General features: G+C 46.2%; 50 protein-coding genes and 3 pseudogenes (2 of these 53 running past the window's edge). 43 read left to right on the forward strand and 10 right to left on the reverse strand.

Annotated elements, in window-relative coordinates; all coding sequences use genetic code 11:
- From pglX to V1224_02605, 7 genes are all read left to right on the forward strand, one after another.
- Positions 1-1370, forward strand: partial view of a BREX-1 system adenine-specific DNA-methyltransferase PglX gene (pglX, locus tag V1224_02575; GenBank protein ID WWR16361.1) — the final stretch only. It extends 2218 nt beyond the left edge of the window; the window shows 1370 of its 3588 coding nt (coding positions 2219-3588); the start codon falls outside the window, past its left edge; it ends in the stop codon at positions 1368-1370.
- A gap of 11 nt (positions 1371-1381) precedes the next feature.
- Complete coding sequence (gene pglZ, locus V1224_02580) at positions 1382-3976, forward strand: BREX-1 system phosphatase PglZ type A (protein ID WWR16362.1); 2595 nt, start codon at positions 1382-1384, stop codon at positions 3974-3976.
- An 11-nt stretch (positions 3977-3987) separates the two neighbouring features.
- Complete coding sequence (gene brxL, locus V1224_02585) at positions 3988-6123, forward strand: protease Lon-related BREX system protein BrxL (protein WWR16363.1); 2136 nt, start codon at positions 3988-3990, stop codon at positions 6121-6123.
- A gap of 3 nt (positions 6124-6126) precedes the next feature.
- Positions 6127-7353: a hypothetical protein gene (locus tag V1224_02590; GenBank protein WWR16364.1), complete on the forward strand. Its 1227-nt coding sequence runs from the start codon at positions 6127-6129 to the stop codon at positions 7351-7353.
- A gap of 196 nt (positions 7354-7549) precedes the next feature.
- Positions 7550-8440 (forward strand): serine protease, encoded by an 891-nt coding sequence (locus V1224_02595; protein ID WWR16365.1) that lies wholly within the window; start codon positions 7550-7552, stop codon positions 8438-8440.
- An 84-nt stretch (positions 8441-8524) separates the two neighbouring features.
- Complete coding sequence (locus tag V1224_02600) at positions 8525-9619, forward strand: PDDEXK nuclease domain-containing protein (protein WWR16366.1); 1095 nt, start codon at positions 8525-8527, stop codon at positions 9617-9619.
- Between the two features lie 316 nt (positions 9620-9935).
- A complete protein-coding gene (locus V1224_02605; protein ID WWR16367.1) occupies positions 9936-10100 on the forward strand; it encodes a hypothetical protein in 165 nt (54 codons plus the stop codon).
- Positions 10101-10521: 421 nt separating this feature from the next.
- Here V1224_02605 and V1224_02610 read toward each other — a convergent pair whose 3' ends face one another.
- Both V1224_02610 and istA read right to left on the reverse strand, forming a co-directional pair.
- Complete coding sequence (locus V1224_02610) at positions 10522-11289, reverse strand: ATP-binding protein (GenBank protein WWR16368.1); 768 nt, start codon at positions 11287-11289, stop codon at positions 10522-10524.
- Positions 11286-12842, reverse strand: a complete 1557-nt coding sequence (gene istA / locus V1224_02615; protein WWR16369.1) for an IS21 family transposase — start codon at positions 12840-12842, stop codon at positions 11286-11288. Before istA ends, V1224_02610 begins: the two co-directional genes overlap by 4 nt.
- A 191-nt stretch (positions 12843-13033) precedes the next feature.
- Here istA and V1224_02620 point away from each other — a divergent pair.
- Positions 13034-13282: pseudogene (locus tag V1224_02620) on the forward strand (hypothetical protein).
- 186 nt (positions 13283-13468) lie between these two features.
- Here V1224_02620 and V1224_02625 read toward each other — a convergent pair.
- Entirely contained in the window at positions 13469-13825 is a 357-nt protein-coding gene (locus V1224_02625; GenBank protein WWR16370.1) for a helix-turn-helix transcriptional regulator, read from the reverse strand.
- A gap of 205 nt (positions 13826-14030) precedes the next feature.
- On the opposite strand from V1224_02625, the gene V1224_02630 reads away from it, so the two are divergent.
- From V1224_02630 to V1224_02645, 4 genes are all read left to right on the forward strand, one after another.
- Complete coding sequence (locus V1224_02630; protein WWR16371.1) at positions 14031-14576, forward strand: CDP-alcohol phosphatidyltransferase family protein; 546 nt, start codon at positions 14031-14033, stop codon at positions 14574-14576.
- Positions 14577-14654: 78 nt separating this feature from the next.
- Entirely contained in the window at positions 14655-15260 is a 606-nt protein-coding gene (locus V1224_02635) for a TetR/AcrR family transcriptional regulator (GenBank protein ID WWR16372.1), read from the forward strand.
- Entirely contained in the window at positions 15238-15438 is a 201-nt protein-coding gene (locus tag V1224_02640; GenBank protein WWR16373.1) for a hypothetical protein, read from the forward strand. The genes V1224_02635 and V1224_02640 overlap by 23 nt, the downstream gene beginning before the upstream one ends.
- A gap of 3 nt (positions 15439-15441) precedes the next feature.
- Positions 15442-15867: a flavodoxin domain-containing protein gene (locus V1224_02645; GenBank protein WWR16374.1), complete on the forward strand. Its 426-nt coding sequence runs from the start codon at positions 15442-15444 to the stop codon at positions 15865-15867.
- Between the two features lie 312 nt (positions 15868-16179).
- On the opposite strand, the gene V1224_02650 is transcribed toward V1224_02645, so the two are convergent.
- From V1224_02650 to V1224_02665, 4 genes and pseudogenes are all read right to left on the reverse strand, one after another.
- Positions 16180-16335 carry a hypothetical protein gene (locus V1224_02650; protein WWR16375.1) on the reverse strand — a complete coding sequence of 52 codons (156 nt, stop codon included), beginning with the start codon at positions 16333-16335 and terminating at the stop codon, positions 16180-16182.
- A gap of 195 nt (positions 16336-16530) precedes the next feature.
- Positions 16531-17364, reverse strand: a complete 834-nt coding sequence (locus V1224_02655) for an Arm DNA-binding domain-containing protein (protein WWR16376.1) — start codon at positions 17362-17364, stop codon at positions 16531-16533.
- Positions 17365-19015: 1651 nt separating this feature from the next.
- A pseudogene (locus V1224_02660) lies at positions 19016-19874 on the reverse strand (AraC family transcriptional regulator).
- 130 nt (positions 19875-20004) lie between these two features.
- Positions 20005-20335 (reverse strand): annotated as a pseudogene (locus V1224_02665) (DUF5131 family protein).
- A 394-nt stretch (positions 20336-20729) separates the two neighbouring features.
- On the opposite strand from V1224_02665, the gene V1224_02670 reads away from it, so the two are divergent.
- The 19 genes from V1224_02670 (at position 20730) to V1224_02760 (ending at position 38464) form a co-directional block, all read left to right on the forward strand.
- Positions 20730-21524, forward strand: a complete 795-nt coding sequence (locus V1224_02670; GenBank protein WWR16377.1) for an AAC(3) family N-acetyltransferase — start codon at positions 20730-20732, stop codon at positions 21522-21524.
- Positions 21525-21647: 123 nt separating this feature from the next.
- A complete protein-coding gene (locus tag V1224_02675; GenBank protein ID WWR16378.1) occupies positions 21648-23816 on the forward strand; it encodes a DUF262 domain-containing protein in 2169 nt (722 codons plus the stop codon).
- A 90-nt stretch (positions 23817-23906) separates the two neighbouring features.
- Complete coding sequence (locus tag V1224_02680) at positions 23907-24173, forward strand: hypothetical protein (GenBank protein WWR16379.1); 267 nt, start codon at positions 23907-23909, stop codon at positions 24171-24173.
- Between the two features lie 68 nt (positions 24174-24241).
- A complete protein-coding gene (locus tag V1224_02685) occupies positions 24242-24721 on the forward strand; it encodes a sigma-70 family RNA polymerase sigma factor (GenBank protein WWR16380.1) in 480 nt (159 codons plus the stop codon).
- Positions 24718-25470 (forward strand): hypothetical protein, encoded by a 753-nt coding sequence (locus tag V1224_02690; GenBank protein WWR16381.1) that lies wholly within the window; start codon positions 24718-24720, stop codon positions 25468-25470. The genes V1224_02685 and V1224_02690 overlap by 4 nt, the downstream gene beginning before the upstream one ends.
- 2 nt (positions 25471-25472) lie before the next feature.
- Entirely contained in the window at positions 25473-26189 is a 717-nt protein-coding gene (locus V1224_02695) for a YARHG domain-containing protein (protein WWR16382.1), read from the forward strand.
- 232 nt (positions 26190-26421) lie between these two features.
- Entirely contained in the window at positions 26422-28311 is a 1890-nt protein-coding gene (locus V1224_02700) for a PRD domain-containing protein (protein WWR16383.1), read from the forward strand.
- Positions 28312-28324: 13 nt separating this feature from the next.
- A complete protein-coding gene (locus V1224_02705; GenBank protein WWR16384.1) occupies positions 28325-28900 on the forward strand; it encodes an RDD family protein in 576 nt (191 codons plus the stop codon).
- Between the two features lie 21 nt (positions 28901-28921).
- Positions 28922-29230, forward strand: a complete 309-nt coding sequence (locus V1224_02710) for a PTS lactose/cellobiose transporter subunit IIA (protein WWR16385.1) — start codon at positions 28922-28924, stop codon at positions 29228-29230.
- A gap of 19 nt (positions 29231-29249) precedes the next feature.
- A complete protein-coding gene (locus tag V1224_02715; GenBank protein WWR16386.1) occupies positions 29250-29573 on the forward strand; it encodes a PTS sugar transporter subunit IIB in 324 nt (107 codons plus the stop codon).
- A gap of 3 nt (positions 29574-29576) precedes the next feature.
- Complete coding sequence (locus V1224_02720; protein ID WWR16387.1) at positions 29577-30929, forward strand: PTS sugar transporter subunit IIC; 1353 nt, start codon at positions 29577-29579, stop codon at positions 30927-30929.
- A gap of 19 nt (positions 30930-30948) precedes the next feature.
- Entirely contained in the window at positions 30949-31473 is a 525-nt protein-coding gene (locus tag V1224_02725; GenBank protein WWR16388.1) for a GrdB-related putative oxidoreductase, read from the forward strand.
- A 79-nt stretch (positions 31474-31552) separates the two neighbouring features.
- The gene (locus V1224_02730) at positions 31553-32578 is read left to right on the forward strand and encodes a hypothetical protein (protein WWR16389.1); all 1026 of its coding nucleotides are present in this window, start codon (positions 31553-31555) and stop codon (positions 32576-32578) included.
- A complete protein-coding gene (locus V1224_02735; protein ID WWR17410.1) occupies positions 32571-33662 on the forward strand; it encodes a M42 family metallopeptidase in 1092 nt (363 codons plus the stop codon). The genes V1224_02730 and V1224_02735 overlap by 8 nt, the downstream gene beginning before the upstream one ends.
- The gene (locus V1224_02740; protein ID WWR16390.1) at positions 33647-34612 is read left to right on the forward strand and encodes a N(4)-(beta-N-acetylglucosaminyl)-L-asparaginase; all 966 of its coding nucleotides are present in this window, start codon (positions 33647-33649) and stop codon (positions 34610-34612) included. The genes V1224_02735 and V1224_02740 overlap by 16 nt, the downstream gene beginning before the upstream one ends.
- 3 nt (positions 34613-34615) lie before the next feature.
- A complete protein-coding gene (locus V1224_02745; protein ID WWR16391.1) occupies positions 34616-35740 on the forward strand; it encodes a M20/M25/M40 family metallo-hydrolase in 1125 nt (374 codons plus the stop codon).
- Positions 35741-35742: 2 nt separating this feature from the next.
- A complete protein-coding gene (locus V1224_02750) occupies positions 35743-36846 on the forward strand; it encodes a MupG family TIM beta-alpha barrel fold protein (GenBank protein ID WWR16392.1) in 1104 nt (367 codons plus the stop codon).
- Positions 36847-36848: 2 nt separating this feature from the next.
- Positions 36849-37589, forward strand: coding sequence for a copper homeostasis protein CutC (locus tag V1224_02755; GenBank protein ID WWR16393.1), 741 nt, complete (start codon positions 36849-36851; stop codon positions 37587-37589).
- A complete protein-coding gene (locus V1224_02760) occupies positions 37586-38464 on the forward strand; it encodes a YitT family protein (protein ID WWR16394.1) in 879 nt (292 codons plus the stop codon). Before V1224_02755 ends, V1224_02760 begins: the two co-directional genes overlap by 4 nt.
- A gap of 43 nt (positions 38465-38507) precedes the next feature.
- Here the strand turns inward: V1224_02760 and V1224_02765 are convergent, their stop codons facing one another.
- The gene (locus tag V1224_02765; protein ID WWR16395.1) at positions 38508-39368 is read right to left on the reverse strand and encodes a MerR family transcriptional regulator; all 861 of its coding nucleotides are present in this window, start codon (positions 39366-39368) and stop codon (positions 38508-38510) included.
- An 84-nt stretch (positions 39369-39452) separates the two neighbouring features.
- Here V1224_02765 and V1224_02770 point away from each other — a divergent pair, with 84 nt between their 5' ends.
- The 7 genes from V1224_02770 to V1224_02800 all read left to right on the forward strand — a co-directional run bounded on the left by V1224_02770 (position 39453) and on the right by V1224_02800 (position 48660).
- Positions 39453-40784 carry an MATE family efflux transporter gene (locus V1224_02770; GenBank protein ID WWR16396.1) on the forward strand — a complete coding sequence of 444 codons (1332 nt, stop codon included), beginning with the start codon at positions 39453-39455 and terminating at the stop codon, positions 40782-40784.
- Between the two features lie 115 nt (positions 40785-40899).
- Positions 40900-41622, forward strand: coding sequence for a hypothetical protein (locus V1224_02775; GenBank protein ID WWR16397.1), 723 nt, complete (start codon positions 40900-40902; stop codon positions 41620-41622).
- Positions 41623-41661: 39 nt separating this feature from the next.
- The gene (locus V1224_02780) at positions 41662-43416 is read left to right on the forward strand and encodes an ABC-ATPase domain-containing protein (GenBank protein WWR16398.1); all 1755 of its coding nucleotides are present in this window, start codon (positions 41662-41664) and stop codon (positions 43414-43416) included.
- Between the two features lie 181 nt (positions 43417-43597).
- A complete protein-coding gene (locus V1224_02785; GenBank protein WWR16399.1) occupies positions 43598-44086 on the forward strand; it encodes a sigma-70 family RNA polymerase sigma factor in 489 nt (162 codons plus the stop codon).
- A 20-nt stretch (positions 44087-44106) separates the two neighbouring features.
- Positions 44107-45453 carry a hypothetical protein gene (locus V1224_02790; protein ID WWR16400.1) on the forward strand — a complete coding sequence of 449 codons (1347 nt, stop codon included), beginning with the start codon at positions 44107-44109 and terminating at the stop codon, positions 45451-45453.
- 94 nt (positions 45454-45547) lie between these two features.
- On the forward strand, positions 45548-46489 hold the full coding sequence (locus V1224_02795) for a DMT family transporter (GenBank protein ID WWR16401.1): 942 nt from the start codon (positions 45548-45550) through the stop codon (positions 46487-46489).
- Between the two features lie 44 nt (positions 46490-46533).
- A complete protein-coding gene (locus V1224_02800; protein ID WWR16402.1) occupies positions 46534-48660 on the forward strand; it encodes a glycoside hydrolase family 36 protein in 2127 nt (708 codons plus the stop codon).
- On the opposite strand, the gene V1224_02805 is transcribed toward V1224_02800, so the two are convergent.
- Together V1224_02805 and V1224_02810 are read right to left on the reverse strand one after the other, a co-directional pair.
- Positions 48657-50456 carry a histidine kinase gene (locus V1224_02805; GenBank protein WWR16403.1) on the reverse strand — a complete coding sequence of 600 codons (1800 nt, stop codon included), beginning with the start codon at positions 50454-50456 and terminating at the stop codon, positions 48657-48659. The genes V1224_02800 and V1224_02805 overlap by 4 nt on opposite strands.
- The gene (locus tag V1224_02810; GenBank protein ID WWR16404.1) at positions 50453-51976 is read right to left on the reverse strand and encodes a response regulator; all 1524 of its coding nucleotides are present in this window, start codon (positions 51974-51976) and stop codon (positions 50453-50455) included. Before V1224_02810 ends, V1224_02805 begins: the two co-directional genes overlap by 4 nt.
- 169 nt (positions 51977-52145) lie before the next feature.
- Here V1224_02810 and V1224_02815 point away from each other — a divergent pair, with 169 nt between their 5' ends.
- The 5 genes in view from V1224_02815 to V1224_02835 are tightly spaced (at most 33 nt apart) and all read left to right on the forward strand, a layout consistent with a single transcriptional unit that may run on beyond the window.
- On the forward strand, positions 52146-53648 hold the full coding sequence (locus tag V1224_02815) for a sugar ABC transporter ATP-binding protein (GenBank protein WWR16405.1): 1503 nt from the start codon (positions 52146-52148) through the stop codon (positions 53646-53648).
- A 15-nt stretch (positions 53649-53663) separates the two neighbouring features.
- Complete coding sequence (locus tag V1224_02820; protein WWR16406.1) at positions 53664-54617, forward strand: ABC transporter permease; 954 nt, start codon at positions 53664-53666, stop codon at positions 54615-54617.
- A gap of 20 nt (positions 54618-54637) precedes the next feature.
- Positions 54638-55843 (forward strand): substrate-binding domain-containing protein, encoded by a 1206-nt coding sequence (locus V1224_02825; GenBank protein WWR16407.1) that lies wholly within the window; start codon positions 54638-54640, stop codon positions 55841-55843.
- 33 nt (positions 55844-55876) lie between these two features.
- Positions 55877-56827, forward strand: coding sequence for an ABC transporter permease (locus tag V1224_02830; protein ID WWR16408.1), 951 nt, complete (start codon positions 55877-55879; stop codon positions 56825-56827).
- Positions 56824-57671, forward strand: partial view of a beta-galactosidase gene (locus V1224_02835; protein ID WWR16409.1) — the start only. Its footprint extends 1153 nt past the window's final position; 848 of the gene's 2001 nt are visible here — the first part of the coding sequence; it begins with the start codon at positions 56824-56826; its stop codon lies beyond the right edge, outside the window. Before V1224_02830 ends, V1224_02835 begins: the two co-directional genes overlap by 4 nt.

Consider the following 57671-nt stretch of genomic DNA (forward strand, 5'->3'; position numbering starts at 1 on the left):
AGTGTACATGGACGGATTTGACAATAAGTAAAAATAGTTTTCGTATCGCGCCGGATGATACGTTTTATGATATTTCTGGACATTGTTTTTTCCCAAAGGAGAAAGACCAACTATGGCTTTTGGGTTACGTAAATACGTCAATATTTGCAGAACTGCTCAAAGTATTTAATTCTACGATTCATTGCCAAGTAGGTGATGTGGGAAAGATAATAGTACCCAACATTGAAAGTCAGAAAAAAAAAGTTTCTGACTTGGCGGAACAAAATGTTAATTTTTCCAAAGTGGACTGGGATTCTTTTGAAACATCATGGGATTTTGTAGGACATCCATTAACTCAAGGTATAATAGAGGATGGATTGATTATGGACAAATACAAGGATTGGAAAACGGAATGTGACACTCGTTTCAATCAGTTAAAGGCAAACGAGGAGGAACTAAACCGTATTTTTATTGATATATATGGGTTGCAGAATGAGTTTAGTCCAGAGGTAGACGATAAAGACGTAACTATTCGAAAGGCTGACCTACAACGTGATATTAAGAGTTTAATTTCTTATGCAGTCGGTTGTATGTTTGGGCGTTATTCGATTTATAAGCAGGGGTTAATCTATGCAGGAGGGAATTTTAATGAAGTTTATGGTGACTTTCCTATAGAAGTAATTAATATCAATCCTAATATTGCGGCGCATGGAACAGCTTTATATAAGTATGGTGCGCCAATTGATACTTATGAGAAAGTCTATTTAAAAGATATTGAACACATGGAAGATGCAGAAATGTTTTGGGGAGTTACAGAGAGTAATATTATTCCAATTACCGATGACGAATACTTTGCCGATGATATTGTAGGACAATTTATGGATTTTATTCGTATTGTTTATGGAGAGAAGTCCTTGGAAGAAAATTTGAAATTTATCGCAGACGCATTAGGTGGAAAAGGACAGCCAAGAGAAGTGATCCGCAATTACTTTCTCAATGATTTTTACAAAGATCACTGTAAAATTTACCAAAAGCGTCCGATATACTGGCTTTTTGATTCCGGCAAGAAGAACGGATTCAAATGCCTGATTTATATGCACCGCTACGAACCGGATACGATTGCCCGTATCCGCACGGATTATGTGCATGAACAGCAAAGCCGATATCGTACAGCGATTGCGGATTTGGAACATAGAATTGCAAATGCCGGAACAAGTGAGCGTGTGAAACTGAATAAATCGCTCAAAAAGATTCAGGAGCAGGCAGACGAACTACACACATATGAAGAAAAGATACATCATTTGGCAGATCAGATGATTGCGATTGATTTAGATGACGGCGTAAAACATAATTATGAGATTTTCAAGGATGTGTTGGCAAAGATTAAGTGAGGGATAACAGAATGGATTCGGAAAAAGTGATACAGGATTTGAACCAGCGTTTTGCGCAGCCCTTACCGGAATTTTATAAACGTAGAATTATATTCTGGTGCGATGAGGAACGGGAATTTGAAGACAAGTTGGATGAAATTGTCTTGCGTGATGCGAAGTTGATTGCGCTTACGGGGACAAATTATTTTGCTGTGAAGAAATTGTTAGGAGTGGAAGATCCCACAGGTAATTATGTGGTTTATTGTCCTTTATCCTATGAGAAACCGGAAGATGACTGGCTTTTGGATATCAGGCTGTACAGCGAGGAGTATCGGGCTGATTTGATTTCAAATTGGATGGATGAAATGGGACTTCCGCAGACAGCAGCACTTAGGAAGCAAGTGAAAGAGTATCGTAAGTTTTTTAAGGCGGCTGTCCGCAGGGAAAAGATTGCAAAGCAGAAGAATATTCCATCTGTGCCAAGACAGCTTGATATGGCTGTTATGGGAGTACTGGCTGGCATTGTAGATGTGACACCGTATGCCATTATAAAGAAAGTGCTTTGTGCCGGATTAGATACCGGGACAAATAGTATGTACTGCGGCTTTGCGGACTATGGAATAGATAAAGCCTTTTGGAATATGGTACAGAAAGGTACAGGTTATGTGGCGGATATTCCGAATTTGGGACATTTGGCAGCACATATTTTATTAACCAGCGCAACCCGTACCATGCAGCCGGAATACCTGTCAAAATGGAAAGATGTTGTATCGGAAGCGCATCAGGCATATTGCTATGATTTTGTATCAGAGTGGCTGCATAGTACAGATGCAGATCAACTGCGTGAGATTGTAATAAGAATTGAGGAGGAATTAAAACTCTCAGAGCAATTTATGAAACTGGATGTGGCAGACCTTGTCAATACAGAAACTTTTCCCTGTATTCATGAGTTGATTTTAATAAAGCTGATGACAGAAATTGCAGACAGTATTATAGATGTAAATATAATCAGGGAGACAGTGGAAAAACGGCGTACTTGCGTGTGGTATGAGGAAGTGAAAGACTTTTATGAGGGCATCTTGCAAGTTGCGAATATGCAGGATTTTTTCAAGGAACATACTACTGGTTTCCATTCAGCTCAGGCAGTGAAAGTCTGGAAAGAATATACCACAGAATATTACAAGATGGATACTTATTACCGCTTGTTTCATAGAAGTTATGGCAGGAGCCTGAAAACGTATCATGCGAAACTTCACGACCTTTTCAGCCATATAATGGAAAAAGCAGAAGGGCTGTATAAAAACTGGTTTTTAGGACAACTGGGAGAAAACTGGTCAAAAGTATGTGCGGAAGAAATGGAAAGATATGGAAAGATACTGGAAGTTCCACAACAGACGGATTTCTATAAGAGTAAGGTAAAGAATGCGGATAATAGAGTGTTTGTCATTATTTCGGATGCATTGCGGTATGAAGTCGCAGTTGACCTTGCAGAGCAATTGCGCAGAGAGACAAAAAGTCAGGTGGATTTAAGCAGTATGCAGAGCATTTTTCCTACCATTACAAAGTTTGGAATGGCTGCATTGCTTCCACACGAAAAGCTGTCTGTAAAGTTTCAGGGGAATATCGTTGATGTGTTTGCAGATGGAAAGAGTACAGAGAGCCATGACAGGGATAGGATATTAAAGTCTGATAGGGAAGACAGTGTTGCGTTAAAATATACAGATCTGGTAACTGCAAAAAGACAGGAGCGGAGTGCATGGGTTAAGTCGAAGAACGTGGTATACATCTATCATGATACAATTGATGAAGCCAGTCACACTTCAGACACACTTGTTTTCCCCGCCTGTGATGATGCAATGGAAGAGTTAAAAAACATTGTGCGGATTATTACGAGTGACTTTGGCGGGATATACATCATGATTACGGCAGATCATGGATTCCTATATACATATAGTCCTTTGACTGAGGATGACAAGGCAGATAATGCGGGATTTAAAAATCGTATCATAGAGTATGGCAGACGTTATGCAATTATGATGAAAGACTCAAAGCCGGAATATTTACAATATGTAAAATTTCTTGATGGAAATACGGATTATGAGGCATATGCTCCCAAGGAAAATGTCCGAATCAAAATGAATGGCGGCGGATTGAATTATGTTCATGGAGGTATTAGTTTGCAGGAATTGTGTGTTCCTCTGATAGAATATCATTTTTTGAGAAATCAATCCAAGGAATATCAGCGCAATAAGGAGGCATACGATACAAAGCCCGTGGAAATAAGCCTGCTTTCTGCAACACATAAAATTAGCAATATGATTTTCTCACTGAATTTTTATCAGAAGGAAGCAGTGGGAGATAACAGAACGGCGGCTGTTTATCAGATATATTTTACGGATGGTAAAGGAAAACAGATCAGTGACGTTCAGAAAATTATTGCGGATAAGACCAGTGAAAATGGACAGGAACGCACATTCCGGTGCAGTTTTAACCTAAAGTCGCTGAAATATGATAACAAAGAAATTTATTATCTTGTGATTGCTGAAGAAGGTGGAGAGATAAAAGCACAGGAAGAATTTCAAATAGACATTGCTCTGGCAGTGGATGATTTTGATTTCTTCGGATAGGAGGATGCCATATGGAGCGGATTGGGGAAGGAATAGAAGATACCCGTGAAATAATAAAGGGTAAGCTCCGTCAATATTTTGATGGTAAAATTGTGCGAAAAGACCTGACAAAGAAAATCAAGGAGGGTGCTAATGTTCCCGTTTATGTCCTTGAATTTCTATTGGGGCAATACTGCAGCTCGGATGATGAAGAAGTAATTGAGAAAGGCGTAAAAAATGTCAAAAAAATTCTGGCAGATAATTTTGTACGTCCCGACGAGGCGCAGAAGATTTTGTCTACATTGAGGGCAAAAGGGAACTATACAATTATTGATAAAGTCACGGTTTCCCTGAACATACGCAAAGACCAGCATGAAGCTGAATTTTCAAATCTTGGATTGAGTGGCATTCCGATAGAAGATTCGTATCCGGAGAAATATGATCGCCTGTTATGCGGAGGCATTTGGTGCATTATTCAGCTTGAATATGTATCAGAGAGTAAATTGGAAGGAGATATGCTTTCCGGGATTGTGGATATTGATGGAAATCCTGTGCAGTCCAGAAAGAAAAAATCAAAAGAAACAGTTTCACCGATTAAAATCGTTAAACTCACACCGATACAGATGCCTCATGTGGATATTGAGGAGTTGAAAGATGCGCGCAGACAATTTTCAAAGGATGAATGGATGGATATTATGCTGCGGTCAATCGGTATGGAACCTGATACGTTGACTTGTCGGGAAAAGTGGTTACTTCTGATACGCATGATTCCTTTGGTGGAAAATAATTTTAATTTGTGTGAACTTGGACCTAGAAGTACAGGTAAATCGCATTTGTTCAAGGAGATTTCCCCGAACAGTATATTAGTATCCGGCGGTCAGACTACAGTGGCAAATCTGTTTTATAATATGGGGCGTAAAACGGTAGGGCTTGTTGGTTTGTGGGACTGCGTAGCATTTGATGAAGTGGCGGGTATCCATTTTAAGGATAAGGATGGCATACAGATTATGAAAGATTATATGGCATCCGGTTCCTTTGCGCGTGGCAAGGAGGAAAAGGCAGCGTCCGCATCTATGGTCTTTGTAGGAAACATTAATCAAAGTGTAGATGTGCTATTAAAGACTTCCAGCTTATTTGATCCGTTTCCGCCGGAAATGGGAACTGATACAGCATTTTTAGACCGAATGCATTGCTATGTGCCGGGGTGGGAAATTCCTAAGTTCAGACCGGAACACTTTACAGATGAGTATGGTTTTATAACAGATTACTTGGCTGAGTTTATAAGAGAATTACGCAAGGAACAGTATGGAGACGCCCTTGACCAGTATTTCAGGCTTGGAAAGAATTTAAATCAAAGAGATACCATAGCGGTTCGGAAAATGGTGGGCGGTCTGGTGAAGCTGATATATCCGGATGGCGTTTATACAAAGCAGGAGTTAGAAGAAATATTGCAGCTTGCTTTGGAAATGCGGCGCAGGGTAAAAGAACAACTGAAAAAGCTGGGTGGCATGGAGTTTTACGATGTGAATTTCTCCTACATAGATTTAGAGGATTTGTCAGAACATTATGTTTCTGTACCTGAACAGGGTGGTGGAAATCTGATTCCTGAGGGATTGTGTAATCCGGGACAAGTATATACAGTATCCCGTGGCAAATCCGGAATGATAGGAGTATTTCGATTGGAAAGCCAAATGTTACCGGGTTCAGGGAAGTTTGAAAGGACAGGTCTAGGTTCTGATCGGGATGCGAAAGAGGCGTCAAATACTGCTTTTAGCTATCTGAAAGCGAATGGCAATAGAATTAGTGGTTCTATCAGCACGACAGCGAAGGATTATGTTATCAATTATCAGGATTTGCAGGGAATTGGAATGACAGGGAAGCTGGCGCTTCCGACTTTGATTGCATTGTGTTCGATTGCTCTGAATAAGCCGGTACTTAGTTCAACAGCCATTATGGGAGAAATCAGTATCAGCGGAACAATGATAAAAGTGGATGAACTGGCAAATGCGCTTCAGGTTTGCTTGGATAGTGGCGCGAAAAAAGTATTGATTCCCTCTACTTCTTTTGCAGATTTTGCGACAGTTCCGGCAGATTTGATGAGTGCATTTCAGCTGATACCGTATGCGAGTGCGGAGGATGCAGTGTTTAAGGCTTTGGGGGTGGAATGAAGCATGCAACCATTTAATGATTGGGATTTAGCTATTGTACTGGGTGCAAATAAACAGGAAATGGTAAAAAAAATAGATGCATTCAAAAATGAAGAAATAATGGCGAATGATTTAGAAGTTCTTGCTAGCAATTTGTATGAGGAATTTCGTATTGAGCCTGTAGAAATAATGGATGAAGAATTTAGCAAGCGGCACATTAAACAGGCTAAAATAAAAAAGTGGATTGAACCATTTTATAGAGATTCTTATGGGAGAGAGTATGCAGAAGTAGACGGAATTGTTATGATATTCTATTTTCCGTTTACAGGTGAGGAAGATTTATTTAAGTATCGCGCTTCAACGTTTGCATTAGGACCATATCCGAACATTTCGATAAGTCAAGGATTCGTTTCATTAAGATATGAGTATTCTTTGAAAGAAATGCAAGGTGAAAGGGCGAAAGATAGTGCATTGGAGAAATTAGAACATGATATAAAAGATATTCGTGATGGGATAAGTTATGCCAATAAAGATGTTGAGTCTTATAATGCATCCTTGCAAAAACAGGCTCTACATTTTCTTGAGGAGAAAAAGAAAAAAGTTGAATCGTTTTTTTCGGTAGCCAATATGTTTGAAGTTCCGGTTAAGAAATCCGCTTATGCAGAAACACATGTACCATTACAAAGGAAAATCGTTCCTATTGCACATGAGTATAAAAAGGAAGATATTTATAGTATTAGTGATGCTAATTATGCGGATATATTAGCTACAATTAAGCATATGGGTAGCACTTATGAGAGAACACCAAGGTCTTATAAGGATATGAAAGAGGAAGATTTGCGGAATACGCTTCTTGCGGCTTTAAATGGAACGTATTTGGGCGGTGCGGTAGGAGAAGCATTTCGTAATAATGGGAAAACAGATATTTGTATTGAAGAAAAAAACAGGGCAGCTTTTGTAGCAGAATGTAAGATGTGGACAGGGCAGAAAGCCATTGCGGATGCATTGAAACAATTGGATAGTTATTTGACATGGAGAGATTGCAAAACAGCGCTGATTTATTTTGTTCGGAAAAAAGATTTTTTGGCAATACTTCAAACTGCGGAAGAAGCATTAAGAGCCCTACCAGAGATGCGCCAAGTGCAAATATTGGATAAGAATGAATTTAAATGTTGCATGATATCGACACAGAATCCTGGGCAACAGATACAGGTTAGAGTGATGCTTTTTAATATGTATGCGAAAGAGTAATGCTTTGATATATGTGGAGTGTGATTAGATTAAAAGTGTTATAAAGTGTGATATGTTTAAAATATTTTTCAATATTACGCTTTTGAGAAAAGAATATAAAATTATGAGTAGGTCAATTATATTGATGACAAATGTAATTTTGCAATTCTATTGAAAATAGAAATTTTATGAAGAATATTGGCAGGGAGAGATAAATATGTCGATAATACCTAATAATTTTGTTAATGCTGTTGTAGCAATAGGTGTAGAACAACAATGTAATGGATATATAGAAAAATTGTGGATTGGAACAGGTTTTTTAGTAAGTATGCAAGAGCCTAATAATATACAAACATCAACGATTTATTTGATTACCAATAAGCATGTTTTAAATGGCAAGAATACGGTTTACGTTAGATTTAATAGTATATCAGGAACTTTTGTTAAAGACTATGAAATTCAATTAATAGATGGCTTGGGAAGAAAAACATATACAGAACATCCGGATGCCGAAGTTGATATTATTGCAATACAATTGAATCCACAGTGTTTAATTAATGATAGCTCTATTTGGGGTGCAATAAACATTGAGACAGAATCGTTAGATGTATATACAATGAAAATGCAGGGAATAGATGAGGGCTGGTTGGTATATGCACTTGGTTTTCCGATGAATTTAGTGAGTGACTTCAAGACACCTATATGCAGAATGGGATGCATATCCAGATTAACAGATGCATTTGTGCAACCAGAAAAAGCAAAATACTTTTTAGTTGATGCGCAGGCATTTCCTGGTAATTCTGGTGGACCTATAATAAGTAAACCTGAAAATATATTTACGACAATAGGAGTAAATTATATGCCGGCAAAATTGCTAGGGGTGTTAAGTGCATATATTCCCTATAGAGATGTCCTAATTAGTCAGCAAACTCAGGAGACTAAAATGGTACAGACCGAAAATAGCGGACTGACCATAGTTTATCCGGTGGATAGGATAAAGGAAGTTGTTCTTTTAGATTGGAACAGGCATAGAGAGGGTGTTATAAATACTTTTGGTACATATATTGCTGAAAATACTGAAAAAGGACAAATTTCAAATAGTAATTAAGCTTTTCAGGAATGTTTGAAAATGCAATGAAAAATTGTGTAATGTACTGAGCTGAATATAGTAAGAAGAGTTGGAGGAGAATAGATGGATGGCAAAAATGAAATAATTGAAATGAATCAGTCTTTAGATATGTTGATTGAGGAGTCCATTGAATTAATCCAATATGCAAGGCAGATTACCGCAAAACAGGTAAATTTGGTGCAATTAATGACTTATTACTCGTTGGGAAAATGGATTGTTGAGGAACAGCAAGAAGGAGAAGAACGGGCGAAATATGGAAAGCAGGTTTTGAAAAAATTATCAGAAAGTCTTACAAAAGAATTTGGTAGGGGATTTTCTGAAACGAACTTGGAATATGCCAGAAAATTTTATCTCACATATGCAGATCGAATTTCCCAGACACTGTTTGAGGAATTTGCAGTTAAAAAATCCCAAACAGTGATTGAGGAATTGAATGAGGAACAACCTTTTATTGTTTCATGGTCGCATTATCTGCAACTAATGCGAATTGAAAATGTGGATGAACGAAAATTTTATGAGATAGAATCAGCAAAATCCGGTTGGGGGATACGTACATTGCAGAGGCAGTATAATTCAAGCCTATATGAAAGGTTGGCTTTGAGCCGGGACAAGGATGAAGTAATGAGACTGGCAAAAGAGGGCAATGTCATTACAAAACCGCAGGACATTGTGAAACAGCCCACAGTGCTTGAATTTCTTGGGTTAGATGAAAAAGCAAAATACGTGGAATCTGATTTGGAGACTGCAATTATCAATAAATTACAAAAATTTTTGCTGGAATTAGGAAAAGGTTACTTATTTGAAGCAAGGCAGAAGCGGTTTACATTTAAGGAAGATAACTATTATGTTGATCTTGTGTTTTATAACAGACTATTACGGTGCTATGTATTGATAGACTTGAAGATTGATAAATTGACGCATCAGGACTTGGGGCAGATGTTGATGTATGTGCATTATTATGACAGATATGAAAAGCTGCCCGAGGAAAATCCAACAGTAGGAATTCTATTATGCAAGGAAAAGGATGATGCACTTGTAGAAATTACGTTACCAGACGATTCCAATATTTATGCATCAGAGTATCAGTTGTATTTGCCGGATAAGAAGGAACTTCAGAAAAAATTGAAAGAATGGATAGATGAAGGGACGGATTTGTAGAAATTATTATTGTAGACACAATTTTTGAAACATACTCAAAAAGTTGCTACACTGTCGCAACAATTACGATGAAAGGGAAAACGTTCTTATATAGCGGTCTCAAAGAGTAGTAATAGAGTAAAATGACTTTGGGGAGTTTTAGAATAGTAATCGGGGAAACTACCCCAAAAGAAAGATACTTACTGCCTCAAAAAAAGGATTATTATAATAAGGATTTGCAAGGAATTTGCATTTGAAAGTGAAAACTTCGCTCAAAAAAATGAGCGCAGTTTGAGCGAAGTTTTAATCGGAGTGTACAAACGTTCTTGGCTACAAAATGGCTACAAAAATTCTGAAAATACAGAGAAAATCAATATTTTCAAAAGATATGATGACAGAAAACCTCGAAAACACGCCATCGGTCAAACAGGGTTTCCCCAACCTAATCCGTGAGGGTGGTAGAACGGTTGGTTCAGGTCGTGTGGCTACTATTATCGAGTAAATAGGAAATGCAGTAAAACAGGGCGTTCCCGTTGTGGGTTCGCCCTTGATTTATGCCTTGCGGTACTAATTCGGTACTATAATTTGATTCAGTTTTTCAGCGACTTCATTATGAATGAGTTTTAATAGGAACACTGTAATATCAAGGCTTTTCGGAGCCTACACCCACAAAAAAATATTATTTGAGCTATCACATTACGCAGAAAGCCGTCCGGCATGAAAAAACGGGCGGCTTTTTTGCGTGGATAGCCGGGAGGGAGGCGAAATGAATATTATCCTCCTTGGGAGCCACCAGTTTCCCGCTTGAGAGCCACCTGGAAGTTTCCACCTTGAGAGCCACCCCGGACACAAGATATAGTAGTACTGCCTCTGTTGCTTCAAAATACAACAGAGGCAATAACATGTATAGCTTATTCAGACGATCATGATTCTATTTCGTCAACAAGCTTTTTCAGTTTCTTTGAATCATACAGCTTTCTCAGGTTTGTTTCATTTGTAGGGATTTCATAGGCATTATGGATAATCCTGTCCATGATGGAATCTGCCTGCGTTCCGCCGCCGAGCCTGCCATGCCATTCATCGACAGGATACTGTCCGACAAAGACGGTGGAATGATTCCCGCTGCGCTGTTCAAACAGCTCATAGAGGTTCTTGGCGTCTTTTTCGGAAATTTTGTAATTAAGCCACTCATCAAGGATAAGGATCTGATAGTTGCCGATCCTTTTCCTGTATTTTGTAAGCTCCCTGAGGTTGTCGTTCTGATTCTCAAAGTTACGCATCAGGTCAGGCATCCTGATATACAAAACCCTGTAAGTTTGTCTGCACGCTTCCACGCCAAGGGCGCATGCAAGGTAAGTCTTTCCAGCGCCGGTCGGTCCTGTGATGACAAGATTTGTTGCATTGGAAACAAATCCCATTGTGGCCAGATTCAGGATCGTGGACTTTTTTATCTGTCTGGAATCGTAATCCAATGATTCCAAGCTTGCGCTAGGATATTTAAAGTAAGCATTCCTGATCAGTCTGTTTATGAGCCTGTTCTCCCGTTCCTGTATCAGTGTTTCCAGAAGCAGTTCCAAACGCTTTTCGTAGCTTAGATCCACAAGTTTTATATCTTTTTCCTGCATTTCTATGATTCTTGCAAGGTCGCTTAATTCTAATACCGATAAACTCTTTTTTATTTCAATGTTCATTTGTCGTCTCTCCTTTTTTTGTAATAATCTGCGCCTCTGACAATTCCGAATTTCTGATTGTTTTCCTTGAACTCTGTGAGTTCTTTTGCACTGTTTATGCTCCTGGCATGGGAATATATAGTCTTATAATAAGGCATATGGTATTGCCTGAGCGCTTTATCACATGCTTTTTCAAGGACTTCCGGTGTATAGATATCCGCTATGGAAAGTATGGCTCTTGCTGTCTGCATGGGTTGTTCTTTCACTTTTGCCTCGTCAAACATCCTGCGGATTACCTCAAATGTTTTGGGGCCTGTTTCCCTTGCTTTGTCACAGAGATCTTCCACTGACAGATTTTTTTTGAGCGGCAAAGGAAGATGGGCTTGCTCTGTCCGCATACCGTTTGTCATATGTTTGGAAAGTATCGGATGCTTTGCTATCTCTGTTCTGTTATAATAGATAAATACAAGATGGCTGTTAAATTTGATATCCACCTTGTATCCGATATACCTGTATGGAACGGAATACTGACCTTTGTTCCACCATATATGAGAGTTGCTGCCGACTTTATGCCCATAAGACCATTCACAGACTTCATAGGGAATAAGCGGCAGGGCTCTCAAGTATGGTTTTTCTTCCGTTTCAAAGATGCTCCGGCGGCTTCCGGGGCGCTTCTGGAAAGGCTTGTCATTGAATTCTTTTACCGCTTTTCGGATTCCGGCATTTAATGCGGCTAATGATGGGAAGGTATCATTTCTGAGTTTTGCGATAACAGCCGTGGCAATCTTACCCACACTCCCTTCCACACTTGCTTTCTGCTTTGGCTTTTTGACGCCTGTTGGCATGATAGCTACGGAATAATACTCGCCAAGCGAAAGATACGCCTCATTTAGTATGATCTCACCTCTTTTAGGATGTGAGGTCACTCCGGTTTTTAAGTTATCACAGACAACTTTTACCGGTGTCCCGCCAAAAAACCGGAACATGTTTACATGACAGGAAAGCCATGCTTTTTCATCCATACTGGCTGCGGCTTCCACATAGCTTATCTGGCTGTAGGGCATAGTTGCAACAAACAGGTATGCTGTTATACGTTCCCCGGTATCCGGCTCCGTATAGCTCATTGCAGGGCCGGACCAGTCAACTTCAATCTCTAATCCGGGTTTGTGTTCTATGTGGCTCGTATAGTTTTTATCTGCCGTAAATTTCTTATAATTTTTAGCAAATGTTATATAAGAACATGCACGTGCCCCGTCTTTCTCACATCTGGCACAGTATTCTTCCCAAAGGAGCTTCTCTGTGACGCCTGTCTTCTTTAATTCCTTATGGACGTAAGAATAATCAACCGGTGCATATCTGGGCTTATATTTAAACTTATCCGGATAAAACAGTCCATAGAGTCTGTCGTCATCCCATTCAGAAATATCATCCCACGATCTGCCTGACTGTAAAAACAATGCCTGAACTTCGGCGACGGTGTTTCTGGATACACCTAAAACTTTTGATACCTCCCTTGCGCTTAGATTTTTTCCCAGAAGTTCGAGAATGCTTCTGACTTTTGTCTTCTTAAACATAAAAAGACCTCCTTATAGATTATTTGGTGATACTGCATTTGCAGTTCTCCAGAAATAACTATAAGGAGATCCATAATAAAATCAAATATACATGGCAGCACAATATGTTGTGGTGGCTCTGAAGGTGGAAAATATCCATTCCGGATGGCTCTCAAGCGGGAAACTGGTGGCTCCCAAGGAGGATAATATTCAACGAGGCGGAGCTTGCCACCTACCGGGCGGCCCGGGCCGCTATGAATGAATTGTTAGGCGGTGAAAAGCTCCCCAAAATGGACGCGCTGAAAAAACAGCGGCGGGAGCTGGCGGACAGGAAAAGGGCCCTCTATGCCGAGTATCGGCAGGCCCAGCGAGATATGCGGGAGGCCGTGGCGGTCAAGGCCAACATCGACCATCTGCTCGGCCTTACGGACGGGCGCACTGATAAGGAACAGACGCGATAGCGGCGGTGACGCAGCCAACCTCTTTGGGACATTTTGTCCCAAAGAGCCGGGTTTGGGGAGGCTCCCCAACAAGCATTTTTGCGGGCCTGCGGCCCAGCAAAAATTTCGGAGTGTGGCCACACCCGAATTGCTTGCCGTTAGTCGCTCCCCCTTAAAATGGCGCAAAAAACGGAGGCCGCGCTTTTCTTACGCTTCCTCCGTTCCCCGGGCTTTTCTGAGTCCCTCTGCGGTGCTTTCCATGACTATGAGCTCTTTTTCGTCCATTGAATTGAGCATGACATCGATCTGCTTGCGACAGGTGCTTTCGCCGTTCAGCTTATCCGGGAAAAAGAATTGATCCACGGAAATGTCCAGCAGGGTGACAAGCTGGTAAAACGTGTTCAGGCTGGGATGCTGTCCCCGGTTCTCAATATACATGATGGAGCGCGGGGTACGGTTTACAAGCTGGGACAAATAGTCCTGCGTCCAGCCCTTTTCTTCTCTTTTGCGCTTGATCTCCCTACCCAGGGCGTGGAAGTCAAGGCGCTTGTCATATTGGTACATTTTCATATCACCCTATATTATTCTACATTTCAGGTGAGAATATGAAAACGAAATACAATTTTATGTTTAGTAGTATTTTGTTTCGCTTTATGTGCTTGTTGATGTGTAAGAAAAAAATTTGGAAACCAGCATTGACAGCAGGGGCAGAGTGAGTTATACTGAACGTGTTCAGAACATGTTTCACACGGGAGGTGATTATTATTTTTTGAAGCAGTTACCAAATATCCTGTCATGCTGTCGGATAATTCTTTCGCTCTATCTGTTCACAGTTTACCAGACAAAGCCGTGGTTTTTGATCCTCTATACGGCGTGTGGCTTAACAGATATTGCGGATGGCTATATTGCCCGAAAATCTCATAATGTAACGGCATTGGGGGCAAGGTTGGACAGTTTAGCGGATTTAGTATTTTCAATGGCTATTCTTTACCTGACCTGCGTTCGAGTCCAGTCAGTATGGGGGCAAAATTTTATAATTGGTGCGATGCTTATTCTTGGCACACGAATTGTAAATGTGCTCATTACAAGGCTCAAGTTCAAGCAGTGGAACGTGATACACACCATCGCCAATAAAGCAACTGGGCTCATTTTGTTTTCGATATTGCCGGTTTACTATGTTTTAGGGTTTGTACCTGCCGTTGTGATTATTACATTTTTAATAGTGGCTTTACTGTCATCATTGGAGGAAACAGGTATCTTACTACTTGCGGAATACTATGATGTTAATCGGAAAAGTCTCTTTGTGCCATATTGACGGCAATTTTTTTATAAGCTATACTGAACGTGTTCTGAACAAAAAGTAAACCGGCAAAAAGAATGTGGAGGTATAGGAATGGCAAAGAAAGATCAGGATGCAAGGGAGCGCATTATCAAAGCGGCAACAGAAATATTAAACGAGGTTTCCGATATAGATACCATTACCGTCCGGCAAATTGCAGAGCGGGCGGGTGTCGGAACCGGGTCTATAAACTACCATTTTAACTCGAAGGACAATTTATTGAGTCTGGCCGTTGGTGATGTCTTGGCGAAAATGGCAACGGGTTTCCTAACGGAAAATAATGGCTCAAGCGAGGAGCCCGTACAAAAATTAAAGGCTATGTTGAAAGAGCTTAGTAGTGTCGCGGTGGCAAATAAAAAGCTCATTCAATTCATGTTGACGCAAGGAGTCTTAAATGGCGATATGCACGCCCCCCTCTATTTGATCCCTGTACTAAAAGAAATTTTTGGGGCCGAAAAAGAAGAAATTGAATTGCGGGTAATAGCCTTGCAAATTCTGCATCCCTTGCAGGTGGCCGGTATTGCTCCGGCGGAGTTTCGTATGTACAGTGGAATTGATTTGTACGATACGCAATCAAGAAACAAGTTTATTGATATGCTGATAGATAATATCATCGGCACACAAAGGAGAAAACCAAATGAAAATAGCAACGATAATTAGCTCTGTCGTTTCAATCTTGCTCCTGCTGTCCGCTATGATCTGTGGCCTTTGGCTTAAATCAGGACAACCGGGCTCTATTAACTTCCACATGAACTGTGGAATTGCGGGAATTGTCTTTAGCGTTATTACGTTGATCCTGTTGGCGATTACCCTGCGCCGCACAAAGAAAGGAAATTAAGCGATGGGAACATTGATTTTATACGCTACAAAATCGGGTGCAACCAGCGAATGTGCGGATTTACTGGCTCAAAAAATTAAGTGTGTAGCTGATGACCTCGGGAAAACTGTTCCCGATATTAGCTCTTTTGAAACAGTGATTATCGGTTCTGGAATACGCATGGGGAAAATCTATAAGCCTGTTGCAAATTTTCTCCATCAGCATTTAGATGAACTGCTTTCAAAGCGAGTTGCACTTTACTTCTGCAACGCCTATCCTGACACATTTCAAAAGGCTATTGAAAAGAACATACCCGCCGAGCTTATTCAATCTGCGGTTTGCGTTACATCTTTTGGCGGTAAGCCTCCCTTTACCAATCCTGCTAATATGGGCTGGTTAAACACACAGGCGCTGAACGATTTTTATACGGCACTGGGTAATGACGCCTAAGAAAACAATACCACCGAATAACGGTAAATAAAAAAAACCGTTGTTTCGGCGGCTGGACACCTGTGCGCCCAAACAAAATACAGTAGCCTAACGGCGGTTTTGAAATAGCAAATTTCAAGCCGCCGTTTTCTTTTTGAAAAATAGAAAATCGGAGGGTGTATTAAAGTCGCCCATTTTTAAGGACACGGCGGTATCCGGGAGGTATTGTCGTGTCCTTTTTTATCTGCACTCAACTTAATTCGTTAAAAAAAGTTTAGCCCCTCCACCGGGTTACTCCGGCCAACAACGCGAAATTTGCAAGTACATAAAGAACTACGTCATTTCATGCGCCCGCACAGTACAACGCTGTGCGGGCGTTGTCGTTTCTTGTCGGCTCCACTTCGGGACAAACAGTCCCAAGGTGCGGGGCGGCTCCCCCGGGTGTCGCTCCCCGCCGCCCTCCATATCGTTTCCCGGCAACCCATCCACAAAAAACGATATGGAGGTACATATGTTTGCTGGGGTAAAGATGCCCGTAAGTGCTGTTTACCATTTGCACAGTATCGCCAATGCGTTCCGCTATCAGATGAGGGGAGAATCCCATATTGATTAACAGCGATACATGGGAGTGCCGCATATCGTGGATGCGTATAAAGGGGATTTCAGCCTTTTCCGCTCCTCGTTTCATGTTTCTCTTATCAGGCTTTTGGTAAAGGTGAATACTCTGTCAGATGGCTTTATGCCGTATATTTTATGGGTATAGTCCTCTATTTCCTGCATGATGGCTTCCGGCATGGTAATGGTGCGTATGCCGTTGTCTGTTTTGGGTGGCGTCACAATATCACCACCTGCCTTGTGTTGTAGAGATTTGGTAATATGTATGGTATTTTCCTTAAAGTCAAGGTCGGCCAGTGTAAGGGCAAGGAGTTCACCGAAACGCATACCGGAATAGAAAAGAAGCTGCAAGGCCGTGTGTGCGCTGATATCCGTTATATACTGGATAAACTGGTTGTACTGTTCAATCGTCCAAAAGTTCATTGACCGGGTGCGTTTGCCCATGTGTCCGGCTCTGTCACATGGATTTGAGGGCAGATTGTAATATGTGACGGCATAGTTTAGGATGGTAGTCACCATATTTTGGATGCGGTCAAGGTATGCGTCTGAATATCCTTTGTCTATCTGTTCATTTTGCCATGCCCGGATGTCTGTTGGTTTGATGGCATTTACTGGCTTACCCTTAAAGTAAGGCAGTATGCGGTTCTTGAATACGTTCTTCTTACCGTCTATGCTGTTCTGCCTTAGCCTATGGCTCATATCCTCGATATAGAGGTCATAGAGAGATTGGAATGTCATATCAGGAGTGCCCTGCAGGCGTTCAAGAAATGCCCTTTCCCACTCTTTAGCTTCCCTTTGCAGCTTAAAACCGCGCTTCTTTTTCTGCTTCTTTGTCCCTGTGCAATCGGTGTAATAGAATTTACAGAACCATATTTTGGTTGATTCGTCATAATATGCCGGCATAAAAAATCAGTCCTTTCTTGAAAAATAGGTGCATTTAACAAAGGACTGTGATATACTGAATTTGGTTGAGAGATATATCATAATCCTTATGGTATCTATCTGAAATGCTCTGGTATTGGCGTACCGGGGCATTTTCAAATTATGGTTGAAAAAACTGTATATGTGGCATATAATATGTTTAACAGGACAGCCGGAAGATAGATTGAGCCTATCCGTCCCGGCGAATTAGAACGCTAAGTAAGCCGCCTATTCTTTACCAGAGAGCAGGGCGGCTTACTTATTTTTCAGATTCAGAATTGCAACAATCAAAAGTCCGATTGTCAGTAAAACCATAAATTCCTCATATGTACTCATAAGCACCACTCCTTTCCGCAGAACTCGGAACGGAATGGCCGCACGCCCTCCCGGCTGCCCGGTTAAGCATATTATATTGTCATGGTGCAGTAGTTCCCTGATTAGAAATCGGAGTAAACAGGTTGCATTTGAAATGTAAACGCAAGACTGTATTGACCTATACGGGATCAAATTTGACCCGGAGGGGATCCGATCAGAACCCACCCGGCAATTATGGGGTTGGGCATCCCTTGATTTGCAGTATGCCCTGTGGCTCTCCTGGCCGCCCATATACGGGCGAAATGGCTGTTTGTGGTATTCGCATCAATGAATGTATAAAATGCCTGTTTGGGGCGAATAGAGCTGAAAATTAAGCTGTATTGTTTTTCGCCATTGTGGCGAATACTGCCAACGGCAATCATTTGTCTGTGGTTAGACCCATTTGGGCTTTACTGGGTATCTCTATTTTGGAGACGCCCCGGTTTAGGGCACCCTGCCCCATAATTACCGGCACCCCTGCGCCGAATTTGATGCACCCCTGCCGCTGATTTGACGCGCCAGTTTTGGATTGTCCATTTTTCGGACAGAACCGAAGCCAAAAGTGGCTTGGCTAGTCTTGGGGTGGTTCGTCTGTTTTGGTGTATCGGGGGATTTCGGTTAGTTCATCCACCCTCTTTACAGCTTCTCTTTTACCATCATCATCGAGTAATACTATAAACACTGACAAAATAAGGATACCCCTTTGAGAGATCAGAGGGGTATTTTTTGCGTTGTGATAACAATTTGATAACAAAAATTTTTGAGAAAATTTTCCGACCATACAAGAGACGGGAAAGATATGTCTTGTAAAGACTGTGGTTTGCTCTTATAATGGCTGTGTTGTCACACCCTAGACTGGCAACAGGAAGGGGGGGGTGTCAGCTTGGCTAATATATTTATATCTTTCTTGGTTTCCGTTGTGGCAAGCGTAGTCGGCTACTATGTTTGCAAATGGCTGGACGGAAACGACAGTGGCAACTAGCCTAAAAGAAAACCCCGGAGTGGCTGCTCCGGGGTTTTCGCTTTGTGTCAGCTTGACACTTATATCCTTCTTAGCTGTCGCTATTATAACATATGCGCGAAGCTATTTCAAGTATCTCCGGATTTTCTGCGTTTATGCTTCAGTTTCCGGTATTTTTCCAGGTCTTTGTCAAAGGGATTGTCAAATTGCTTGCAGGCAGGCGTTTTTGCAAGCAGGGCAGTTTATCGTCGGCAAAACTTCTGCTTGTCTCTATGGTTTCTGAAATTTATTACAGTTTTTGTCTGTCATGTTGTAACTTCATACTTTTCTGATCGGCAGCCAAACTTCATATTGTATATTATTTGGGTCGGGATTAAGATAGACCTCAATATCCGGTGCGTTATCAAATTCAAATCCGGACGTTGGAAGCCATTCTGTTATAATGCGTTGTTCTAATTCCTGAATTGAGATACCGGTACCAGCTCCGCTAAAAACAGCCCATGTGCAGGCAGGGACAATATATTCGTCTAAGGAACGATCGATGTCAATGGATGAGGAATCAGCGATATAATATCGCCATTCCTCGTTATCATTGCAAACACTTACTCCTAAGACGCCCCAGGCTCATTATTCATAAGCAGTGTAATTTTTTCAAATGTTCCTTTGTCCACTGAGGGTATCGATGCTTTTCGCCACATTTGTGGTACGGCTGTGAAATTTTTTTTATCTCCTTATCCAGTGGATGAGATAACCCCACAATGCGAAAGGCCGCCTTTTTCTCAATTCGATAACTCAGCTCCTCGACTCCCTTTACGGTTATTTTGAGGCTGACAGGGGGATAAGACTTCATGGGCGTTCCACCTTTTTGTGCTATTGACGGTGCTATGCCATGCACACTTTGAAATGCCCTGTTAAATGCAGTCGGAGAGGCATAACCATATTTCATACTAATATCAATGATTTTTTCTTTCCCACTCTGCAAAACAAGAGCGGCTGAAGACATCCGTCTGCGACGGATATATTCTGAAAGTGGAATGTCTGCCATATATGCAAACATTCTTTGAGAGTGGTAGGTGGAGCAACATGCTGTGTGTGCAAGCTCATCATAGCTGATTTCTTCTGTAAGATGCCCCTAAATATAAGAAATTGCTTTATTTAGTTTTTCTATCCATTCCATTTCTTTCCCTCCTGTTCAATGATAATTATACTTTTATGAGCTGCTACTGCCTCTCTTTTCATACACAAAAAAGAGAGCATCAGAAGTTTATGTTCGCTTTTTTGGCCTGACTGCATAAATCACAAACTTTTCATATGTATAATTTACCTTCTTTGATAAAGTGTGTACCACATTGCTGAAATTCAAAATGTGCATTATGAGCAATACATTGTTGCCGTATTTTCAATATCCAGTCATAGTTAAGTGGTCTTGCATTTTTATCTGTCTCCCCGCCGAAAACAATTAATTCTATATCATGTAAATATGCGGAGAGGTTGATATTTTCAATCAACGGTTGACATATGATATTCTTGTCAATCCAAAAATCTTTCAAACCGCTTCGTCAGAAAAAGAAAATGTAAGTCGGAGCGCTCCCGCATTATTTTCCAATATTCCGCCCGTCGCTGATCAGCGTCCTCTATTTATTTCTGGTTGCTATCTTTTACAGCCGGTAAGAAATGATCCGGTTGGCTGATTTAGCTGTATCATGATGGAGCAAATGGTATATCGTCAGCCAGGGGTGATGAGGTAAGGGCATGTGAAAAGTTTGTCCTGGTATTGCTGATGACAACACAGAATAACAGGCATAGAGCAGCCTGGAGTGTTGAAATATTCAAACGGTTGAGAAAGGGAGACTGCAGGGAAATGGGTGATACTTTCTGTAATTCTCAGAGAGCGTGACAGTATATATGACGCAAAAATGCACATAGAATGAGATCAAATATTGTTAAGGTTTTCACGCTTAACCTTTGCTATTTATTAGCGTTCATTTTATGATTATTATAGCAGTTATGACATGGTTGGGAGGGGAATCAGATGACGGAAAAAAGGAAGTTGGTAACTCCGGACGATATTGAAACTGCCTTGAAGGAGATTGGAGTCCGGAAAGGGCAGGCGATTATAGTGCACACATCGATGAGCAGTCTGGGGTATGTGTGTGGCGGCGCACAGTCAGTGATTGAAGCATTGGTTGAGTGTGTTGGCGAGGAAGGTACGATTATGATGCCGACACAGTCATGGAAGAATTTAGATCCGTCTGCAGGCGTCTACTGGCAGGAACCAGAGGAATGGTGGCCTGTGATACGGGAATACATTCCTGCTTATGACAAAAGGATTACACCGACAAATACAATGGGCGCCGTATCAGAAATGTTCCGGCAGTGGCCGGGGACGCTTAGAAGTGACCATCCGGCAAGGTCAGTAGCAGCGTGGGGACGTTATGCACAGTATCTGACAGAAAATCATGACCTGTGCGATATTTTTGGAGACGGATCACCGATTGGCAGGCTATACGAACTTGATGGAGATGTTTTACTGATTGGAGTAGGTTATGACAAGAACACTTCCCTCCATTTGGCTGATGTCAGGGCTGAATATCCGGGTAAACATATGACCAGGGAGAGCAGTGCCATACAGCTTGACGGTCAGCGGGTATGGAAATCCTATGAGACATTAGCTGTAGATGGAGAAGATTTTTCAGTAATTGGAGAGGCCTTCGAGCAGACCGGAAAGGTGCGTCATGTATTTCTGGGAAATGGGATTCTTTCCATGATGAGCCAAAGAGCGCTGGTGGATTTTGCTGTGGAATGGATAAGGGAAAACCGAAAATGATGGAAAACATATTTACAGCCCGGAATAAGAGCTATACAATGGAAGCTGGAATAAAAACGTAACGGATGGAAATCCGGCGCCGGAGGCGGGGCCTCATATGCCGGAGAATTGGGAGAAATACCTATGAGCGAACCAAAGAGGACAGGATTGTCACAATTATTGCGGGAGAGTCAGGGCAGTCAGTTTGTGATTCCTGTTTACCAGAGAAACTATACGTGGAATACGGATAAGGAAGTAAAGCAGTATCTCCGTGATCTGGAGGGCGTGCTGAATGGCGACTATAAAAATCATTTTATGGGGATTATCATCTATCTGGAGAAGGCGCTCGATTTCAGCTCCAGAGAATTGTCAGTCATAGATGGACAGCAGCGGTTGACAACAACGTTTCTGATACTGTATGCCGTCAGGGAGCTACTTGTAGAGCAGAGTGCACAGGATCAGATCAGTCAGCTTGACGGACAGTATCTGACGAATCCGTATCACGGGGATAAAATCAAATATAAACTAAAGCCGCTTGTCTCTGATGATGATGCCTACCGATGTATCGTAGAAGGCAGGATGGAGGATATTCCCGGACAGAACTCAAACATATTGAAAAATTATAATTATATTCGCAGTTATATGAAAGAATGGGTCTTTCGTGGGTATTGTGCCAATGACATATTGATGGCGCTGGACAAACTGTATCTGGTCTGTGTGCCGATCACGGAGGAAGACAACGCGCAGAAGATTTTTGAAAGCATCAATGCGACAGGGGTGAAACTGACGGCAGCGGATCTGATCCGCAATTACCTGCTGATGGATCTGCAAAGTGAAATTCAGGAAGATTATTATATCAGATATTGGAAGAAACTCGAAGATTTTGTCTCTGCCGATTCGAAAACGCTGGAGATGTTTTTCCGAATGTTTCTTGCGATTAAAACTTATGTTCTGATTCCTAAAAATACTGTTTATCGTGGATTTATCGAGTGGGTGGCTCAGCAGAAAATAGGGGTTAAAGACCTGTTTGAGCAGTTGCTTGAATATGCCAGAATATTTCGCCTGCTTATGTATGCGGAAACAAATACGCTGGACAGAGAGCTGAAAACGGCTGTCACAGACTTCCGAAAGATTCGCTCGGATGTGCCGATGGCGGTCATTATGGAGTTTTATCGGCTTCACAGACAGGGAGACATTGATGCGGCTACGCTTGCGTCGGTAATCTCGGCGGTCAACACCTATATGCTCCGGAGAAGTATCTGTGATCTGAATTCGCAGAATATTTCCAAACTGTTTCCGGTCGTTTTGAAAAAAGTATTGGAAAAGTGTGACGGCGATTACCGCGCACTTCTGAAGGAATTGAATCAGGAGATGGTCGGAAATAACGTCAATACGAGCGGCAGCTATATGCCGACGGATAAACAGATGATGGAGATGCTTATGAGCGCTAATGTTTATAAGCGGCCCGCACTTCGTACTTTGTTAGAGCGGCTGGAGCTGGATCACAACCCTGCGCCGGTAGATTTGTCTGCGCTGAGTGTGGAACATCTGATGCCCCAGACGCCTACGGAAGAATGGCTGGAGGAACTGGACACGGACAGGGAGACATACTTTGACAATCTCCATCGGCTTGGCAATCTGACTTTGGCAGCCAGATCTGACAACAGTAAAATGGGCAATCTCAAATGGAGCTATAAAAATGAAATATTGAAGGGCACAGGGCATCTGACGTTGAATGCGGCGCTTCTGTCGGTCGCAAAATGGGATCTTGGAGAAATCGAAAAGAGAACGGTATCCCTGATTGAAAAAATCTGCGAGGTCTATCCTTATCCGGATATTGTGATCGCCGCGGGCGAGGAAACAGGCGTAGTAGATGAAAAGACGGCTCTTGGCTCCTGCCTGAAATTTGCGGTAAAAGAACCGGCGGTACAGTGTGTGAAAAGGAACCGCGTTTATAAGACAGAAGACAATCGCAGTGGTTATATAATGATCACATCCAAAATGTATCCGCAGGGAGACCGGGAGAAGTACTGGCTGGGGTACAGGGACAGACGGTTCGAAGACATCGCGGCATGTGCGGAACAATATGTGATACTTGGATGCAGGAATAAGACGACGACGGTTGTGAGATTTCCCCGAACGTTTCTTGCCTCTCACCTGGCGCATTTTAACACTTCGCTGTATGACGACGGGGAGATTTCACATTATCATATCGTGTTGCTGAAAGATGCGGATGGCAGGATGACGATGCTTCTCTCAAAACCGGAGCTGAAAGAGGTTGACATCTCAGAATACGTTGTGGGAGAAGAATAAAAATTTATTTTTAATTTATGAAAGGATTTTCTCTTACCGGGCGTGTTATTGATAGAATGCAAAATCAATCGCAAAAACGGAGGTAAGAATATGAAAAAAATAATGACAAAAGCAGTGGCGACGATGGCAGTTGTGCTGACGATGGCAGGCTGCATGTCCAATGTGGCATTTGCAAGGCATGGGCATCATTCCGGCGCGTACACATCAGGGGCGGCTGTGCAGAATGCTTCCTGCTATGAGAGTGGTTATTGTCTGGAAAATGGATACTGTGATGTCGATGGGGTATGCCAGAACGGAGGCATCTGCGACGGAACGGGCTACCATTACAGGGAAGGCCACACAGGTTATCACCATTAAAGGACAGGAAGGGCTCCGCTGATGATAGCGGAGCCTTTTTGGATTTCCGGGAAGAAAGGAGGAAAACCTTGAAGAGCGCAGAGGATATAAACCGTGTGATGGAGACTTATGCGGATATGGTGCGAAGGATATGCCTTGTACACTTGAAAAGCAGACATGATACGGAGGACGTATTTCAAAATGTATATCTGAAATACCTGTTGTATGAAGGTTCCTTTGAGAGCAGTGAGCATGAGAAAGCATGGTTTGCACGGGTAACGATCAATGCCTGTACCGATTGGCTGCGGTATCTCTCGCGCAGGAAATGGGTGCCTCTTGAAGTATTGACGGAAGAAAAGGGGACGCTGGATGATACCTCCATGGAAACGCTGGAGGTTGTCCTCCAGCTTCCTGAAAAATATCGCAATGTGATCTATCTTTATTATTATGAGGGATATTCGGCAGTGGAGATTGCCGGGATATTGGGAAGAAAAGAGAATACCATCTATACCTGGCTTTCCAGAGCGAAAGAAATACTGCGCGAGAAATTAGGAGGTGAATGGTCATGAACAGACTCCGGGACAGTATGAAAGACATTCGGGCATCGGAAGAACTGAAACAAAGCACGCTGCTGTATCTGAACGGACAGAGAAACAGAGAGAACAAAAAGCGAATTTTCAGAAAACAGTATGTTGTCATGCGGTATGCAGTGGCAGTCATGTGTTTCTTTCTTCTGGCGGGAGCGGGAGGCTATTCCATGTATGGCAGAGCGATCTCTTACATCAGCATTGATGTGAATCCCTCGATCGAACTGGGCATCAACCGTTTGGGCAGAGTCGTATCTGTAAAGGGATATAATGAGGATGGACAGGATATTTTACAGCATGTTTCCCTGAAATACATTTCTTATATGCAGGCAATCGACCGGCTTTTGGAAGACGAAAGTTATGGAGCCTATCTGACAGAAGACAGCCAGCTGGTCTTTACGGTGATTTCCGACCGCTCTGACGAGATCATGGAGGCGATCAACGCCGATCGTCATGTTGAGGGTTATCGTGTCTTGACATACAGCAGCGATTTGAGCTGTATGGAACAGGCGCATGCGCATGAAATGTCTTTTGGTAAATACAGGGCATATCAGGAGCTTGCGGCGTATGACGCAGAAGTAACTGTGGAGGACTGCCATGGCATGACAATGGGGGAGATCCAGGAGCGGATCGAAACATGCAGGCGGCACGGGGCGACAGATAAGGCGGAAGAACATACGGGCGGCGGACGCAGCCGCGGATCGCATGGCAGACATCATGGAGGGGAATAAAAATGTGGAGAAAACTAAGGATGGCAGTTGTCGCAGTCGCAGGAATACTGACATTGTCCGCCTGTGGGGCGCAGACAGCGAAGGAAGCAGAATCCGTACAAAGTCCGGAGAGCGTGCAAGAGGAAGCCGTACAGGAGTCGCAAAGTATGGAAACAGAATCAGTGGAGAACCCGGAACATACGGAAAACGGACAGGAACAGATGGTACAGTCCGCAGAAACGGAGGTGTCTGACGGCATGGAAACGGATGCCGGGACGGCGGCAGCTGCCGGTGCCGGGGATACGCTGACCTATGAGCAGATGTGGGAGCGGTTTTATGAACAATTCTATGGAAATATGAGCGGAGAAGAGCTGGAACGCAGAGTAATGGAGAGAAGCGAATACTATCGCGCCTACAGCCAATATGATGTCGTGTCAGATTACTGGGAAAATGTGCGGGAGGTGAGAGACATCGCAAATCGGACCGACCCGTTGTATTTCACAGATATGAAATATTATACGGCAGCAGATTTTGCAGATGCGCCGGCAGTGATCATACAGTTGGCGAAAAATGAGATCTATGCCCGGCACGGTTATATTTTTCGGAATGAAGATCTGAATCAATATTTTATGGGCTGTGCATGGTATGAACCAAAGTGCACGGCCGAAGAATTTGACGATGCGGTATTCAATGAATACGAGAGAGCGAATCTGGAACTGTTGTCCGGAATCGACAAGTGAGGACGGCTTTTTCGAATGAGTGTCTTAGATATGGGAATCTTACTTTGTGACAGGTAAGTTTCCCATATTTTTTTATGATACGGGTAAGTTTCCTGTCTGATAAAAATTGTGCATATTTACAAATATACTGGGAAATGGCAGCTGATATTACTGAAAGTTGAACAGAAATCTTTCCTATCTGTTAGGAAATTATGTGCAAAATAAAGGAGCAAAGACCTTGTATAATAAAACCATGCAAAGGAGACAGAAAAGAATTCTTGAAATTTTACAGGAAAAAAGGGACTGGATCACAGGCAAGGAACTGTCAACGATCCTGAGTGTTTCGGACCGCACGATCCGCAGCGACATGGAGCAGCTCGGAAGGAATTATAACGGGATCATAGAGTCGAGTGTGCGCTATGGGTATCGGATTAATCAGGCTGTTTCCGGGATTCGGGATCTGGAGCCGAAGGAGAATATTCCACAGACCTCAGGGGAACGCTGTAAATATATTATCGAAAAACTGCTCTTTCATGCACGTAAGATCAATATTTTCGATTTACAGTATGACATATATGTGAGTGAGTTTACGGTTAAAAATGATATTAAAAGAATTTCGGAAATGCTGGAAAAGTATGACGGAATAGAACTTGTCAAAGATGGCAGTCACATTTATCTGAAAGGGAGTGAAGAGAGTAAACGTGTTGTTTACAAAGATTTACTTGCCAGTGAGACAAGAGGGAATTTTATTAATATCAATAAGATCGATGAACTGTTTCCCAATCTGGACCTGATCAAAGTCAAAAACATTCTGGAAGAGATTCTGGAAGATCATCACTACCGGGTGCGCGAGGAAAACTTTCCGATGCTGATGATTCACGTCGGGGTTTCGATTCAGAGAATGATGAACTGCAATTATGTCGAGACGAGCAGGTATCACAGCGGGATCAGGGAAACGCAGGAATACGAGATCGCGATGGAATTTTTCACAAAGGTGACGGCATCGTTTGCCTTTGACTTAAATGAGAATGAGGTTGTCTTATTCGCCAACCTTCTGATTGGCCGGCAGCGGAGCACACTGTTTGACCGGGAAGAATATCTGGTGCAGGCGGAAGAGCTGATGCTGAAGATCATCAAGATGATCCGCCAGAGATATGATATAGATTTTTCCGGCGATGTGATTTTTAAGGATGGCGTCGTCCTTCATCTGCAGAACTTATTGGAACGGATTTATTATAAAGCTGTTGTTGCCAATGTCTGTCTGCCGGAGATCAAAAAGACGTATCCGCTTGTATTTGAGATGAGTGTATTTATCGGTCATATCATCGAGGAATATACGGGCAGCTCTGTCTCGGAAAATGAAATCGGTTTTCTGGCCATACATATCGGTGCGGCATATGACAGACTGAATATTAAGTATTTTTATCATGTCGTTCTGATCCAGCCAAACAGTAACACGATGGCCGGAGTCTGTGTCGACAAGATCAGAGAGCGCTTCGGGGACAAGATAGTGATTGATGAGATACTGACATATTATGAAGCGAATGTGATAGAGCATCTGCATCCGGATCTGATCATATCAACGATACCGCTCACTCACCAGCTGGATATTCCGACGATCTCGATCAGTATGTTTGTCAATACAAGCGACGAATATAAAATTTTCAAGGCGATCAATGAACTGGACAAAAGACATTATAAGACGGAGTTCAATAATTTTATCAAATGTCTGATTCTGGAGGAATATTACTACTATAATCTGGAGTGCGATACGTATGAGCAGGTAATTGATTATATGTGCGATCGGATGTACGAAGGGGGGCGTGTTGATGAGACATTTAAAGCATCGACGTTTGACCGGGAGAAGATGGCATACACTTCATTCAGCCACGGCTACGCCATCCCGCATGCACTGAACTATTCGGCGATTCAGTCTACAATGAGTATCGCCATATTGAAAAAACCTGTCCAGTGGGGCGATTATCCGGTTCATCTCGTGCTACTGCTGGCAGTGAGGGACGACGAGAAGGAACTGCTGAAGATCTTTTTTGACTGGTTTGGAAATATCTGTGACGATACCCTGCTTCTGTCAAAGATCAGAAAAGCGGAAACGGCAAAGGCTTTTGTCGGCTTCATCGAGTGATGAGAAGGTGAATATGAAAACGAAAAATAATCTTGAGATCAAACCGGCGCCCGGAATCAGGAGAGGATTTGCCTTTCTGATCGACTGGTATCTGGGCTCGGCAGTCAGTGCGCTTCCGGTGGGATTTCTGTGGAATATGCAGACGGGCGAGACGACGATCAATACGGATGTCACGTTATTTGCGGCTCCCTATTGGTGGATCGCAGGACTGCTGGGACTGCTGTTCGGAGCATTTTATTATTACTGGATTCCTCTGGGGATATGGAAGGGACAGACGCTTGGTAAGAGACTGATGAATATCCGTATCGCCGATGAGACCGGGCAGCCGCTTCCGGCAGGGAGACTTGCTCTGCGCCAGCTTGCAGGAGTGATGCTTCTGGAAGGTGCATTTCTGCTCACGGGTCAGTATGTCATACAGATGCTGACGATGCTGGTATCCGGTTGGGCCGGGAGCATATTGAGTTATGTTATGTTTGGATGTTTCTTTGTTTCTGTCTGGATGACGTTTCGAAGAGGGAAGGCGCTTCATGATCTCTGGGCAGGCAGCAAAGTGCTCGATGGTAAACTGGAAAGAGAGAAAACTATTTAAAATGAAGGAGGAAAACGATTTATGGAAGAAATGGAACTGATCTGTTTTAAGATCATCTCTGCGGTAGGGGAGGCAAAGAGCGATTATATTTCTGCGCTGGAGGCCGCAAAGAAGGGAGACTATGCGAAAGCGCAGGAGGCGATCCGGCATGGGGACGAATGCTATCTGAACGGTCATAAACAGCACGCTGAGCTGATTACCAAAGAGGCCAGTGGAGAACGGACAGAGGTCTGTCTGTTGCTGATGCACGCTGAAGACCAGTTGATGGCGGCAGAGACGATTAAGCTGCTGGCTGTGGAACTGATCGAGCTGTATAAAAAAATGAATTGAGGGAAAGGAGGAAAAGAGCATGAAACGATTCTACTTATTTTGCAACGCGGGGATGTCTACCAGTCTGCTTGCCAGCAGAATGCAGAAGGTCGCGAATGAGCACCAGCTTCCGATCGAGGTCAAAGCGTTCTCTGATACGCAGATGAACGACATTGTCAACGAGTTTAATCCGGAAGTGATTCTGCTTGGACCACAGGTGAAACATCTCTACGACAAGGTAGCCGAGCGCTATGGCAAAGACCGTGTTGTATCAGTCATTGACAGTACGGATTACGGCAATGTGGACGGTGAGAGAGTGTTAAAGAAAGCAATGAAGCTATACAAAGAAAGTAGAGGAAAATAAGTTATGATGCAAAAACTTGAAAAAATCCTGATGCCCATTGCGAATGTGCTGTCCAGGAACAAGATACTGTCTGCGATCCGTGACGGTTTCCTGATCACGGTTCCGATCACGATCGTCGGCTCTATTTTCCTGCTGATCTCCAATTTCCCGCTGGAAGGGTTTCTGAACCTGATGACTTCCATCTTCGGAGCCGGCTGGGATGCGTATCTGGGGAGAGTGTCAGCCATTGCGTTTGACTGTGTCGCGCTTCTTGGCGTTCTCAGCATCGGGTATTGTTATGCACGTGAAAAAGGTCTGGAAAACCGGATCGGCGGCGCAGTCGTAGCGCTCGTATGTTTTCTGATCATCACGCCGCAGAAGGCATTTGTGGAACTGGAAGGCGCTGCGGAAGCAGCATCCTTCAATGGATTCCAGTTTACATTCCTGGGTACTGCAGGGATGTTTCTGGCAATGATTACGGCGATCCTTTCCGTGGAGATTTACGCGTGGGCGATTAAAAAGAAACTGGTCATCCGTCTGCCGGAGGGAGTTCCGCCTATGGTTATGGAGTCTTTCGCTTCTCTGATTCCGTCGGCCATAGCGATGACCGTATTCTTTGCCGTAGGAATACTCTTTGATCACACTTCATTTGAATATGTTCATTACTTTATTTATCAGGTATTGCAGGCGCCGCTCGTCGGACTTGGCAAACTGTCCGGATTCGAGGTTATCTACCAGTTCCTGTCTACCCTGTTCTGGTTCTTTGGTATCAACGGACCGGCTGTCACAAATACGATTTTCAGCCCGATACATAAAGTGTTGACGGTGGAAAATTATGAGGCGGCACAGGCCGGTTTACAGATGACCAACATTTTTACGGCCGGTTTCTCAGATTTCTTCTGCAACTTCGGTGGTGGCGGTTCCACACTCGGCCTTGTAATCATGATGGCTTTCCTGGGGAAATCAAACCGTATGAAGACGCTCGGCAGGCTGTCTCTGCCGGCCGGTGTTTTCGGAATCAACGAACCGCTGATCTTCGGTCTGCCGATCGTTCTGAATCCACTGATGGCAGTTCCGTTTATTCTGGCACCAGTTGCCAATACGATCATCGGATATGTGGCCACAGTGACAGGCATTATGCCGATCACGCTCGGTGTCCAGCTCCCATGGACCTGTCCGATCATCTTCTCAGGCTTCCTGGTGACCGGCTCGGTAATGGGGTCTGTCGTGCAGATCGTGCAGCTTGCCGTGGATATATTGATCTACTATCCGTTCTTCAAACTGCTGGATAAGAGGTATCTGGAGGAAGAAAGTGCGGCCGGCAGTCAGTCAGATGAGTTAGATGATCTGTCGTTTGACGATCTGGAACTGGATTAGAAACAGGAGAGTGGAAATTATGAAGATAGTATTAATTTTCGATCAGGGTCTGGCGGGAGCCGGAGGAAAATCAAATCCCAATGTGGGATTGACTGCCACCAAAGGCGGTATTGGTTCAGCTCTGATGATGGAATCACATTTTGAGAAGATCGGAGCACAGGTTGCCGCCACGTTATATTGCGGAAACGAATATTTTCTAAACCATCAGGAGGAAGTCGTGACCAAAATGACGGCTATGGTAAAGAAAGTAAATCCGGATTTCGTTGTCTGCGGACCTTGCTTTAACTTCCCGGACTATGCCCGGATGGGAGCGATGATCTCAGCTTCTGTACTGGAACATACGGACATTCCATCCTGTGCCATGATGTCGGTGGAAAATGCGGAGACGATAGAGAACTATAAAGACAAGACACCGATCGTCAAAATGCCGAAGAAGGGCGGGACCGGTCTCAACGACAGTTTTACAGACTTGTGTGAACTGATTACTGCCACGGTTGAGAAATCGGGAGAGCTTGAGAGTATTCGCAAACGAGTATGTTATTAAACGCAGATAAGTGCAGAAAGGCTGCCGCAAATTGGCTGTTAAGAGCGAGTTTTGCGGCAGCCTTTTCAAAAGGAGAGTTATGAACACAAGCAGATTAGAAAAGTTATGTAACAGTTTCGGTGTCAGCAGTGCGGAGACGACAGTTGGAGAACAGCTTCGGAAAGCGTATGCGCCTTTGTGCGATGAGCTGCAGTATGACCGGCTCGGTTCGGTCTTTGCCGTCAAAAAGTCCGACAATCCGCAGGCGGCAACATTGATGATTGCCTGTCCGCTCGATGAAGTGGGACTGATGATCTCGGAAGTGAAAAAAGACGGTACGCTTGCCTTTATTCCACTGGAGAATGTGGCCTGCAATTCTCTGCTGCACCAGCGTGTACGAATCCTCACGAGAAAGAACACATACCTCGACGGCGTGATCTGCATGGAGAAGAAGGCGCTGGAAGATTCCTGTGAGATCAAAAATGCAGATGATCTGGCAATTACCTGCGGTATGAAATACGAGGAGCTCAAAGAACTCGTTCATCCGGGAGACCTGGCCGGGTATGCGGGCGTTTTCAGTGAAAAGGATGGTGTCATTCTGTCAGGGGCGTTGTTCCCACGGGTGCTCAATGAGGTAACGCTGGAACTTTTAGAGAAGGTGCGGGATCTGAAATTCGATTTCCATCTGGCAGCAGGCTGTATCGCACAGTCTGTCATCGGCTATCGGGGAACGAAAACGGCGACTTATGTGATCCGGCCGGATGCGGCGATCGCATTGACGACGTTTGACACGGCGAAGAGAAAGGTACAGGTCGGGGACGGCGTGATTGCCGGCTATTATGACCGTCAGATGCTGCCGTCGCAGGCGTTGCTGCATGATTTTACGGAAGCGACAGGAGCCAGGGCTTATTTTGGGCTGACAGGAAACGACGGTTCGTTTATCCATAAAACATTGAAAGGGACGCCGTCAGTGAGTGCAGGCATTGCCATCGACAATATGGGCAGCGCCAATGAGATCTGCAGGTGTAGTGATGTCGATGCGCTCGTTGATGCGCTTGTTTCTTATCTGAGAACGATAGACTCCGGGAAGATTGCTGGATGGGGACTGGGTGAGCGGAATGATTGATGAGAAAAAACTGGAAAAGATATGTTCTGCCTGTGGGATCTCCTCGTTTGAGCAGGAGATCGGTGAGATCCTGCAGCGCGAATTTGAAGAGCTTGGTCTCACATGCAGTCGTGACGGTCTGGGCAGCGTCATCGCCGTCAAGTGTGAAGGACAGCCGGGACCGAAAGTGATGGTCGCCGCTCATATGGATGAGGTCGGCTTTATGGTGGAAGAGATCGACGAGAACGGTTTTCTCAAACTGCGTCCTGTGGGAAGCTGGTGGAGTCATATGGTACTCGGGCAGTGGTATACGGTCGTCACGAGAGGCGGCAGGAAGTATTCCGCACTCATGGGAAGCATGGCCACACACGGACTGGCAGATGAAGTAAAGAAGAAAACCGTCTCCATGGAAGATATTTATCTTGATCTGGGTGTAAAAGACCGGGAAGGGGCGCTGTCACTTGGCATTGCCTCCGGGGATATGGTCGTTCCCTGGTCGCATTTCGAGATTATGAACGATCCGAATTATGTATCGTGTAAGGCGTTCGACGACCGCATCGGCAATTATATTATGACGGAAGTGGCCAGACGGCTGGAAGGGACAGAGCATGTGCCGCTGTATCTGGCGAATACCGTGCAGGAAGAGCCGGGGCTTCGGGGCGCGCGGACGGCAGTGGAATCGATATGTCCGGATCTGGCATTTGCCATTGATACGACTCTGGCCGGCGACACTCCGATGAATCACAATATCTGTTCGCTGGGCGGCGGCGTGGTACTGTCGATGATTGATTCCAATTCGATTGCACCGAGAAAGCTGGTCAGATATGTGGAGACGGTTTGCGAGAAGCATCACATCGCCTGTCAGTATGCGGTATTTAATAAAGGCGGGACGGATTCGGGCAATATTCACAAGGCGTTTGCGGGAGTCATCAATATGACGCTGTCCATTCCGATCCGCTACATGCACACGAATCACAGCATGATTCATCTGGAGGATGTGGAAGGTTGTATCCGGCTGCTGTGTGAACTGATTAAAGATATGAAGGAAGAAACGTTCAGGGAATTGTTGGACTATCAGGAGGGTAGCGTATGTATGGGATCATAGCCACATGGAGAATGGCAAAAGAGGGAATTGAACTTGCATCGGAACTGTTAAAAAAGGGAGAACCTTCAGGACAGGCGATTGAAACTGCCATCCGCGCGGTGGAGGATTTTCCGTATTATAAATCGGTCGGTTATGGCGGTCTGCCCAATGAGGAACAGATCGTGGAGCTGGATGCCGGTTATATGGATGGAGATACGATGAGTGTCGGGGCGATCGGGGCGATCAAAGACTTTGCCAATCCGATCAGCATTGCCAGAAAGCTCAGCGAAGAGAAAGTGAACAATGTACTTGTGGGAGCGGGAGCGGAGAAATATGCCCGTGCCTGCAAGTTTGAAGAAAAAGAGATGCTGACGGAACGTGCGCAGGCTTTTTACAGAAAGAAGAAAAAGGAACTGGCGCAGGAAGCAGAGCAGAAACTGAAACCGTACGACGGTCATGACACGGTGGGTATGGTCTGTCTGGATACTTCCGGGACAGTGACAGCGGCTACGAGCACGAGCGGACTGTTTATGAAAAAGAGCGGACGCGTGGGTGATTCTCCGATCGTTGGCTCCGGATTCTATGCTGATTCCAAAGTGGGTGGCGCCACAGCGACCGGATTGGGTGAAGATCTGATGAAAGGCTGTATCTCCTATGAGATCGTCCGTCTGATGAAGGAAGGGCTGACACCGCAGGAAGCCTGTGAAAAGGCAGTGAATGATCTGGACAGAAAGCTGAAGGAAAAGCGGGGAGAGGCCGGCGATCTCTCTGTCGTTGCCATGAACAACAAAGGAGAGTACGGCTGTGCCACGAATATTGGCGGGTTTTCTTTCAGTGTAGCCACGGAGGGTCAGGAACCTGTCGTATATCTGGTGAAACGGGAAGAGGATGGTCACTGCACATTTGAAGAGGCATCTCAGGAATGGCTGGAAGAATATATGCGTGTGCGGATGGCGCCGGTAGAGGAATAAGAGATGAAAGAGAAGATCATAACGCATGTGGGAGAACTGCTGCCCTCCCTGGTGGAGGACATCAAAACGATCTGTGGCATGGATTCCCGGCAGGATGCGGCCACGCCGGAGGATCCATTTGGAAAACGGGTGACAGACTGCCTGAACCGGGCGCTGGAGATCGCTGCAGGACTTGGGTTTGAGACAGAAAACGTGGGAAATCAGATCGGCGTTGTCTCCTGCGGGCCGGATACGGAAGATTATATTGCCTGTGTGGGCCATCTGGATGTTGTGGATGTCAATGGCGTATGGAAGACCGATCCCTTCGTATGCACGGAGAAGGATGGCTATCTGTATGCCAGAGGCGTACTCGACAACAAGGGACCGACGTTCTGTTGTCTGTACGCGCTGAAAACGCTTGTCGATCTGGGATACAAATTTCCGATTAAGGTAAAAATCCTGTTCGGTACGAACGAAGAGACGGGGATGGAAGATATGAAGTGGTATTTTAAAGACCACAAATATCCGCTCATGGGCTGGACGCCCGACGTCAAATACCCGGTCATCTATGCGGAGCGCGGACGGGCGGCATACCGCTACAGCCTGCCGAAAGAGAAGATGAGGGAACTGTTTTCCTTTATGAATGAGTATATTTTGAATCAGAATGATCTGTCGGCGAGCCTTGGTATCGACTATGCGGACGAGGAATTTGGAAAGAACCAGGTGAGAAAGGTTGAATTGTTTGAGGATGAGAACCACTGTGGCCTGACGCTTGTCTCCAGTTATCCGGCTTCTTATCCGTTGGAGACAATGACAGAAGCGCTGCGCAGTCTGTGCAGGGAATCTATGACTCTGACACTCGATTCCAACATCGATCCGGTCTTCTTTGACAAAGATACGTATCTCATCAGGACACTGGAAAGAGTATATGAAGAGATCATGAACGAGGATGGCAGCGCGGTGACGACGACGGGCGGCAGCTATGCGAAAGTCGTCAAAAATATTGTACCTTTCGGACCGAGCTTCAAAGGCCAGAAAGGGATCGGTCATATGCCGGATGAGTGGATGCGGATCTGCGATATTGAAAAGAATACACAGATCTATGCATATGCGCTGTATGAGCTGATGGAAGGCTTAGAGGAGGAATGAAAATGAAGAGACTGGGAATTTCCGTCTATCCGGAGCGGGCGCCAAAAGAGCAGTGCTATGAGTATATGCGCCTGGCCGGGAAATATGGGTTCCGGAGAGTGTTTACCTGCCTGTTGTCGGTAGAGGAGAGTAAGGAGAAGATCATCGACGATTTTACGGAGTTTTGCCGGGTCGCGCATGAGAGCGGGCTCACTGTGTCGGTGGATACGAATCCTGACATCTTTACAAAGCTGAACGCTACGCCGATGGACTTGTCGGTATTTGCACAGATGGGCGTGGATATTGTCCGTCTGGACGGTCATTTTGGGGAATTCGAAGATATTGAGATCACCAAAAATCATGACGGGATCATGATCGAGTACAATGCGTCGAGTACGATCGGTCTTGATCTGATGATCGAAAAAGGGGCAGACAGGAGCAACATGTGCATCTGCAGCAATTTCTATCCGCAGAAAAATACAGGTATGGGTCTGGCGCGGTACCGGGAACTGAACAGCCGCTATCAGCCTCTGGGACTGAACAATGCCACATTCGTCACCAGTCAGGAGCCACATACCCATGGGCCGTGGGAGGTCTACGACGGGCTGCCGACACTGGAGATCCATCGCAGTCTGCCGATCGACTTGCAGCTTCGTCATTTAAATGCGCTGGGACTGTGTAATGACTTTATGATCGGCAACGCCTTCGCCAGCGAAAAAGAGCTGCGGGCAATGGCAGAGACCGATCTGCATAAACTCACATTGAAAGTCGATCCGGAAGAGCAGGTATCGGAGATTGAACGGGAGATTATCACCTGCGAGTACCATGCCTCGAGAGACGATTGTAACGAACTGGTTGTCAGATCCAGCTTTCCGAGAGTAAAATATAAGCATGAGAGCATCGTTCCCCGTGGCAACGGAAAAGTGAACTTTACAAAAGGCGATGTGATCATTGTAAACGACAATCTGAAACATTATGCCGGGGAGCTGATGATCGTTCTGGACCAGATCAGAGCCGACGACTGCTATAACTATGTGGGCCGTATCAATGAAGGCGAGCAGCTCATTCTGGATTGTATCAGACCGGCAAACAGTTTCGCGTTGAAGATTCGACAGGCAGGTGAATGAGAATGGAAAAAGTAGTGGAAATATGCTGCGGCAGTTATGCGGATGCGCTGGCGGCATATCGGGGAGGCGCCAGACGCATCGAGTTGAACAGTGCGTTGCATCTGGGAGGGCTGACGCCGTCTCTGGGGACGCTTGTTTTGACCAAGCAGCATACGGATCTGAAAGTGATCGCGATGGTGCGTCCGAGAGGTGCGGGATTTTGCTATGATGAGGCCGATTTTGCGGTGATGAAGGAGGATGCGGAGCTTTTGATGGAAAACGGCGCTGACGGGCTTGCGTTCGGCTGCCTGGATGAAAGCGGAAACCTTCAGGAAGCACAGATCCGGGAGATCGTGGAGATCATAAGGCGGTATCAGGGAGAGGCCGTGTTCCACCGGGCATTTGACTGTGTCCAGGATCAGTTTACGGCGATGGAGAGACTGATCGGTATGGGTATCCACCGCGTACTCACAAGCGGTGGGAAGGCAAAAGCGGTGGACGGTGCGGCGCAGATCGCTTCCCTGCAGAAAGCGTATGGGGAGCAGATTGAGATCCTGGCCGGGAGCGGTGTGAATGCGGACAATGCCAGGGAACTGATGGAGCGGACCGGGATTTCCCAGGTACACAGTTCCTGCAAGGGGTGGCTTACCGACCCGACGACAGAGGGACCGGATGTTACTTATGCCTATGTACGGCAGCCAAGTGCGGATGCGTATGAGATGGTCGATGAAAAATCAGTCAAGAGGTTGGTCGATGCCATATGAACTTTCAAAAGATAAGAAATAACGATAAGGCAAGGTGCGTTTACACTTTTATGAGTGTCCTGCTTGCCGGATTCATGCAGGCGGCCGTGATGCAGATCTTTATGAACCCGATCAATCTGCTATCGAGCGGCTTTACCGGAGTTGCCATTCTCGTGGAGAAGGTGACGTCCACGTTTTTCGGATTTTCCTTTCCGGTCTCTCTGGGAATGCTGGTGCTGAATATCCCGGTCGCACTGCTTTGCAGTAAAAGTATCAGCAAACGCTTTACGGCGTTCTCACTGCTGCAGGTATTTTTTGCCAGTTTCTTTTTAAAGGTGCTGGACTTTGAACCATTGTTTGATGATATTCTGCTCAATGTGATCTTTGGCGGATTTGCATACGGGATCATGACCGTCATCGCTCTTAAGGGAAATGCTTCCACTGGCGGCGTGGACTTTGTGGCGCTCTATATTTCCAATAAGCGCGGGAAGTCGATCTGGAGTTATGTATTTGTGTTCAATGCGGTATTGATCACGATCTTTGGATTTATGTTTGGCTGGGAGTATGCCGGCTATTCGATTCTGTTCCAGTTCATTTCCACGAAGACGATTGACTCGTTCTATCACCGGTATGAGCGTATGACAATGCAGGTGACGACGACGCGGGCAGAGGAAGTCATCCGGGCCTATGTGGCACAGTACCGGCACGGTGTTTCCAGAGTAGACGGGATCGGCGGTTACAGCGGAATGAAAGTCAGTCTGCTGCACACGGTTGTCTCCAGCTATGAGATTCAGGATATTGCGAAACTGATGCGCAAGGCGGACCCTCATGTAGTCATTAATACCTTTAAATCAGAAGATTTTTACGGAGGATTTTATTTAAAACCGATCGAATAAAAATGCCATAACGAACAAAGCAAAGGGGACTGCGGCCGGTATGTTACGGACTGTGGTCCTCTTTGCTCTCTGCGGCTTTTACTTGCATGGATATTTTCATGACATACCCGTCGGCGCTCTGGTCGGCGCAAAAGTCGAGGACGTCCTCCTGATAAATATTGCCGGCGGGGACATAGCCAAGCTGTGCACATTGCTCTTTCAGCATACGGTAGATGCCGTACAGGGAATCATAGCTGCCGTTGTGCCAGACGATGGCATAGGTTCCCTTTGGCTTACAGTGCAGACGGGGGTCCTCGGCTTTGCGGTCAGTCCGGCTGATATAGAAACTCTCCAGATAATTGTCTTTGACAATATTTTCGTAGAGGACCATCTCTCCGCCAAGGGAATGAGAGATACAGTCCAGAGTGCTGCAGTATTGTAAATGTTCCCGGTAATGCCGGAGGATCTGACTGTCATCCTTTCTGTGCGCCGCATCCGGCGCCGGAGTGGCGATAAAAAATTGTTCTTCGCATTCTGCGATCTGCACCGTATCCATTTCGATACGCTCCAGATTTTTCATGGTGGAGATCGTATCGGAGAGCAGAGTGCACATTTTCTTGAGTTCGATTCTCTCGGCTTCGGTCTCGGTCAGTTTTGTCTGCAGTACGGCGAGAAAATTATCCATATCCTGATTCTCGAAATAGGACTGTATTTCTTTCAGCGGAGTTCCCAGCTTTTTAAACGCCGAGATCAGGAGGAATTTTTCGTATTGTTCCATCGTGTAAAAACGATAGCCGTTTTCCGCGGTCGTCTTCGGACAGAGCAGACCGATCTCCTCATAGTGGTAAAGGGTGTGTCTTGTAACACCGCAGAGCGCTGCAAATTCATTGGTCTTATAATATTTCTTTTTCATATCCTTTTTCATTCCATTCCGTTCTTGACTTTCGGGTTACCCGATACTTTATAATACCCTGCATCTGAGAAAAGAACAAGGGGAGGGAGAAGATAAATGGAAATCGGGATTTCAAAAAAATTTACATTGCCGGGTCTGGTCCGCTTTTCATTCCCGGCGATCATCATGCTCATCCTGTCGTCCGTCTATACGACGGTGGACGGTATTTTTGTCTCGCGCTTTGTCGGGAGCGATGCGCTTTCCGCACTGAATATCGTCCTGCCGGTGGAATATTTTGTATATGGGGTCGCCGTCATGTTTGGCAGCGGCGGCAGCGCGGTCATCGGGAGAAAACTGGGGGAAGGAAAGACGGAAGAAGCGAAGGATAATTTTACACTGATCACACTGACTGCACTTATCTGTGGGGTACTGATCACAGTAGTCGTCCAGAGCGGGCTTGTGCCCATTTCGGGAATGCTTGGCGCAAGTGAGCGGCTTCTGCCCCTCTGTGCGGCGTATGGAAAAGTATTATTTGCCTTTATTGTATTTCATATCATACAGGTTATGTACAATACCTTTTTCGTCACGGCCGGGAAGCCTGCACTGGCCCTGGTTATCACAGTGCTCTGTGGTCTGATGAACATCTGCCTGGACTATCTGTTTATCGTTGTCTTCGATATGGGCATTGCGGGGGCAGCCTGGGGCACTGTGCTCAGCCGGGCGTTTGGCGGTATCTTTCCGCTGTTTTACTTTATGTGGAGCCGGACGGGACTCTGCTATGTCCGCCCGCACCGGAATGTCCCGATGCTGCTGCGGGCGATGGCGAACGGCTCGTCGGAGATGGTGGCCAATCTGGCGACGGCGGTCACGACCTTTCTGTTTAATGTGACGATGATGAGGCTGACGGGGGAGGACGGGGTGGCGGCCGTTTCCATCATATTATATGCGCAATATGTTTTCACGGCGATCTTTTTCGGATTTTCGACAAGCGCCGCTCCGATCATCAGTTACAATTACGGCTGCGGCGATACGGCCTATCTGAAAAAGCTGTTTCGCTACTGCCTGTGGATCATCGGCGGCAGTACGATGTTGATGATCGGCACCGTACTGTTGACGGCAAGGCCGCTGATCGGTGTGTTTGCGCCTGAAGGGAGCAATGTGTATGCGCTCACATATCATGGTTATCTGCTCTTTATCTGGAACTTTTTGTTTGCGGGATACAATATTTTTTCCTCGGCGTTATTTTCCGCGTTTTCCAACGGGCTGGTCTCTGCGGTCATCTCTTTTCTGCGCACGCTGGTGTTTATTGTAATCGCGGTACTCACGCTGCCATTCATCTGGGGAATTGACGGACTCTGGCTGGCGGTGCCGGCTGCGGAGGCGCTGACGTTTCTTGTGGCGGTGTTTTGCCTGGTGAGATATGGGAAGCGCACGTATCATTATCTGTGAAGGGAACTGCAGGCGGGCTTTGAGAGCGATATGAGAGACTGAGAATCCATTTGACAAGCTATCCGGAATCAAATACACTATATCGTGACGCAAAGAAAGAAGACGAGGTATCAGAATGAACATATACGTAAATGAAATCAACGGCATTCCGGATGCGATTACATCCATGTTTATGAGCAGACGTTCCTGGACGCGGGAAAAGGAGCTGGAGATCAGAGCAGTCTGCAGCCGCGTGCTGGACCGGCAGGGAAGACTGCTGGATACGGCTGATCCGGCAGATAAGACACAGTATCAGGCGTGGATGGACAGTCTTATCAAGTGGGGCTGGCGGCATATTACGATGCTGCGCTTTATTGATATTTCCGTGACCGTGGAAGGGTTGCACAGAGCAGGACAGGACGACTGGGATTCCCATGCGGCGAGATTTAACAACAGGATTATTCGCAGCAGTACGAGACTGGCAGATTTTGGCTATGAGATGTCCGACTGGTATGAGGACAAGATCATTCCCACCGATCAGGCTCTGACGCTTTTGGGGATCGAAGCACCGGAGCGGATCGAACACGGCGGAGTGCCGTATGTCAAGACGATCAATGGGTATATTAAAGAAGAATACGCGGATTCTCACGACGTAAAGAGGGGGCTGTATATGCTCAGCATTCCCAGCAATTTTATCTTCAAGATCAATCTGACCGAATGGGCGCATGTATATAAAGAGAGAAACGAGAAGGGGACAGCCAACCCGGAAGTGAAACTCTGCTGTGAAGGGATCGCCGATCAGATCGAACAGTTCCAGCCGGCCTTTGACAGGGAACTATTTGAAAAAATCAAAAACTGACAGCAGGCAGTGAGCGAAAAATAAAAAGGATTATAAAATATGAAAACATCAAATGAACTGCGCAGTGAACTGCGTGCGATTGATCACAGAGGGTATCCGGCCTACAAGTCTCTGGCAGGGAGCTATCGGTTCGAGACGTTTTGTCTGTTTATTGATCACGTACAGGGAGACCCGTTTGCGTCTCCTTCCAGTCTTCATGTGGAGGTTGGACACAGCGCCGCCGGATTTCCGGAAGAATATATTACGAAACGCTGTTACCGTGTCGCCTTGCAGGACTTTCTCACAAGGCGGCTTGCGGATTCATTCGAAGACTTTAATTTCAAAGCCAAAGGTTCCGGAAAGAGCGGGCTTTTGTCTGTCACAAGGTGCGGACAGGAAGTGTTGGAACGCAGCGCCTGTCAGATCACAGAGTCGAAGATCATCGCTCGCTTTCATGTCGGTTTTCCGGCGTTCGGCCGGACGATCAATGCGGGGGAACTGGAAAAGATCCTGTTTGACTTTCTTCCCCGCTGCGTGGAGAGCAGTCTCTTTTATTGCAGGCTCGACCGGAAAAAGGTGGAGCAGGCACTTTTTCTGGCACAGGACCAGGAGGCGCTGCGCGGCCTGTTGAGAGAGGAAGGGCTGGCGGCTTTTGTAGCCAATGGCTCTGTCCTGCCGAGGAAGAGTGGTGTCTCAGATCTGCCGCTGCAGGGTAGTGTCCCCTTTGTCTCACCGGCCTCCATGGCGCGGACTTTCGTGCTTCCCCATGCAGGAGAGGTAACAGGAATGGCGATTCCGGAAGGTATCACTCTGATCGTGGGCGGCGGCTATCATGGGAAGTCGACGCTGCTGGAGGCATTACAGTCCGGTGTCTATGACCATATCGCCGGGGACGGGCGAGAGTTTGTGCTTACGGAGGACACGGCGGTCAAACTCCGCGCGGAGGACGGACGCTCGATATGCAGAGCTGACATCTCCCTCTTTATCCGGGATCTGCCGAATAAGACGGACACGGCCTGCTTCAGCACGCAGGATGCCAGCGGCAGCACATCGCAGGCAGCAGGCGTTATCGAGAGTATGGAGGCGGGCACGAGTCTGTTTCTGATCGATGAGGACACGTCGGCGACAAACTTTATGCTGCGGGATGAGTTTATGCAGGAAGTGATCAGCCGGGACAAGGAACCGATCACCCCTTTTCTCGAGCGGGCCAGAGACCTGTATGAGCAGGCCGGCGTATCTGCGATATTGGTTGCCGGAAGTTCCGGGGCATTTTTCCATATTGCCGACCATATCATTCAGATGGACTGCTATCGTCCGGTCGACATTACGGACCGGGTCAGGGAGCTATGCGCAGAGCATACCGCGCCGCGGATGCGGGCGCCGGGGTTTGCCGTTCCTGCATTTGAACGGGTTTTGCAGCCGATAGAGTCAGAGAGAAGAACCGGAGAACGCCGGGACAGGGGCCGGCGCCAACATGGAGGACAACAGGAGCGTAACCATGAGTGCAGGAAAGTGAAGACGCTTGGACGCGATGCGTTTTCTATTGATAAGGAGACTGTGGATCTGCGGTATGTGGAGCAGCTTGCGGACAGCGAACAGACGGGCGCGCTGGCGCATCTTTTGCGGTACGCACTGGAACAGGCAGCAGATGGAAAGCGGACTGTCCGTGAGGTCGTCCGCCTGCTCTCCGACACAATGGACCGGAAAGGGTGGGAACCGTTTTGTGGATCGTATATACCGTGCGGGCTTGCCAGACCGAGAGAGCAGGAGATCTTTGCCTGTCTGAATCGTTACCGCAGGTGGCGGGCGGAATAGATGATGACCAAAGCAAAATAAGTTGTAACATGCCTACAGGCGCAGAAGGAATTCTGTGTCTGTTTTTTATGTGCAGCCCCATGCAACGAAAATCATAAAATCCGTATCTAATATCTGTAAGCCGATGAGCTTTACCCCGGACTGCAGTAGAGTCAATACATAGGAGAGAGGGAGGATCAAGATGGACAGGTTAGTGAAAAAAGCGCAGAGAGGAGATGCGGAGGCGTTTATCGCCCTGATCGAAGAGAATAAAATGGCGCTCAGAAGAGTTGCACTTGGATATTTGGGTAACGATGAGGATGTTGCTGATGCGATACAGGATACGATACTGGACGCATTCGAACACATCAGGGAACTGAGGCGGGAAGAATATTTTAAGACTTGGCTTGTGCGGATTTTGATTAATAATTGTACGAGGATGTATCGGAAGAACAAAAACAGGGTGAGCCTGGAAGAAGTCAGAGACATGGGAGTCTGTGACAGACAGACGGCAGAAATGGAATTCCTGCAATTATTATGCAGTCTGCCGGAGGACAGCCGGACGATCTTTCAGCTATATTATGGGGAACGGTTTACGACAAGGGAGATCGCCGAGGTACTGGAGATGAAAGAGAATACGGTAAAGAGCAGGCTGCACAGGGGGAAAGAGCAGCTTCGGGCGGAAGTTTAGGCAAGGCAGGAGGTAGCGATATGAGCAGATACAGTTTGGAAAAAGAATGGCAAGAGATTTTGGGAGCGGAGTTTGGCAGGAACAAAGTGATCGATGCCCGCATCAATGAGACATACGCGAAGCTGCGAAAGACAGAGCGCAGGGAAGAAAAACATAAAAAGCGTGTCCGCAGGCGGGTGCTGATCGGAGCAGGCAGTATGGCGGCGGCTTTCCTGCTGATGGTTATGTTCTGCACCATGAATCCGGTACTGGCCAGGGAGATACCGATATTTGGCAATATTTTCGGAAAGCTGGCGGAAGTGTTTTCCTTCGGGGCGCTGCCGGAGGAGGATACGATCGTATTTCCGGTGCAGGATGAGGAAAGGCTGTCAGGAACTTCGAAAGACGGTGAGCTGGAAAACCAAAATGTTTATCAGGTAAAAGACGGGAGCCTGACCGTCACATTGACCGAAGAATACGCTTCCAATCAGGCGGTCTACATCGGTGTGCGTATGGAAAAGGATGAGGGTTTCCCTGAGATAATGGCGTATGAGGATGGCAGAACGGAGCTGCAGTTTATGACTTCGGAAACCTATTCGTTCCGTGAGGACACGCTGGAAAATAATATGCGGACAGTGGAAGGAAAGTTCGAGGATTCGCATACGTTTATCGGTATTATGCGGATTGACTATTCGGATATTAATGCCGATTACAGCAAATATGAACAATATTGTGCGGAGAATGGGTCTGCAGCGCTCCCTGCTTTGACAGAGGAAAATCTGCACGAGTTTATGGACTACTATGAGATTCCCGATACGTTCGGGATGGGTCTGAAGATCACACAGATCATAGGATACCTGGAGGAACCCACACGGCCGGAAGGTATGAAGAGTGATGAGGAGCTGGCGCAGATGTCGGATGAGGACTGGGAAAGCTATATGAAGTCGCTGCCGCCGGAATGGGATCAATTCCCGAATGATTACGAGCACTGGCATCAGGAGGGAAGCTGGGACTACGAAGTGACGATTATGCAAAAAGACAAAGGCTCTCAGAGAATCGAGGTCAATGAGATCAACGGACAGGGAATCGGTGTGGAAAGTATTGAACTGTCATCGGTGGAGATGACGGTGAACATTGTGGGAGCAGATATTTTTGCAGTCGTGCTGGACGCCGACGGGAACTGGATGGAAAGTGCAAATGACGGCGCTTATGTACTGCCAATCGAAGGACACGATATTTCTCAAATTACGATTTATATCTGTGACTATACGGAATATATGAATGAGATCAAAGGTTATGCCGTTTCCGGAGAGGCTGAAGGAAAGAGCTTTCAGGAGGTGTTAGAAGAGAGAGCTGTATTTAAAACAAGCGTTACGCAGGATTTTTAACAAAATCACAGATTATTCCATTGTTTTTTTCTCCATAATTTTTTATTCTGAAAGAGATAAATATCAGAGATAAGAAGCAGGAGGAGGGAAAAAGATGGGGAAGGTAAGCGGCCTGGCAGCGGGCATATTCTGGGCACTGGATACGGTGGTGATAGGAATAGCTCTGAGCCAGGCCGTCTTTTATGGCACAGAGGAAGCTGTTTTTCTGGCGCCTTTTGTCAGTACTTTTCTCCATGATCTCAGCTCCTGTTTGTGGATGCTGGTGTATACATCGTTAAAAAAAGGATTTGTAAAGGTACGCAGGGCGCTTGGCACAAGAAGCGGCAAATTTATTATTTTAGGCGCTCTTCTGGGCGGGCCTGTGGGGATGACCGGCTATGTGTCTGCGGTCAGGTTTCTCGGACCCTCTTATACGGCAGCAATCTCGGCGCTGTATCCTGCACTGGGTGCGTTCCTTTCCCGGATCTTCTTAAAAGAACATCTGAAAAAAAAGCAGATGGCAGGCTTTGCCCTTTCTCTCAGCGGTATGATGCTGCTCGGTATTCTCACAAAAGGACAGCAGCCGGAACATTTCGTACTGGGGTTTGGCTGTGCGCTTTTGTGTGTGACGGGGTGGGCGCTGGAAGTGGTGATCTGTGCCTGGGGTATGAAAGATGTGAATGTCGACAATGAACAGGCGCTGATGATCCGCCAGAGCACTTCCGCATTATTCTATGGAGTTGTCGTCCTGAATGTACTCAAAGGATTCAGGTTTGTGCTTTCACCGGAGATTTCCGGAGTGCTTCCGGTCATATTGATCGCAGCGTTTTTTGGAACCGTATCTTATCTCTGTTATTACAACGCAATCCGTAATGTAGGTCCTTCACTGGCAATGACACTGAATATCACTTATGCGGCGTGGGCGCTTGTCTTTGAATTTTTACTGCTCAGAAAATTTCCACAGGCAGAAAATATCTTCTGCGGCATGTTAATACTGGCAGGAGCCTTTCTGACGGCGGCCGGTGCTGCAGATCAGAGACGACAGCCGGCAGAGTAAGCGATAAAATGGATTCCTGATGACAGGAGAAAGGGAAGTGATTTATGGGATATGTGGAAGTGGAGAGAGACAATCTGTATCTGTGTTTTTGTCTGGAGGCAGGGCAGGAAGCAAAACTGCTGAAAGCATCGTCGGCCCGGGGGAACTGGCAGCCCGGGGGGATCTGGGGAGACGGGGAGGAAACGGACGCCAGACGGGGACATGATGCGGCACGGGTCGTGGAGATCCAGAAAGCCGGGGGGAGACATACTTCCTTCCGGGGAGCGAAAAACTTTTATGATATTCCGCAGACAAAATTGTGTTATGTCGGCCATGAGATGACGAAGAACAGACTGACGATACGTCAGAGGGGAGAAAGCCTTCTCGTGAGAACAACCTATCATTTTTATGACGGACTGCCGGTCTTTTCCTGTGAAACCTGTGTTGAAAATGAGGGAGAGGAAGACGTATGGCTGTATGGCGTTACTTCGTTCTGCTATGGCAATGTGACTATGTATGAGGAAGGCACGCATGGGTGTAAAGAAGATCTGCAGATCTATTATGCCTGCAATACCTGGTCGGAAGAGTGCCGATGGGTGCACAAAAGTCTGGGGGAATGTGGGGTCATTCCCTATGGCAATCTCAGTTATGACCGGTTTTTTCTCGGTAATCACAGCGGATTTTCGAGTGGAGAATATCTGCCGATGGGCGCAGTCTACAATCTGAAAGATAATGAGAGCATTGTCTGGCAGATAGAAAGCAGCGGGGCGTGGTTTTTTGAGACGGGGGCAGCGCTTCATGACTACAGAGAGTCATTTCTTGACAAAAAATATGACCAGTGGGTCTATTTGCTGCTTTCCGGACCGACGATGGAAAGCGGCTATTGGCAGAAGAAACTGGCGCCGGGGGATTCTTTTACTACGGTACCGGCAGCCGTCGGCTTTTATCACGGCAGGCCGGAGGAAGGTTTGACAGCTCTCACTGCATACCGCAGGAAAAAGAAGAGAGTGGAAGCGCTTCCGGTTATCTTTAATGATTACATGAACTGTCTGATGGGAGACTCCACAACGGAACTTCTGCGGCCTTATATTAAAAGGGCGGCGCAGGCAGGCTGCGAGATCTTCGTGGTGGACTGTGGCTGGTATGATACAGGAGACTGGCAGTATACGTTTGGCACATTTGAAGAGTGTGAGGAGAGATACCCGGGAGGCCTGTGTGAAGTGATGGATGAGATTCGTGCCTGTGGCATGAAACCCGGGTTGTGGCTTGAACTGGAAGCCTTTGGTATTGATAATGAGAGAGCGGACAGCCTGCCGTCTGACTGGATTTTTACAATGCATGGGAAGCCGGTTGTGGACAGCGGTCGTTATCATCTGGATTATCGCAATCCACAGGTGCGCAAACATGCTTCCGCTATTGTCAAAAGAGTTGTCGAAACGTATCGGTTGTCTTACCTGAAGATCGATTATAATCTCTGTCTCTGCTGGGGAACGGACTATGACAGCGATAGTCCGGGAGACGGACTGCTTGCGCATAACAGAGCTTATTTAAGCTGGCTGGAGCAGGAGATGAAAAAATATCCTCATGTGATATGGGAAAACTGTGGGAGCGGCGGGCTGCGCATGGACTACGCACTTCTGTCCCGTATGGATATTCAGTCGGTCAGCGATCAGGAGGACTATCGAATCATGGCGATGATTGCCGCCAACTGCGCCAGCGCGGTGCTTCCGGAGCAGGCCGGTATCTGGGCATATCCGAGAAGGGAAGGAGATATGGATGAGACTGTCATGAATATGGTATCTGCCATGCCTTTCCGTATCTGTCTGGGTGGCCATCTGGCGGAGCTGTCGGAGGAGAGATTTGCTCTCGTGAGGGAAGCCATCGACTGCTATAAAGAAATACGCAGTGAGATACCGAAGATGACGCCTTGCTGGCCGCTTGGCCTGCACGCATTTGACTGCGGGTGGCTCTGCTTTGGCTTAAAAGGAGAGACAGGCAGTTATCTCACAGTAATCCGGCGCAATACGGAGAAAGAGACGATAGTCATACCCATGGAAACGCCTCTTTCCCATGTGAGAATTTTATATCCATCGGCAAGCGAGGCAAAGATCCAGTTGGTCCCGGGTGAAAATGACCGGTTCCGGATCACTCTGCCCAGGCAGAACATGGGATGCTTTCTGCGAGTCGACTAATAACATGTTTCGGGCAGAGCGGAATTCTCGAACCAAAAGCCGGTCTGCCCGGCAGGCAGGATAAGCGTAACAATGGTGCCGTGAGGAGAGCGGGGAACGATCTTAAATTCCTGCTCTTCTTTCAGCAGATAGGAAAGCCGCCAACGAATGTTGGCGATGCCAATGTGCTGTCCGCGGCTGTATTCACTGGAGGCATCAAACTCTTTGGATTCCTTACAGATCTTTTCGTAGTTATCGAGATCGATGCCGACACCATTGTCCTCAACTTCCAGACAAATCTGTGTTTTCTGACGGATCAGACAGATCCGTATCCTGATAAAAGGCATTTCCTGATCGAAACTTTCCAGTTCATTTTCCAGAAATCCGTGAATGATGGCATTTTCGACGAGCGGTTGTAAAATATGCTTTGGAATCATCTGTCTGCGGGCATCCGGGTCAATATCCCAGATGATCTTGATCTGTTCTTCGTAGCGGTATTCCTGAATCTTTAAATACTGTTCGGTTACTTTCAGCTCTGTGTCTACCGTATCGAAAACGGAAGTTTCATTGATGCGCAGGCTGTCTTTCATAATATGAATCAGGGCGTTATTGATAACGACAATGTCTTCGGTACGGTTTTTTCTCGCCAGATAATTGATCGTATTCATCGTGTTATAGATAAAATGCGGATTGATCTGGGATATGCGCAGGCCATATTCCAGTTTCTGCTCGTTCTGCTGCTTTGCGAGCAGCATTTCCACATGTTTTTTCAGTTCCAGAGACATCTCATTGAAGGCATCGCTCAGCGCTTCGATCTCATCGCCGGTATGGATGTCGACCGGGCTGGCATCCTCATAGGAAAAATCCCGCATATGTTCGGAGAGCAATTCCAGGGGAGAAACAATATTCTGGATCAGCGGTTTGAGAATGGCGCCGGAGAGCAGCATAATGAAAGCGATGGACAGGAGCAGCACGAAAAAAGTCGGCAGAAAAGGAATCAACAGTTCGCTGTATGGTACAAAGGCGATAAATTTCCATCTCGTAATATCGCTGTAATGGGCGATGAAGATTCCCTTTTGATTATAAAAGATATACTCGTCATAGAAAGAGTTTTTCCGGTCGCCGGCAAGCGTCTCAAACAGATAGTCCTTCTGATCAAAGGCGTGATCAATCAGTGGATTGTTCTGGTTATCGATCCAGATGTAGTGGTCAAATGTTTTATTGGCGCTGTTCAGAATCTGGTCCAGGTCATCTGCGCGCAGTGTTACGATCATCTCTCCCGTCAGGTAAGAACTGTCATCCAGCCGCATACTGTAATGAAATGTCCCGTCTGTTTTATCTGGAGCAGAAAAATAACGCAGATATTTGAGCTCTTTCAGATTGAGATACCAGGGAGAGTCAAGGATTTCCCGCATTTGGGAATCGCTGATAAAGACTGAATGATAGATACCGCCATCACAGTTCAGGATAATGCTTTTGATGCCGGAGCCGTTGCCACACAGTTCCATCAGACGGTTTTCGATATGAGCTCTGTTCTGTCTGGTATCTTTGTTTTTCAAAAGCGACAGGAGCGTATGATCGTTTGGAATCTGACTGCAGGAAGTGATGACATTGGAGGTGTTCAGATCAAGCTGCTGAATGATCTGCCCGGAGATCGTATTCAAACGGGTGATACTGTCTTTTAAATAGTTGAAGGAGAACAGACCGATCATAGGCAGGGCAGTGACAAGCAGCGTGATTATGACCAGCCTTAATGTACTGCTGCGCAGTTTCCGGCCGATCTTCCCTCCATTTTGCCTTGACAATATCAGTTTCATGTACGTTCCTTCTTTCTGTAGTCCAACGGTTTTACGCCGATCTGCTTATAAAACACCTGACTGAAATATTGCGGGGAAGCATATCCGGTCATTTCGGCAACCTCGTATATTTTGGCGTTTGAAGTGCGTAAGATCCGGCATGCTTTGCGGATACGCAGTTTTGTCAGATAATCCCAGACAGTATCGCCTGTGGCAGTCTTAAATACACGGGAGAGATGCGTGGAGGAAAGACCGATCTCCTCGGCGATCTCCTGAATCGATAACGATTCTTCACTGAAATGATCCTCAATATATTGGATCGCCCGTTTCACTTCATAGGGCAGGTCGGGATTATGATTTTCGTATAGTTCTTTCACTGCCTGTATGATAAATGCTCTGATATGAGCAATGTCAGTCAGATCCGCATCTTCCAGGGAGAGCGGGTTTTCCATTCTCTTTGACAGAAAGGAAAAACAGACGTTGACAAGGAGGGAAAGCCCGTGATAATTGTGTCCGGCGATCACGGTGTCAAACATCTCTTCGATCAGCTCGATAAGATTTGGCTGTGCCTTCTCAAAAGCATTTTTGAGATCATCTTCGGTGAGAGCAATCTTTTCATTGTGAATAAAAAGCCGGGGAGAATCAAGAGATTCCCGCAGGCGGCCACCAAGAAAATATCTGGCTCGTACCGCCCTCTGTTTCGAAAAAAAGTCTTCGTGTATCCTCTCCAGATCCATGGGAATGTAGCTGTAAAAAGCAGAAAAGGAGAGCGCGCACTGCCGCCAGAGTTCCTGTACCAGAGAGTCGGAAAAATGCTGCATTTTTTCTAACAGGCTGCTTGTGGAAATATTCTCCGACATTCGCAGGAGAATGATGATCTTGTTATTGTAGGCGGAAACAGAGCAGTAATTTTCGATTCCCGGATATTGATAGGTCTCCACAAGTGGCATGGCGGTATCGATGATCCTGGGAATGGAAAATTTCTGACTGATCAGCAGATCTTCTATCCAGGGGAGAATCATGTCAGGGGCCAGTATGCAGTACAAAAAACTTCCATGAGAAATCTCTGGAAGGTCTCTGGCAACGGCACAGCTGCTGTCGCTGAAATATTTGCGCAGTTTTTTTTGTAGAAAAGAGTACGACTGGCTGAGAGAAGCCAGATACTTTTCACGGATCTTATATAGTTTTGCCTGTAAGATAGCAGGTGTGATCTCATTTTTGATCAGATAGTCCTCGACGCCAAGCTGAAAGGCGCTTTTCATATAATTGATCTCCGCATAGGCCGTCAGCAGAAGGAACAGCAGCCTGGGGTTTTTCTGTTGTAACTGTTCCACGAGAGTGATCCCGTTCATCCCCGGCATACTGATGTCCGTGATGACGAGATCGGCGGGCGCGGACTCAAAGGCGTGTAGTGCCTGTCTGCCGGAGCGTGCAGTTGCACAGATCTCAAAGCCGAGCGCATTCCAGTCTATCAGTGTTTTTAAGTCTTCGATTGCCAGATATTCGTCATCTACAAGCATAACCTGTATTTTTTTCTGCATAAGATGTCCCTCCCCGTTGTCGTGTTTTTTATTTTAGCATACCGGTCTGACGCCGTAAACCGAGGGCAAAAGATATGCTCGAAATTCTAACAAAAAAGTGGGATTGTATTATTATTCCGGCTTCTCTTCTCTGTTATACTTTGTCAGAGAGAAGGGGGCGAGTCAGAGTATGGAAAAAGAAGCGATACTTACCGTACAGAATATCAGCAAAGATTTCGGGACGGTTCAGGCTTTAAAAGATGTCAGCATCTCGTTTATGCCGGGAAAGATTCATGGCCTGATCGGAGAAAACGGCTCCGGCAAATCCACGCTGTCCTCCGTGATCAGCGGTATTTATCCTGCCAGCGGCGGGAAAATGTTTTTAAATGGCAGGGAATATTGTCCGGCCAGCATTTTAGAGGGAGAGAAAAGCGGGATCTGTATGATCGTTCAGGAGATGGGAACGATTGGAGGAATCACAACGGCAGCCAATATCTTTGCCGGCCAGGAAAATCTGTTTTCGAAATTTGGCATAGTGGATAAGAAAGCGATGACGAGGGCGGCACAGAAAGCTCTGGATGATATTGGGGCTTCGGATATTGATGCCGGCGCCAGCATTGATGAGGAGTCATTTGAGAACAGGAAGATCGTGGAGATCGCCAGAGCGATGTATCATCCGGTACAGGTCTTAATTGTAGATGAGACGACGACCGCGCTGTCGCAAAAGGGCAGAACGATCATTTATGAGATTATGAATAAGCTCCGCGATGAAGGGAAAGTGGTGATCTTTATCTCTCATGATCTGGATGAGCTGACGGAACACTGCGATGTGGTGACGATCCTGCGTGATGGGGTCTATATCGATACCCTGCAAAAAGAAAATATCATGCCGGATACGATGCGCCGCCTGATGGTCGGCCGTCAGATTGAGGATGACTATTACCGGAACGATTATGAGGCATTCCGGCCGGGGAAACCGGTGCTTTCGGTCTCAGGACTGTGTCTGGAACAGGCGTTGAAAGATATTTCCTTTCAGCTTCACGAGGGGGAGATACTGGGGATTGGAGGTCTTACGGATAGCGGGATGCACGATCTTGGAAAACTCGTCTTTGGTATCGGAAGACCGGATGAGGGGGAGGTCGTGTTCTGTGCGGATGGAGAGCGTGTGAAATCTCCGGGGATAGCGATCCGGCATAAGATGGGGTATGTGTCCAAAAACAGAGACAAGGAATCCGTCTTAAATCAGTCCGATATACAGGACAATATCTGTTTACCCTCTTATGACAAGATAAAGAAAGGCTGCTTTATCTCTCCGGCCAGCGAAAAAGAACTGGCGACAGAGCAGAGTAACACACTGCAGATCAAGATGAGTTCTCTGCGGCAGCTCTGCGGACAGCTCTCAGGCGGTAACAAGCAGAAAGTGGCGCTGGCAAAGTGGCTGGGCAATGATTCGGATATTCTGATCATGGATTGTCCCACGAGAGGGATCGATGTCGGGGTGAAAGCCGCTATTTATAAACTGATGGATGAGTACAGAAAAAGCGGCAGATCCATTTTGATGATCTCGGAGGAATTGCCGGAATTGATCGGTATGAGTGACCGGATTCTGATATTAAAAGAGGGAAGACTGGTGAAAGAGTTTACACGGGATAAAAAACTGGCTGAGTCGGATGTGATCCGGCACATGATTTAGAGGAGGCAGAACGATATGTCCGATTTTGCATTAAATAAAAAAAGAATGCTTCCGGAAGGAAAGATACGGGAGATCATTCCGTTTATCAGTCTGATACTGGTGATCGTCTTTTTTCAGATCGTAACAGGCGGAACGCTGTTATCCTTCCGGAATTTGAAACTGATTCTGAATCAGTCGTTTGTATTGATGGTGGGAAGTGTTGCCAGTTCCTTTATCGTCGCCCAGGGAGACGTGGATTTCTCCATGGGGTCCATGGTTGGAATCACAGCGGTATGCGCGGCGTGGGTGTCACAGGTATGTGCGCCTCTGGCGCTGCCGGCGGGAATGCTGATCGGTCTCTTTTTTGGGATCATCAATGGCGTTCTGTATGTGAAATGCCGGATTCCCTCATTTGTCGTCACGCTCAGTATGCTGATGATTCTGAGAGGACTCACGGTCTTTATCTCCGGCGGCGGTTCCGTCAGTGTGCCTTTTGCACTGTATGACTGGGACAGCACGGGATTGAAGCTGTTTATCGTTATCGCAGTTATTCTGGCGGCGACTTTCGCGTTTAACTATACAAAGATCGGAAAATGGTGCAAGGCGATCGGCTCTGGTGTGACGGCCGCCTATCAGTCCGGAGTACCGGTGAACCGGATGCGCATTTTCGGGTATGCACTCTCTGCCGCCATGTGCGGTCTCTGCGGATTTTTCAATATGGTGCGGGCAGGAAGTGCGGCTACCAATACCGGCAATTTTTTTGAGACGGATGTTCTGATCGCGCTTGTTCTGGGAGGAATGCCATTGTCCGGCGGCTCTACGTCTAAGATCAGGTGCGCGGTGATCGGCAGTCTGACGCTGGCCATACTCGTCAACGGCTTTGCCTGCTGGAGTATCAATGAGAAATTACAGCAGGGCATCAAGGGCGTAATCTTTCTGATCGCCGTATGGCTTACGTTTGATAAGAAAAATACCCAATTAATCAAATAAAAAAAGGGAGGTAACAGGGTATGAAGAAAAAAGTGATTTCGTTGTTATTGTGTGCGGCTCTGACTTTGGGACTGCTTGCGGGCTGTGGAAGCAGCGGCGGAGCTGAGCCGGGGCAGGAAGGACAGCAGAGTGAGGAGCAGGCTGAGACTGCCGGGGAAGAAGCTACCGTGGCGGAGGCGATGGGAGACAAGCTCCCGGAAAAATTTAAGATCGGTGTCGTCATCTGGTCTACGGTCGATGACCTTGGAAGAGCCAGTGCGGAAATGCTGAACTATGCCTCCGATGTACTTGGCTGCGAGATGGTATATAATACGAATATTTCCTCTCCGGAAAGTCAGATTACCGCGACGGAAAACCTGATTGCCGCAGACTGTGACGCTGTTGCAATCTGCAATTACAGTGATGATATTCTGCCGAAGATCGCAAAGATTTGTGAGGAAAATGAGGTATACTTTACGCTGATCTGGAGGAGCATTGCCGATCCGGAAGTAAAAGAGATCGTGGAAAGCTGCCCTTATTATCTTGGAAATACCTGTGAGGACGAGGAGAAGATCGGTTACCGCATGGGTAAATCACTGTATGACAAAGGCTGCAAGAACATTGCCGTAATCACAATGGAGAAAGGGGATGCGACAGCAGATGCCCGTGACCGTGGTTTTGACAAAGCCTGTGCCGAGTTTGGCATGAACCGGATCAGCGAGGTCAGAAACAATACGCTGACCGCGGAGGAGACGACAAAGGCAGTTGAGAACTTTATCGCGTCTTTCCCTGAGCTTGACGGTATCTTTGTTATCGGCGGCAGCAATACGATTCTTGAAGGCGTGATCCAGGCGCTGGCGCTCCATGAAAAGACAGGTGAAGTGAAGGTGGCATGTATTGACTTTGTCTCCGATCTGGACAAATATATTGACGAGGGTGCGATTGATGCTATCTCCGGCGGCCATTTTGTCGATCCGCTGTTCTCCTATATGCTGATGGTGAATAAGCTGGCGGGAACGCCGCTCTCTGATACTTGTGAGACCGTGAATCTGAACTTTGTCAACCTGGAATCCGTAGAAGATGCCGTAAATTATTATACTTACGTGGAAGGCGATACCTTCCCTTACAATGAGGAAGAGATCCGGGCGATGGTCAAATACTTCAACCCGGATATGACGATCGACGAGCTGCGCAGGATCGCAGACGCCTACAGTGTCGACGATGTTGTGGAGCGTCACGGAGAATAAAGAGAATTATTACAAGATGAAGGAAGGAATTTTATGAAACAGAAAAAATGGCTTCAGAATATGATCATACCTGTTGCGATGCCGCTGGCTGTTTTCCTGGTCTTTTTTATCGGACAGCCGGATCGGTTTGGAACACCGGAAGGGATTCGGATTATGCTGCAGCAGTCTGTCATAAACTCTGTGATCGGATTTGGATTATGTATGAACCTTGTCATCGACACTTGGGATTTCTCGGCGGGAGCCCAGTTGGTGCTGGCGGGTCTGCTTGGGGCAAACTTTGCTCAGAATTATGGATTTGCGGGACTGCTCGTTGCCACGATACTGACGGCCGTTTTGCTGGGAACGATCACGGGGCTGGTGTACTCCGTCTTTAAGATTCCTTCCATTATCGTGACGATCGGGATGATGCTTGTCTATGAATCAATCGGGTCGCTGTATCACGGGGGAGAGAGCATTACGATCTCGCAGGAGATCAGCTTTCTCGGGAAATCCCCATGGATCTTTGTTGCCGGCATTCTCACTTACGCGCTCGCCTATGTGATCTATCATCACACAAAGTTCGGTTATAATGTGCGCGCGGTTGGAAATGGGGAGGCTACGGCCAAGAGCATCGGTATCAACTCTATCAGAATAAGATTTCTCTGTTTTGTCATCGGCGGTATTTTCGTGGGGATCGCCGGCGTGCTGCAAGTCAGCTATGGCGGCGCGATCGCTCCCAAGGGTGGCATGAATACGATGGGGATGGTATTTCCCCCGTTCATGGGTGTCTTTATCGGGCAATATCTGGAACGGTACTGTGATATTATGCTTGGCATCTTCCTCGGAGTGTTTTCAATGACGATGATCAATTCCGGACTGATTGCCATGGGGCTTCCCGGTACGCTGCAGCAGGTGGTGACAGGTTGTTTCATGCTGATCTTTATGGCGATCAGTATCAGCAGAGAACAGTCGATTCTGAAAAAAAGAAAGGCGGAAGTGATATGATAATCGGAGCAGCCTATTATCCGGAACACTGGGACAGAAAACGGTGGGAGACGGATTGCAGGCTGATGCGGGATATGGGTATCAATACGGTGAGAATGGGCGAGTTTGGATGGTCCGTCATGGAGAGAGAAGAAGGGAAACTTGATTTCTCTCTCTATGACGAGGCCATTGGCCTTTTGTGGGAGCATGGTATTTCCACGATCCTTGGCACGCCCACCGCTACCCCTCCCGCATGGCTGTGCGAGAAGTATCCGGATATTTATATGGAAGACAGAGACGGCCAGGTCAGGGGATTTGGCAGCAGGAGACATTACTGTTACCGGCATAAAGGATACCTCTGGGCGACAGCAAAGATTGTGCGGGCAATGGCAGAGCACTATAAAGATGACAAGCGTGTCATAGCCTGGCAGATTGATAACGAACTGGGCTGTGAGGATGAAGTCCGCTGCTATTGTGAGGACTGCAGGGAGACTTTTAGCCAATGGCTGAAACGAAAATATAAAAGTCTGGACGCTCTGAACGAGGCATGGGGGACTGTCTTTTGGAGCCAGATCTACACAAAATGGGAACAGATCGTGCTGCCCAGGCAGACTGTGGTTGATCCTTATACGGGCAACGGACACAATCCGGGACTGCTTCTTGACTTTGCAGAGTTTTCTTCGGATTCTCTGATCGAATTTGCCAAGATACAGTGCGATGTCCTGCGCAGTCTGACAGACAAGCCGATCGTACATAATGTTGTCTCAGAGTACTGTGACAACTATAAACTGACGGCGCTGCTGGACGGGGCCGGCTATGACGCTTATCCCCGGTCAGAATGGGATCTGAACAGTCCGGGAAGGAT

It is taken from the genome of Lachnospiraceae bacterium JLR.KK008, from assembly GCA_037015955.1.
Taxonomy (GTDB): domain Bacteria; phylum Bacillota; class Clostridia; order Lachnospirales; family Lachnospiraceae; genus VSOB01.

What these genes read in the sequence shown, in the direction of transcription:
- V1224_02795 (WWR16401.1), top strand. Translation starts at nt 45,548, where the DNA reads ATGGGGAAGGTAAGCGGCCTGGCAGCGGGCATATTCTGGGCACTGGAT.
- V1224_02750 (WWR16392.1), top strand. Translation starts at nt 35,743, where the DNA reads ATGAAGAGACTGGGAATTTCCGTCTATCCGGAGCGGGCGCCAAAAGAG.
- V1224_02610 (WWR16368.1), bottom strand. Translation starts at nt 11,289, where the DNA reads ATGAACATTGAAATAAAAAAGAGTTTATCGGTATTAGAATTAAGCGAC.
- V1224_02730 (WWR16389.1), top strand. Translation starts at nt 31,553, where the DNA reads ATGAACACAAGCAGATTAGAAAAGTTATGTAACAGTTTCGGTGTCAGC.
- V1224_02590 (WWR16364.1), top strand. Translation starts at nt 6,127, where the DNA reads ATGCAACCATTTAATGATTGGGATTTAGCTATTGTACTGGGTGCAAAT.
- V1224_02800 (WWR16402.1), top strand. Translation starts at nt 46,534, where the DNA reads ATGGGATATGTGGAAGTGGAGAGAGACAATCTGTATCTGTGTTTTTGT.
- V1224_02790 (WWR16400.1), top strand. Translation starts at nt 44,107, where the DNA reads ATGAGCAGATACAGTTTGGAAAAAGAATGGCAAGAGATTTTGGGAGCG.
- V1224_02625 (WWR16370.1), bottom strand. Translation starts at nt 13,825, where the DNA reads ATGTACCAATATGACAAGCGCCTTGACTTCCACGCCCTGGGTAGGGAG.
- V1224_02780 (WWR16398.1), top strand. Translation starts at nt 41,662, where the DNA reads ATGAAAACATCAAATGAACTGCGCAGTGAACTGCGTGCGATTGATCAC.
- V1224_02690 (WWR16381.1), top strand. Translation starts at nt 24,718, where the DNA reads ATGAACAGACTCCGGGACAGTATGAAAGACATTCGGGCATCGGAAGAA.
- V1224_02670 (WWR16377.1), top strand. Translation starts at nt 20,730, where the DNA reads ATGACGGAAAAAAGGAAGTTGGTAACTCCGGACGATATTGAAACTGCC.
- V1224_02735 (WWR17410.1), top strand. Translation starts at nt 32,571, where the DNA reads ATGATTGATGAGAAAAAACTGGAAAAGATATGTTCTGCCTGTGGGATC.
- V1224_02645 (WWR16374.1), top strand. Translation starts at nt 15,442, where the DNA reads ATGGGAACATTGATTTTATACGCTACAAAATCGGGTGCAACCAGCGAA.
- V1224_02640 (WWR16373.1), top strand. Translation starts at nt 15,238, where the DNA reads ATGAAAATAGCAACGATAATTAGCTCTGTCGTTTCAATCTTGCTCCTG.
- V1224_02830 (WWR16408.1), top strand. Translation starts at nt 55,877, where the DNA reads ATGAAACAGAAAAAATGGCTTCAGAATATGATCATACCTGTTGCGATG.
- V1224_02740 (WWR16390.1), top strand. Translation starts at nt 33,647, where the DNA reads ATGTATGGGATCATAGCCACATGGAGAATGGCAAAAGAGGGAATTGAA.
- V1224_02815 (WWR16405.1), top strand. Translation starts at nt 52,146, where the DNA reads ATGGAAAAAGAAGCGATACTTACCGTACAGAATATCAGCAAAGATTTC.
- V1224_02600 (WWR16366.1), top strand. Translation starts at nt 8,525, where the DNA reads ATGGATGGCAAAAATGAAATAATTGAAATGAATCAGTCTTTAGATATG.
- V1224_02755 (WWR16393.1), top strand. Translation starts at nt 36,849, where the DNA reads ATGGAAAAAGTAGTGGAAATATGCTGCGGCAGTTATGCGGATGCGCTG.
- V1224_02705 (WWR16384.1), top strand. Translation starts at nt 28,325, where the DNA reads ATGAAAACGAAAAATAATCTTGAGATCAAACCGGCGCCCGGAATCAGG.
- V1224_02655 (WWR16376.1), bottom strand. Translation starts at nt 17,364, where the DNA reads ATGCCGGCATATTATGACGAATCAACCAAAATATGGTTCTGTAAATTC.
- V1224_02715 (WWR16386.1), top strand. Translation starts at nt 29,250, where the DNA reads ATGAAACGATTCTACTTATTTTGCAACGCGGGGATGTCTACCAGTCTG.
- V1224_02680 (WWR16379.1), top strand. Translation starts at nt 23,907, where the DNA reads ATGAAAAAAATAATGACAAAAGCAGTGGCGACGATGGCAGTTGTGCTG.
- V1224_02720 (WWR16387.1), top strand. Translation starts at nt 29,577, where the DNA reads ATGATGCAAAAACTTGAAAAAATCCTGATGCCCATTGCGAATGTGCTG.
- V1224_02775 (WWR16397.1), top strand. Translation starts at nt 40,900, where the DNA reads ATGAACATATACGTAAATGAAATCAACGGCATTCCGGATGCGATTACA.
- istA (WWR16369.1), bottom strand. Translation starts at nt 12,842, where the DNA reads ATGTTTAAGAAGACAAAAGTCAGAAGCATTCTCGAACTTCTGGGAAAA.
- V1224_02595 (WWR16365.1), top strand. Translation starts at nt 7,550, where the DNA reads ATGTCGATAATACCTAATAATTTTGTTAATGCTGTTGTAGCAATAGGT.
- V1224_02805 (WWR16403.1), bottom strand. Translation starts at nt 50,456, where the DNA reads ATGAAACTGATATTGTCAAGGCAAAATGGAGGGAAGATCGGCCGGAAA.
- brxL (WWR16363.1), top strand. Translation starts at nt 3,988, where the DNA reads ATGGAGCGGATTGGGGAAGGAATAGAAGATACCCGTGAAATAATAAAG.
- V1224_02635 (WWR16372.1), top strand. Translation starts at nt 14,655, where the DNA reads ATGGCAAAGAAAGATCAGGATGCAAGGGAGCGCATTATCAAAGCGGCA.
- V1224_02675 (WWR16378.1), top strand. Translation starts at nt 21,648, where the DNA reads ATGAGCGAACCAAAGAGGACAGGATTGTCACAATTATTGCGGGAGAGT.
- V1224_02605 (WWR16367.1), top strand. Translation starts at nt 9,936, where the DNA reads ATGGCTACAAAAATTCTGAAAATACAGAGAAAATCAATATTTTCAAAA.
- V1224_02710 (WWR16385.1), top strand. Translation starts at nt 28,922, where the DNA reads ATGGAAGAAATGGAACTGATCTGTTTTAAGATCATCTCTGCGGTAGGG.
- pglZ (WWR16362.1), top strand. Translation starts at nt 1,382, where the DNA reads ATGGATTCGGAAAAAGTGATACAGGATTTGAACCAGCGTTTTGCGCAG.
- V1224_02810 (WWR16404.1), bottom strand. Translation starts at nt 51,976, where the DNA reads ATGCAGAAAAAAATACAGGTTATGCTTGTAGATGACGAATATCTGGCA.
- V1224_02765 (WWR16395.1), bottom strand. Translation starts at nt 39,368, where the DNA reads ATGAAAAAGGATATGAAAAAGAAATATTATAAGACCAATGAATTTGCA.
- V1224_02760 (WWR16394.1), top strand. Translation starts at nt 37,586, where the DNA reads ATGAACTTTCAAAAGATAAGAAATAACGATAAGGCAAGGTGCGTTTAC.
- V1224_02785 (WWR16399.1), top strand. Translation starts at nt 43,598, where the DNA reads ATGGACAGGTTAGTGAAAAAAGCGCAGAGAGGAGATGCGGAGGCGTTT.
- V1224_02695 (WWR16382.1), top strand. Translation starts at nt 25,473, where the DNA reads ATGTGGAGAAAACTAAGGATGGCAGTTGTCGCAGTCGCAGGAATACTG.
- V1224_02820 (WWR16406.1), top strand. Translation starts at nt 53,664, where the DNA reads ATGTCCGATTTTGCATTAAATAAAAAAAGAATGCTTCCGGAAGGAAAG.
- V1224_02700 (WWR16383.1), top strand. Translation starts at nt 26,422, where the DNA reads ATGCAAAGGAGACAGAAAAGAATTCTTGAAATTTTACAGGAAAAAAGG.
- V1224_02770 (WWR16396.1), top strand. Translation starts at nt 39,453, where the DNA reads ATGGAAATCGGGATTTCAAAAAAATTTACATTGCCGGGTCTGGTCCGC.
- V1224_02725 (WWR16388.1), top strand. Translation starts at nt 30,949, where the DNA reads ATGAAGATAGTATTAATTTTCGATCAGGGTCTGGCGGGAGCCGGAGGA.
- V1224_02745 (WWR16391.1), top strand. Translation starts at nt 34,616, where the DNA reads ATGAAAGAGAAGATCATAACGCATGTGGGAGAACTGCTGCCCTCCCTG.
- V1224_02825 (WWR16407.1), top strand. Translation starts at nt 54,638, where the DNA reads ATGAAGAAAAAAGTGATTTCGTTGTTATTGTGTGCGGCTCTGACTTTG.